The organism is Bradyrhizobium sp. CIR18 (genome assembly GCF_014198295.1).
GTDB lineage: Bacteria > Pseudomonadota > Alphaproteobacteria > Rhizobiales > Xanthobacteraceae > Bradyrhizobium.
The window spans coordinates 389,908-445,524 of record NZ_JACIHF010000001.1 but is presented as its reverse complement, the minus strand read 5'-3'; the positions used below and the strand labels follow the sequence as shown (position 1 = coordinate 445,524).

Here is a 55,617-nt window from a genome sequence, read left to right as displayed (position 1 = left end):
CGCGTGCGGAGATCGATGCGGCGGCGGAACGGAATGTCTTCTTCAGGCTGAAGAACGGGACCGAGCTGCCCTTCACCGGGCGAGCGCTGCTGCTGACGTTCAGTGTCCCGCAGTTCTTCTTTCACGTCACCACCGCCTACGACCTGCTGCGGCATGCAGGCGTCGAGCTGGTGAAGAAGGATTATCTGGGAAGGAAGTAGTTGGCGGTGCTCGGTGTACACCTCTCCTTTCGGGAGGGGTGTACACCGAGACCTGAGGCCGGAGCGCTAGGCTTCGCCCTTGCGCTCGTAGTCGGCGAGCGAGCTGCGGCCGGCGATCTCGCTGCGCAGCTGCTCGAAGCGCCTGTTCGCCTCGTCCTGCTGGACGTCGACGAAATGCACCGCGGCCTCACTCGTCATGGGGCCGCTGACCACGGGCGTGGACTGTTCGCCGATGGTCTCGTGGACGTAATACTGGCCGTCATCGCCGCGATGGACCGTCCATTTCAGGCGGATCGCCACCATGGGGCCGGGCCCGACCTTGCTGTAGCCGTCGGCGTCGGTGTGCTCCGGCACCAGCGGCTGCTCTTCGACCATTGGATGCTCGTCGACTGACTGATGCTCGTCGACCGACGGATGCTCGTCGACAGCCGAATACTCACCGACGACCTGATGCTCGTCGGGGTCCACGTGCTCGCGCTCTCCGGCAACCACGATCTCCGTCTCGGTCTTGCGAATGACGAGGACGGGCTCGGGATGCTCCAGGATGCTGGCGATGGTCGCCAGCGCGTGGTCGGTCGGGTCGATCTCTGACAAGGGTCCATCCTCCAGCTCGACGCGGCCGGCTAGTCCTGTCCCGCTGCCGCCGCGCTTCCGTCACCATTACGCGCGCTTGATTAAGGCTGAGTTGGGGCTCGATCTGCACCAAAATGGGACGCATTCTGGCCTTCCGAAGGCGGGTGGACTAAGCATGATCCGGAAAAGTGCGCAGCGGTTTTCCGAAAAGATCATGCTCAAACAATAACTAAAGCGCGATGACGATTCATCGCGCTTTGTCCATCCGCCTTCTGCTTGTTCAGCCCAGCACGTCCTGATTGATGATGTTCTGCCGGATGGGATCGCCGTCCAGCACACTCAGGATGTTGCGCGCGGTCTGCTCGCTCATGCGGCTGACCGCCTCCACCGTGACGCCGGCGACGTGCGGGGCGATGATGACGTTGGGCAGCGCGAACAGCGCGTTGCTGACCGGCGGCGGCTCCACCTCGAACACGTCGATGCCGGCGCCGGCGAGCTTGCCGGAGACCAGGGCGTCGTACAGCGCGGCTTCCTTCACGATGCCGCCGCGCGCGGTGTTGATGAGATAGGATTTCGGCTTCATCCGGCCGATCCGCGCTGCATCGAACAGACCGACGGTTTCCGGCGTCTTCGGGCAGTGGATGGTGACGAAATCGGCGTGAGGCAGCGCGGCGTCGAGGTCGGCGACGGGCTCGCAGCCGGCAGCCTTGATCTCGGCGGCTGGCTTGTAGGGATCGTAGACCTGCACGGTCATTTCCATCGCCAGGCACCGCTTGGCGGTACGGCTGCCGATGCGCCCGAAGCCGATGATCAGCACGGTCTTGCCGTACAGATCGAACGGCAGCATGCCGAGCCGGTCGGCCCATTTGCCGTCCTTGACGCAGGCGTGCAACTCGTTCGCGCGCTTGGCCAGCGTCAGCATCATGAACAGCGCCTGCTCGGCGACCGAGGGCGAGTTGGCGCTGCCCGCGACCATCAGCGGCACCTTGCGGCGGGAAAGGGCGGGCACGTCGACGGCGTCGTAGCCGACGCCGATGCGGGTCACGACCTTCATGTCCTTAGATGCCTCGAGCTCGGTCTCGCCGAAGGCGGTGGCGCCGAGCGCCACGCCATGGACCGGCGCATGGCTCTTCAGCAAGGCCTCGAAATCCCTGGCCGAGATCAGGTTCGCAAACTCGACGAGCTCGATATCGTCCCGCTGGGTGAGGAGGGCGCGTGCCCCTTGGGACAAAGTTTGTGTAACGAAAATCTTCTTCTTGTTGGTCGCCATCGTCCCCTGCCTGCGCGAGTTTCTTGGACCGGCGTCACAACACGACGCCGGTCGCCTCGTTTAGCAGGTGCATGTTATTGAGGTCCATCGCCAAACGCATGGGTGCCCCGTCCTTGGCGCCGGCGTTGGGATCGACGCGGCCGCAGATCGGCGTGCCCTCGAGCCCGAAATAGACCAGGGTCTCCATTCCCATCGGTTCGGTGACGTCGAGCACGGTCTCGAAGGTCTCGACGCCCGGCCCCAGATGCGCATGCGACTCGGTGAGATGCTCGGGCCGCAGGCCGAGCAGCAGCTTGTCGGTGCGCGGCAGCGCGTTGTAGCGCGCCGCGCGGGCCGGCGGCAGCGCGAACGCGATGCGGTCGGTGAGCCGGATCTGGAGCGTGCCGCCGGCGTCCTCGAGCCGGCACGGGATGAAGTTCATGGCGGGCGACCCGATGAAGCCGGCGACGAAGCGCGTGGCCGGCTTGTGGTAGAGCTCGTTCGGGGTGCCGATCTGCTCGATCTTGCCCTTGTTCATCACCACCACACGGTCGGCCAAGGTCATCGCCTCGACCTGGTCGTGGGTGACGTACACGGTCGTGGTGCGGACCTTCTGGTGCACCTTCTTGATCTCGATCCGCATCTGCACGCGCAGCTTGGCGTCGAGATTGGACAGCGGCTCGTCGAACAGGAAGACTTTCGGGTTGCGCACGATGGCCCGGCCCATCGCGACGCGCTGGCGCTGGCCGCCCGAGAGCTGTTTCGGCTTGCGGTCGATCAGGTCGGTGATGTCGAGGAGGCGGGCGGCTTCCGTGACCCGCGCCTTGATCTCGGCCTTGGGATAATGCTTCAGGCGCAGCCCGAACGACATGTTCTCCGCGACCGTCATGTGCGGATAGAGTGCGTAGTTCTGGAACACCATCGCGATGTCGCGGTCTTTCGGCGGCACGTCGTTGACGACGTCGCCGCCGATCATGATGTCGCCGTCGCTGATGTCCTCGAGGCCTGCAATCATCCGCAGCGTCGTCGACTTGCCGCAGCCGGAGGGGCCGACCAGCACGATGAACTCGTGGTCGGCGATATCCAGATCGATGCCGCGCACGGCTTCGACGTCGTCGTAACGCTTAACCACTTTCCGCAAAGCAACGTCAGCCATGAGACATCAACCCTTTGTCGCACCGGCTGTCAGGCCGGCAATGTAGTAGTCCATCAGGAAGGCGTAGATGATCAGCGGCGGCGCCGCGCCGAGCAGCGCGCCGGTCATGATCTGTCCCCAGTTGAAGACGTCGCCCTTGATCAGCGTCGTGGTGATGCCGACCGGCAGCACCAGTTGGTCCACCGAGGTCGTGAACACCAGGGGATAGAGGAACTGCGCCCAGGATACCGTGAACGCGAAGATGGTCGCGGCGATCAGGCCGGGCAGCGCGACGGGAATGAAGATCCGCGTCAGGGTCTGCAGCCAGGAGGCGCCGTCGATCAGCGCGGCCTCGTCCAGCTCCTTCGGGATCGAGGCGAAATAGCCGATCATGATCCAGGTGCAGAACGGCACCGTCAGCGTCGGATAGATGAACAGCAGCACGTACCATCTGTTGAGCAGCGTGATGCCGGTGATGTCCTGGACCATTCCGAGCACCTTGAACAGGGGAATGAACAGAAGACTGTCCGGGATCAAATAGGTGAGGAAGACGCCGGTGGCCAGCGTCGCCGAGCCCCAGAACTTCATCCGGGCCAGCGCAAAGGCGGCAGGGATGCTGATCAGCATCGTGATGATGACGACCACGATCGACACGATCGACGAATTCCAGAAGAAGCGCAGGAACTGGTTCGAGCTCAGGAGCTCGACATAGTTCGACAGCGTCGGATGGAACACCCACCAGGGATTGGTCGCCGCCGATATTTCCGCGCTGCTCTTGAGCGAGGTGATCAGCATGTAGATCGGCGGCGTCAGGAAGAAGATCGCAAACAGCACCAGGAAGAAATAAGACCAGCGCAGCGCCCAGGTGCGGTCGCGGCTCATGCTGCCGTATTTGATCTTGCGGGAGGGCCCGGCCTTGTCGATTGCAAGCGTGCTCATCAGGCTTCATTCCCGCGTTTGTTGACATCGCGCAGGATGAAGATCGCTGCGACGGCGAGGATCGGCACCATGAACAGGGAGACGCAGGCGCCGAGCGGAATATCGCTGCTCTGGATGCCGACCTGGAATGCCCAGGTGGCGAACAGATGCGTCGTATCCAGCGGGCCCCCTGACGTCAGGATGCGCACGATGTCGAAATTGGCGAAGGTCACGATCAGCGAGAACAGCGTCGTGATGGCGATGATGTTGCGCATCATCGGCAGCGTCACGTACCAGATCCGCTGCCACCAATTGGCGCCGTCGATCGCCGCGGCCTCATAGAGCTGTTCGGGCACGGATTTCAGCGCGGCGAGGTACATGATCAGGAAGAACGGCGCGCCGTACCAGACGTTGACCAGGATGACGGAGAAGCGCGCCCAGAAAGTGTCGCCGAGCCAGGGGATCGGACCGACGCCGAAGAAGGACAGCGTGTAGTTGAAGGCGCTGTAGGAGGGATCGAACAGCCACAGCCAGGCCAGCGTGCTCATCGCCGGCGGAATCACCCAGGGCACCAGCAGCATGCCGCGCCATTTGCGCTGCTTCTTGCCCGGAATGTTGTGGACGAAATGCGCGACGATGAAACCGATCAGCGCCTTGAAGACCACCGCGGTGATGGCGAAGATGCAGGACTGCCGCACCACCATCCAGAACGTCTCGCGCTTGAACAGGAAGGTGAAGTTGCTGAGGCCGACGAACTTCGTCATCGCCTTGTTCAGCGTCGCGAGGTACACCGAGTAGAAGGCGGGGTAGAGCACGAGCAGGACGATCAGAAGGATCAGCGGAAGCGTCAGGAAGAACGCCACCGTCGATTTCCGTCCGAGCGCGTTGCGCAGGCTTGATCCCTTCCGCGCGCCCCTTGCACGGACGGCGCGACCTTGCTCGACGACGACATCGGCCATCTCAGCTTCCTTGAATCAGCTCTATTGGATCTACTTCTTTGTCCAACCGCGAAGCCGGCCATTGGGGTCGGCTTCCCGGCCATGCGAACCCGACGGGATGCAGGCGGCTCCACGCAGATGGCGTGAGCCGCCCCGCACACCCCCACCTAGCTCCGCATGAAGCCTTCGCACTCGCCCTCGGCCCAGGCGAGGGCCTGATCCATGGTCTCGCCGCGTGCAAAACGCAGCGCCATCTTGGTCAGCGTCGCCTGGAAATAGATCTGCTGCGCGATCTTGGGCGGTGCCGGGGACGCCGCGATCGACAGCGTCTGATGCTTGTAGGGGTCGGGATAGTGGAAGAGCGTTCCCTTCGGCGGCCCTTCCTCTTCCCATGTCTTGAGCTTGGTCATGTTGGCGTAGGCCGGCAGGTCGTAGCCGCCGCTCACCGCGACGAACTTCTCGATCGACGATGGCGAGGACATGTGAACGAGCAGGCTCTTGGCCGCCTCCTTGTTCTTGCCAAAACTCCAGACACCCCAGAAATAGGGTAGGTACGGTGCAAACCGGCCCTTCGGACCGGACGGGAATCCGTGCGTCCAGCACTGCTCGGCAACCTGCGGCGCATCGCGCTTGGCGACGGCCCAGGCGCTCGGCGGATTGAGGATCATCGCGCCGCGGCCGGAGATCAGCCATTTGTTGTTGGAGGCGTCGTCCCAGGACGGCGCATCCGGCGGCAGGAAGGCGATCAGCTTCTTGTAGAACTCCATGGCCTGGCGAACCTGATCGGTCTTCACCGTGATGTCGCCCTTGGCGTTGACGAGCTCGGCGCCGAACGACTGGAAGATCGCGCCGGCGGTGTCCACGCTGTCGGTGGTCTCGCCGAGACCGATGCCGAACGGAACGCCGGCCTTGTGGCAAGCCTCGGCTGCCTTCAGGAAGGTCTCCATGGTCCAGTTCTCGACCTTGGGCGGGCCGCCGACCGGGTACATCTCCTGCACGTCGATGCCGGCATGCTTCTTCATCAGGTCGATGCGGGAGCAGGGACCCTTGATCTGGCTGCCGGGTGTCGCGGGCACTGCGAGCCATTTGCCGCCCGACTGCCCGAGATATTTGACCGTGCCGTTCACCTCACCGTTCTGCTTGAGAAGCGGCTCCATGACGTCGTTGAGCGGCTCGAGATTCTCGGCATAGGCCTGCGGCCACCAGCTCGGCATCTGCAGGATGTCATGACCAGACTTCGCCTGGGCTTCGGCCGCAGCGGTCAGCTCGATCTTCTTGTTGTTACTGGTGATGTAGTCGATGGAGACTTCGACCTTCTCCTTCGCGGCCCATTCGTTGACGAGGTCGGTCGAGGCCTTGTTGGCGCCCGGCACCCAATGGTCCCAGAAACCGATCGAGAGTTTGCCGGCGGCGTAAGCGCCCCGGACATAGGGCGCCGTGATCAGCGCCGCGGAGGACATTGCAGTGGCAGCCACAAATTGACGTCGCGTCAGTGTCTTGCGTGACATCTCGTTTCCTCGCCTGGGTGTTTGTTGTTGGAGTTTCCTCTAAGACTTCTTTTCCGAGTTCTTGTTGTTGGATTTTCTTATTGATGCCGTCGGCCCAGGTGAACAATTCACGCAGGCCGCAGCAAATTGGTAGCGCGATCAGATCATGATTGACCGCGTCTGTCGAGAAAGCCGAACGGCTCGCGCCTAGAACTAACGTTGCGTCCTCGAACGCGGCAGCGCCGTGCCGGTGGTGAGCTGCGATCGCTTGTTTTGCGACGCACACGTCGCGAGAGCCGGCCTGGAACGATCCGTGCGCAATTACGCCGCAGTTTCGAATAAGCCTGCATAACCGCTTCGCGCGAAAGACTTTTCGGGCGTGGACAGCGTTCGGCCGCGTCTGGACCGCGAAGCGGCGGAAACGATAGAGTTGCAGCTGGCGGGTGACTCCGCCCCAACACGCCAGTCAGATCGACGATGGAGACGAGAATGATCAACCCGGCGCCGTCTGCGCGGCTTCACATGCGGCGATGGTTCGCACTGGGGGCCGTGCTTACGCTGCTGCTCGGTGCGGCCGCAGTGGCCCAAGCTCAAGGCCTGGTCAAAGGCGTTCAGGACGGCGCGGCGGCTGGAAACAAGGCGGCAGGTCCGGTCGGTGGCGTGCTCGGCGGTGCAATCGGCGGCGTGGTCGGCGTTTTCACCGGCGTGCTCGGCGTCGGCAACAACAATGGCAATCAGGCCCCGGCCGCCAGGGATGCTGGCAAGGACGCCAAGCAACAGGGCGCGGCGAAGGACAAGGATGCCAAGGACAAGGATGCGAAGGGCGCCAAAGCAGGCAAGGGCGCCAAGGCGAGCAAGGAGGCCAAGAACGCACCGCAGGGCAAGGATAATAAGGATGTCACCGTCCTCACCCAGACTGGCGCGCCGCAGCAGACCGCCGAGCAGATCGTCGCCAACAGCGATTCCTATATCGAGCGGATCAAGACTCAGCTGAATCTTACGGCTGATCAGGAGAAGCACTGGTACGGCTTCTCGAGCGCAATGCACTACCTTGGGCATAATGGTGCAGAGCGGCTCAACTTGCGGGTTGCGCGCGCCAAGCGGGATCCGCCCGACGACATTATCGAGCAGATGCGAAACGAGGCGCAGTTCCTGATCGACCGCGCCGCCGACCAGCGCAATGTCGCCGACGCCGCCGAGCCGCTCTTTTCGAGCCTCGATGACAAGCAGAAGCAGGTCTTCATTCAGGAGATGGTGCGGCTGAGCCACGAGCGCGGATTGGATTGATCAAGTTGAATCGGATCGGGCGCGTCTGAATTAACGGAGCCGGCCACGAATTCGTGAATCCTCTCCAAAGTTGAGGTATGATTATCTTCGCAAGCTGACTGCGGGGTTGATATGGCGGACGGACTCTCCGTTTTCCTGGTCGAAGACGAGGCGTTGATCCGGATGATGATCGCCGACATGGTGACGGAACTCGGCCACCACGTCGTTGCGGAAGCGGACAATGTCCGGGACGCCAGCGCGTTCGCCATGACCGCGCAATACGATATGGCCATCCTCGACATCAACCTGATGGGCCTTTACGTCGATCCCGTCGCCGACCTGATCGAACGTCGCGGAAAGCCGTTCATGTTCGCCACGGGGTACGGTCCGGAATTGCTGCCGTCCTTGCTCAGACGCAGGCCGATCCTGCGCAAGCCGATCGCTATGGATCAGCTCAAGGCGATGATCGATTCCATGTTTCCGGGAGCCCCGGCCAAAGCGCCGCACTGAATGAAGGCGAAGGCGCCGACACTGGTGACGGCGAAGACGCCGCACTGAGATAGCCCAACGAAAATGGCCGCCCGTCAGGGGCGGCCATTTGGCGGCAGGATTTGTCGTGGTCTCAGATCAGGCCGGCACCGAGGTCGATGCCGTACGCCATCAGGCCGAACGAGGCGACCAGGCCCGTGCAGCAGAACAGCAAGATGGTCTTGAAGGACGAATCGGCGAAACGCGTTTCGACGACGGCCGGCATCGCGGCGATCGAAATCATGCTCATGTCATTGCCCCCTTGTTGACCCTGAATTGCATCAGGTGAGGGAACCCTAGGGCAAAAAGTTTGACGTCAGATTGGGGGACATCCTTAACGGAGTCCCAATCGGATTCCGCAACTCTCCGGCGCTGCGGGCCGGATTGCAAGTCTCAGTTGCGGCCGTTCTTCAGCACCCTGGCAATGGTGTGGGCCGTCATGGCCGCGCGGTCGGAAGCGCGCTGGGCGGCCAGCCGGTCTCGGGCCTTTTCCTCGATCAGAAGGTCGATCAGCGCCAGCCGCTTGTCTTCGTCATCCGCCTCGCTCAGCAGGCGATGATAGCGGTGGTAGTCGAAACCAAAATCCTGCTTACGCATGTCACGCCCCCGCAACTACGCCACACACAAACACACGGCAGGATTGTTTCTCATCCGGAACACGCAGGCAAGCACGTTCATGTATGGAACCGCGCGTGCGCGGCAATCAGCTGTGCATTAATGGAACAGTGACCAGGAAGGACGACCGAACTTCAGTTTGGATTTGAGTCGGCGAACATCTTCAGGCCGACGAAGCTCGCGTCTGGCTTCGTCACGAGCTTGGTCGGGATGTTGCGCAGATATTCCTGGAAGCGCCCCTTGGCTTCGAAGCGCGCCCGGAACGCAGAGGCGAGAAGGAACTCGGGGAAACGCGGCACGATTCCGCCGGCGACATAGACACCGCCGCGGGCACCGAACGTCACCGCAAGATTGCCGGCGACCGAGCCAAGGATGGCGCAAAACATCTCCAGCGTTGCGCGGCTGACGGGACAGGTGCCTTCCATCGCGGCCTTGGTGATGGCGGCAGCATCGCGATGCGGCACCTGGGCGCCGTCAACCTCAGCCAAGGCCTCGTAGAGGTTTTGCAGCCCGGAACCCGAGAGCGCGCCGCGCTCGATGGAGACGTGGCCAAGGCGTCCGCGCAAGCACGCAATCACACGTTCCTCGCGCTCGTTCTCCGCCGGCAGGGTCGCATGTCCTGCTTCGGTGACGACGGCGAGGCGCGCGCCGTGGCGTTCGACCAGACAGGAGACGCCAAAGCCGGTTCCGGGGCCAACCACCAGCAACGGCTCTCCGGCCAGGCCGTTTTGTCCGCCGAGCGGGATCAGATCCGCAGGCTGCAAGGCGGGCAGGGACCAGGCCACCACCTCGAAATCGTTGAGCACATGGACGCTGTCGAAGCCGAGAGCCGGCTGCAGCTCGTTGCCGTCGATGACCCAGGGACTGTTGGTCATGACGCAGCGGTTGTTGGTGACGGGGCCTGCCACGGCCAGCACGGCTCTTTGCGGCGGCTCGCCGCCGGACCGGCGCGCCAGCACGTCCGCGATGGCTTCGCGGACGGTCGGGAAGTCGGCGACCTTCACATAATCGATCGGTCCGGTCTGGTCGCCGCTGCCGAGGTCGCCGCGGCCCAATTCGCTCCGGCTCAGCGCGAAGCGCGCATTGGTGCCGCCGATATCGGCGAGAAGTATCTGTCCTGTCTTGCCGATATTCATGACTTCGTGGCCGCCGCCGCCTTGCGGCACGACAACCCTGTCCTCCAGTCCTTCGACCCGATCCGCGCAGTCACGGACAGTGCGAGAATCCGCCCTTGGGTGCGCCTAGTCAACACGGACGAGGCCAAACCGTTGCATCATGGCGGCCGTCTGGCGACCAATTCGCACGGCGCGGGCGGTTGCGAAGCTGCGCGGGAAGGCCGACACTCAGGGGACTTGTCCGGTGCCGGCGCGCCGGGCACATCGAATGAGACCGGCGATGAAGATTTCCGACCGCGACGTACTGCTGGCGATCGACGTGCAGAACGATTTCTGCACCGGCGGGGCGCTTGCCGTTCCCGGCGGCGAAAAGGTCGTCCCTGCCATCAACCGAATCGCCCAAAGATTCGCCAATGTGGTGCTGACCCAGGACTGGCATCCGCGCGACCACGTCTCGTTCGCGCCGAACCATGCGGGCAAGCAGCCGTTCCAGACCATCGAGCTCGACTACGGCACTCAGGTGCTCTGGCCGGCGCACTGCGTGCAGGGTACCTCGGGGGCGGAGTTCCATCGCGATCTCGACGTCGTCAGGGCGAGCCTCGTGGTGCGCAAGGGCTTTCGCCGTGGCATCGATTCCTATTCGGCGCTGTTCGAGAACGACAAGCGAACGCCGACGGGCCTGCTTGGATATTTGCGCGAACGCGAGCTGAAGACCGTGTTCGTCGCCGGCCTCGCGCTTGATTTCTGTGTCCGCTTCTCGGCGGAGGATGCCCGCAAGGCAGGGTTCGAGGTCGCCGTCATCGAGGACGCCTGCCGTGGCATCGATCTCGACGGCTCGGTCGCTGCGGCCCATCGGAGTTTTCGCGACCTCGGCATCTCCATCGTGAGCCTCGAGGCGTTCCTGTGACGGTCGTGAGATGGCCATGGTGAAGCAGACCGGCAAACAGAGCGGCGCACAGGGGCCTGCCCCAGACGACCCGCTGCTGTGGCCGTTTGCAGCGGCGCGCCTCGCCATGGACAGCTGCTTCTGGTGGCTGGAGCGCGGTCCGGCGGAGCAGGGCGACAGCACTCTGCCCTGGACGACGCCGAGCACCGTCGCGCTCGAGCTCGCGACCATGCGCCTGCGCGATTGCTCGCAGACGCGGTCCGGCCAGCCGGCGCTGGTCTGCGCGCCCTATGCGCTGCATCGGGCCCTGATCGCCGATTTCGCACCCGGCCACAGTGTGGTGCAGTCGCTGCAAACCGGCGGCATCGACCGTGTCTATCTCACCGACTGGCGGTCGGCGACGCCGGATATGCGCTATCTCTCGATCGACAGCTATCTCGGCGATCTCAACGTCGCCATCGACGAGATCGGCGCGCCGGTCGATCTGGTCGGCTTGTGCCAGGGCGGCTGGCTGTCGCTGCTTTATGCGTCGCGCTTTCCGGCCAAGGTGCGGCGGCTGGTGCTGGTCGGCGCTCCCGTGGATCTGTCGATCGAGTCCTCGTTGTGCCGGCTCACCCGCAACGCGCCCGAGATGGTCTACGACCAGCTCGTCGTACGCGGCGGCGGCAATGTCCGCGGCGAGGAGATGCTGCGCTTCTGGTCCAAGGCGCCGAACCGCGATGATATCGTAACGGCGTTGCAGAGAGACCTGTCGGACGCGGAGGGCGCGGCGCTGCTCGCGCGGTTCGACCGCTGGAACGCCGAGACGCTCGATCTGCCGGGCAAATATTATCTGGAGATCGTCAACCGGATTTTCCGGGAGAACCAGATCGCTAGCAGCAGTTTCGTCGCTCTTGGTCGCACGGTCGATCCGAGGGACGTCAAGGCGCCGGTCTTCCTGCTGGCCGGGCTCGACGACGAGGTCGTGCCGGCTGCGCAGGCGCTCGCCACTGCGGGCCTCCTCGGCACGGCGCCGGCCTTCATTGCGGCGGCTTCCGAGCCGAGCAATCACCTCGGCCTGTTCATGGGTGCGCGCACCCACGCGCATGCCTGGCCACGGATCGCCGCCTGGCTGCGCGACGATCTGTCCGGCGTGCTGGCCCGCAGCGCCTGAGCTCGCAAAGGTACCGGGCAGACCAAGGCGCTTGGCAGACGTCGCCGGGCAGACCGCGGCGCAAATCCGTTATGCATGACCGCGGATGGCCTGCACGGGACCGGGTCGATGGGCTACATAGGGACTGGAGCTGACGGCTGCGGCAGCGAAGAGATTAAGGGTACTGCGCTCGATGACTTTCCACTCGATCTACGCCCACGGATTTGCGCGCGTGGCGGCCTGTGTCACCACGTCCTATGTCGCCGATCCCTCGGCCAACGCCAAGGCCGTGCTGGCGGCGGCCAATGCCTGCCATGAGCAGTCGGTGGCGGTCGCGGTGTTTCCCGAGCTGTGCCTGTCCGGCTATGCGATCGAAGACCTCGTCAAGCAGGATCCGCTGCTCGATGCGGTCGAGCGCGGCCTCGTAGGCATCGTCGAGGGCTCGGCGGGGCTGATGACGGTCCTGATCGTCGGAGCGCCGCTACGCTTTGGTCATCGCATCTACAATTGTGCCGTCGTTATTCACCGCGGCAACATCCTCGGCGTGGTGCCGAAGACGTACCTGCCGACCTACCGCGAATTCTACGAAGGGCGGCATTTCGCCTCCGGCGCCGGCATGGCCGGAGAGACGGTCGCGTTCGGCGGGCTGCATGCGCCGTTCGGCGTTGACCTCTTGTTTGCGGCCGAGGACGTTCCGGGCCTCACCATCGGAGTCGAGATCTGCGAGGACATGTGGATCCCGGTGACGCCGGCCTCGGAGCTCGCACTTGCCGGCGCGAGCGTGCTGATCAATCTCTCGGGGAGCCCGATCACGATCGGCCGGGCGCGCTCGCGCGCGCTGCTGTGCCAATCGACATCGGCGCGCTGCCTCGCGGCGTACGTCTATTCGGCCGCTGGGGCCGGGGAATCGACCACGGATCTTTCCTGGGACGGCCAGACCTCGATCTATGAGAACGGCGTGCTGCTGGCCGAGGGCGAGCGGTTCCGCCAGGGCGGCCAGATCACGCTGGCCGACGTCGATCTCGATTTGCTCAGGCAGGAACGTGCCGCGATGGGGACGTTCGACGACAACCGCCGGCAGCGCGAGGCGTTTTTCCGCAAGGTGACATTCGCGCTGAAGCCGCCGGCCGCCGATATCGGCTTCCTGCGCAAGGTCGAGCGCTTTCCGTTCGTGCCGAGCGACGAAAGCCTGCTCGAGCAGGATTGCTACGAGGCCTACAACATCCAGGTCGCCGGCCTCGTGCAGCGCATGCGCGCGACCGGCACCAAGCGCGTCGTGATCGGCGTGTCGGGCGGGCTTGATTCCACCCATGCACTGATCGTCGCCGCCAAGGCGGTCGACCTGCTCGGTCTGCCGCGCGAAAACATCCTGGCCTACACTATGCCCGGTTTTGCCACCGGCAGTGAAAGCAAGACCCATGCATTGGCGCTGATGCAGGCGTTGCAGACGAGTTGGCAGGAGCTCGACATCCGCACCACGGCGACGCAGATGCTGAAGGACATCGGCCATCCCTTCGGCAACGGCGAGAAGGTCTACGATGTCACCTTCGAGAACGTGCAAGCGGGCCTGCGCACGGATTACCTGTTCCGGCTCGCCAACCATCACGGCGGCATCGTCATCGGAACCGGCGATCTCTCCGAGCTCGCGCTCGGCTGGTGCACCTATGGTGTCGGCGACCAGATGGCACATTACAACGTCAATGCCGGCGTGCCGAAGACGCTGATCCAGCACCTGATCCGCTGGGTGATCTCATCGAAGCAGTTCAGCGACGACGTCAACCGGACGCTTGGCTCGATCCTGGTCGCCGAGATCTCGCCCGAGCTGGTGCCGGTCGAGCCCGGCGAGAAGCCGCAGAGCACCGAAGCATCCGTCGGCCCTTACGAGCTGCAGGATTTCAACCTGTTCTACACGCTGCGGTTCGGCATGCGTCCGTCCAAGATCGCCTTCATGGCGCAGCACGCGTGGAAGGATGTCGCCAAGGGCGAATGGCCTCCGGCGTTCCCGCGCGACCGGCGCAAGGCCTATGATCTCAAGGACATCCGCCGCTGGCTCGAGGTGTTCCTGCGCCGCTTCTTCGCCTTCAGCCAATTCAAGCGCTCGGCGATGCCGAACGGCCCGAAGGTCTCGGCGGGCGGCTCGTTGTCGCCCCGCGGCGACTGGCGCGCGCCGTCGGATTCGAGCGCGGCGGCATGGCTCGAGGATCTCGAGCGGAACGTGCCGAGCTGATCGGGACGGCGGATCGTTGGGGAGATGATCTGATGTCGGCAGGGGATGGAGCGGAAGCGGAGGAGGCCAGGGTCGTCAACGGCCTCTATATCTTCGACATCGAGATGCGCGACGGCAAGCGCGGGCAGGCGAGGGGTGTCGTCGTGCTGTGCGACGGACGCATCATGGGCGGCGACAGCTATTTCTACTACACCGGCACCTACACCTTCCGGAACGGCAAGTGGCGAGGCGATATGATCGTTAATCAGCACACCGAAGCGGTCGGCAGGACGCTTGCGTTCGGAGGCAGGGAGGTCACCTGCGGCTTCTCGGGCGACTACTCCGCCGGCGGCGCCGAGGTCGAAGGCATGGCGCTGGTCGGCAAGACCACCGTGACATTCACGGCCCGCCTCACATTGAAGGACGCGATGTAAGTCCGCGTGATCGGCCCTCGTTCCTGCTCAGGAACCTTCGCACCCACAGAACGTTCGCGTCTGTTGTTGCGAATTGTCGAGGAGAGGGACCATGCGTCAACACTTGATGTTATCGACTGCGGCCGTCGGGCTCATGCTCGCGTCCGGCATTGCCTACGCCCAGGCGCCCGGTGAGCGCAGAGACGAGCCAAAACGGACCGAGGAACCGGCGAAAGGCGCCGCGCCCCAGCGCGGTGGCGCAGCTCAAGAACGGGTTCAAGATCGCGCCCAGGGCGCACAAGAGAAAATGCAGGGAGCCGGCCGTGAGGAGAAGGGCGGCGGCCGCCATGCAGACGACGAGAAGGGACGACCGGGCACCGCCGCCGAACGCGGCCAGCCCAATGCGAAGGAGCAGGCACAGGAGTCCCGCGAGCCATCGCGAGATCGCAACCGTGAAGCCGACACGGCGAAACAAGGTCGCGAGACCGGCAAGAGCAGCGCCGAGACGAAGCAGGACAAGTCCGCGCCGCAGAAATCAACCGCCGAGACAGAGAAATCCAAGACAGGTCCCGCTGGCCAGCAGAACGAGCGCACGGGAGCTGCGGCCAACCAGAAAGAGCAGAGCCAGCCTCCGCGCAATGCGGCCGAGCAGCAGCCGGCGCAACAGAACAACCGGCCGGCCACCGCGACGGACACGAACCGCGCGGCTCCGACCAACAATGCGCAAACCGCGCCTTCCGGCACGCAGACCAATCAAGCCAATCAGACCACCCAGACCAACACACAGGTTGGTCAGCAGACCAGCGTGACCACCGAGAAGCAGGTGCGGATGTCCGAAACGGTGAGCCGTGCGCGGTTGGCGCAGCCGGAGCGCAACCTGAACATCTCGATCCGGATCGGCGAGACGATCCCGCCGCGCGTGCGTCTCTACCGGCTGCCGCCCGAGATCGTCACGATCGAGCCCCAATATCGGGACTACGAGTATTTCGCGACCGATGACGACGTCGTCATCGTGGAGCCGCGGACGCATCGCATCGTCAGCCAGGTGCCGCGCGATCCGTCGCGAGCCCGCGCGCAGATGGGCGGCGCGGCCTCGTCGAACATGGCAGCCGCCGGAGGCGCGACGAGCAACAGCGTGAACTGTCAGGTCATGCGGCGTGATGCGTCGGGCAATGTCGCCCAGGCAGAGCCGTCAACCGTCGGCTCGACCGCGCGCGCGGATTCGCTGAGCGTGACGGTTCAGATGCCGGATGGCAGCTCGTCCGCACCGGTCGCCCTTGGGGCGGCCGCCGGCAATATCGTGGTCGCGACGCAAGGGCAGGGCGACTGCACGGTGACGATCGAGCCGCAGACGCGCTGATCGAAAGACGAGGCTGAAACGACAACGCGCCGCCCGGTTGCCCCAACCGGACGGCGCGTTGCTGCGTTCAATCTGAAAGTTTCGAGGTCCGGAGTGCCTAGGAGTCCGGACCTCGTCACCTTGCCCCAGCCTTCAATCCCCCGCCCCATGTGGTCCCCCAACCCCATGTAGCGCGATCAGAGGGTGATGCCCGTGGAAGTGGCCGCCGATCGATGCACGCGATGTACGTGACATCGCGATAGGATTCCATTCCGGATCACTACGGGCATAGATACCGCTTGCCATGTGCCCGTTCTGCACCGGTGGTCTGATCGCAGATGCATGATCCGCAGCAACGCGATCGGCAGGATGTCCACATCTCCTCGGCGCCGCTGAGCCTCGATTTCACGGGCCTGTCATTGAACTGGTCTAGCGCTGCTCCCGTCATCGCTGACGGCGAAGGAGCAAGCCATGTCGAAGCCGGTGCTGGGCGCCGCATTGTCCATCAAATCGATCCCCGCGCATCGCGACTGGCTTCTCGACCGGCAGCGCGATCTCGAAATCCAGGATTTCTTCCGCGCCGATCTCCTCGACAGCGATTGGCGCAGCACCGCCGGCGAGATCAAGCAGATGCTGGCGGGCCATACCGGCCGGCTCGGCATCCACGGCCCGTTCTGGGGCTTCAAGATCGACAGCCACGATCCCATGATCCGCCAGGCCGTGACCAAGCGCCTGCTCCAGGGCCTCGATGCCGCCGAGTTCCTCGGCGCGACGCAGATGGTGATCCATTCGCCGTTCACGACCTGGGATCACAACAATCTCGATCTCTATCCTGACAATCGCGGCAATCTGGTCGAACGCGTCAAGGCGACGCTCGCCGAGGTGATCGCGCGCGCCGAGACCATCGGCTGCGAGGTCGTCATCGAGAACATCGAGGACAAGGATCCGCGCGACCGCGTCCGTCTCGCCAGGGCGCTCGAAAGTGCCAAGGTCCGCGTCTCGCTCGACACCGGGCATGCCAACTACGCCCACATCTCCACCGGTGCGCCGCCGGTCGACTATTACGTCGAGACCGCCGGCGACATGCTGACCCATGTGCATCTGCAGGACACCGACGGCTTTGCCGACCGGCACTGGGCGCCGGGCGAAGGCAACATCTCCTGGGTCGCCGTGTTCCGCGCGCTGGGACGGCTGACTTCCAATCCGCGGCTGATCCTCGAACTCCGCAACCACGACGACGTCCGCGCCGGCGCAGCCCATCTCGCCGCGCTCGGTCTTGCCGAATAACCGCATCATCTGGGGCTACCGCCATGAGCAAATTCACCCGTCGCACCATCCTGAAGACCGGCGGCGCCGCCGCAGGCACGCTGCTGCTGCCGCGTTTTGCCATCGCGCAGGGCGACAGCCGTCCGTCGGTGACGATCGCCGTGCAGAAGGTGACGAATGCGAACGTGCTCGACGTGCTGCGCGAGCAGTCCAATGTCGGCGAGCGCGTGTTCTTCTCCTCGATCTGGGAAGGCCTGATCTCCAAGAACTGGCGCGGCAACCTCGAGGCCGTGCCCGGCCTTGCCACCGAGTGGCGCCGCATCGACGACCAGACCGTCGAGGTAAAGCTGCGTCAGGGCGTCAAATTCCACAACGGCGACGAGATGACCGCAGAGGACGTCGTCTTCACCTTCAGCCGCGAGCGCATGTTCGGCGAGACCGAGGCCAAGAGCCGCTCGACCATCCAGGCCTTCGAGAAGATCCCGACGCCGCGTCCGGGCAAGGAATTGCCGCCGGACGTGCCGGCCGTTGCCCGCCGCATCTGGCCGGATCTCGTGCGCGTCGACGCCGTCGATAAATACACCGTGCGCTTCTACAACGCGACGCCCGACGTCACGATCGAAGGCCGGCTGTCGCGCTATGGCTCCGACATCATGAACCGCCGCGCCTGGGACGAATCCGCGAGCTATCTCGACTGGGCGCGCAAGCCGGTCACGACCGGTCCCTACAGGGTCGTCGAGCTCAAGCCCGACGTGTCGCTGACCCTCGAAGCGCATGACGAATATTGGGGCGGCCGTCCGCCGCTCAAGCGCATCCGCTTCCTCGAAGTGCCCGAAGTCGCGAGCCGCATCAACGGACTGCTCTCGGGCGAATACCAGTTCGCCTGCGATATCCCGCCGGACCAGATCGCCGGCATCGAGAAGAACGCCGCGTTCGAAGTGCAGGGCGGCACCATCCTCAACCACCGCCTGACCGTGTTCGACAAGAACCACGCCCAGCTCGCCAATCCCTTGGTGCGGCGCGCCTTCACCCACGCGATCGACCGCCAGGCCATCGTTGACAGCCTGTGGGCCGGCCGCACCCGTGTGCCGAAGGGGCTGCAGTGGGAATTCTACGGCGACATGTTCAACGCCGACTGGAGCGTGCCGGCCTACGATCCGAAGCTCGCGCAGGATCTGCTCAAGCAGGCCAATTACAAGGGCGATCCGATTCCGTATCGCCTGCTCAACAATTACTACACCAACCAGGTCGCGACCGCGCAGGTGCTGGTCGAGATGTGGAAGTCGGTCGGCCTCAACGTCCAGATCGAGACCAAGGAGAACTGGTCGCAGATCATGGAGCGCGGGTCGGCCCGCGCCGTGCGCGACTGGTCGAACTCGGCCGCCTTCAACGATCCGGTCTCCTCGCTGGTCGCCCAGCACGGTCCGAACGGCCAGCAACAGCAGATCGGTGAATGGACCAATGTCGAGCTGAACAAGCTCTCGGAGTTCCTGGAAACCTCGACCGACCGTGCCGCCCGCAAGAAGGCGTTCCGCCGCATGCTGGAGATCGCCGAGCGCGAAGACCCCGCTTACACGGTGCTGCACCAGAACGCCACGTTCACGGCCAAACCGAAGTCGATCAAGTGGAAGGCGTCACCGGCGTTCGCGATGGATTTCCGCGCCGGCAATTTCGAGGCCTGAGGTGACGCCGCTGGTCAGCATTGCAGGCCTGAGCGTCGCCTTCAGCGGCGTGCCGGTCCTGCGCGGTGTCGATCTCGCTCTCGGCAAGGGCGAGGCTCTCGGCCTCGTCGGCGAGTCCGGATCGGGCAAGTCGGTGACATGGCTTGCCGCGCTCGGGCTGCTGCCGCGGCATGCCAAGGTCTCGGGCTCGGTGCGGCTCGACGGACGGGAGATCCTGGGCGCGCCGGCCGCCGAGCTCGACCAGGTCAGGGGCGGGCGCGTCGCCATGATCTTCCAGGATCCGGCGAGCGCCCTCAACCCGGTCTTGACCATCCGCAGGCAGCTCTGCGAAGCGCTGTCGCTGCATCGGGATCTCCAAGGCAACGCCGTGAAGGCGGAAGCGCGGCGGCTGCTCGATCTCGTCGGCATTCCCGATGCGGGCCGGCGGTTAGAGGCCTATCCGCACGAATTCTCCGGCGGCCAGGTCCAGCGCATCATGATCGCGATGGCGCTCGCCGGAAATCCGGACCTCCTCATCGCGGATGAGCCGACCACCGCGCTCGATGCCACCATTCAGGCCCAGATCCTGGAGCTGCTCTCGACGGTCCGCCGCGAGCTCGGCATGGCGATGGTGCTGATCAGCCACGATCTCGGCGTCGTCGCGGAGAATTGCGACCGTGTCGCCGTGATGTATGCCGGCCGCATCGTCGAGCAGGCCCCCAGCAACCAGCTGTTCGCCGATCCCGTGCATCCCTATGCCCAGGGCCTGATCGGCGCATTGCCGCCACTCGACGGCCCGCGGCGGCGTCTCACCGCCATCCCGGGAACGGTGCCCGATCCCGCGAAAATGCCTGATGGCTGCGCCTTCGCGCCGCGCTGTACGCTGGCGTCCGAGCCGTGTAGCCGTGCCGCGCCGACCTTGGCGCCGATCGCGGACGGCCGCGCTGTCGCCTGCATCCGCGCCGAAGCTTCGCGCCGCGCGCTGCTCGGGATCGCCGCCGAATGAGCCCGCCGCTCGTCGAGGTGTCCTCGATCTCCCGCAGTTATTCGATGCGCTCCGGCATGTTCGGCCGCAACACCGCCGTCCATGCAGTCGATGGCGTCTCGCTGACGATCCCCAAAGGCGAGACGCTCGGCCTCGTCGGCGAGTCCGGCTCGGGCAAGTCCACCACCGGACGCATCGTGCTCGGTCTGGAGCCGCCCGATAGCGGCGAGGTGAGGTTCGACGGCAAGCCGATGGCTGCGCCGGGCACGGCCGCATGGCGTGCGCAACGCGCCCGCATGCAAATGATCTTCCAGGACCCGCTCGGCGCACTGGACCGGCGCTTGCCGGTCGCCGCGCAAATCCGCGAGCCGCTCGACATTCACGGGCTCGGCACGCCCGACGCGCGCGAGGAGCGCGTCCGCGAATTGCTGCGCGCCGTCGAGCTCACCCCGGCGCATGGCGCGCGTTATCCGGGCGCACTGTCCGGCGGCCAGCGCCAGCGCATCGTGCTGGCGCGCGCGCTCGCCACAAAACCGGATTTCCTGGTCTGCGACGAGCCGGTCAGCGCGCTCGACGTCTCGATCCAGGCGCAGGTGGTGAACCTGCTTTGCGATCTCGAGGCCCAGCTCTCGCTCACCTTGCTGTTCATCAGCCACGATCTGCGCGTCGTCAGGCAGATCAGCGATGTCGTCGCCGTGATGTATCTCGGCCGCATCGTCGAGATCGGCAGCGCCGACGATCTGTTCGCGCGGCCCGAGCATCCCTATACCCAGGCGCTGGTCTCGGCTTCGCCCGCGCCAGGCCGCCGCAGCGCCGGCCGCATCGTGCTCGCGGGCGATCCGCCAAACCCGGCCGCGCGACCGCAAGGCTGCGCCTTCCATCCGCGCTGCCCGCGCGCGATCGCACGCTGCGCGCGCGAGGTGCCGGCACTTGCGGCCGTCGGCGGCAACAGGCAGGTCGCCTGCCATCTCGTCACCGGCGCCGAGACTCGGGACGCCGCGTGATGGGACGCTATTTCGCCATTCGCATTGGACGCGCGGCGCTGACGATCGTGCTCGTCGTCACCTTCGCCTTCGTGGTGCTGCGTCTCTCCGGCGATCCCGCGCTGATGATTTTGGGACCGGAAGCGCCGCCCGAGGTGCTCGCGGCGTTCCGCAAGGCCTGGGGCCTCGATGATCCCATCTGGTTTCAGTATCTCGATTACTTCGGTGCCATCGCCAAGGGCGAGCTCGGCCGCTCCATGCGTGACGGCCGACCCGCGATCGAGCTGGTGCTGGAGCGGATTCCGGCGACGCTGGCGCTGACCTTGCCGGCCTTCGCCTTCAAGGTCGCGCTCGGCATTCCCGCCGGCATCTACGCCGCGCTGCATCGGGGCTCCGCGATCGACCGCGCCGTGATGATGACGGCGGTGGCCGGCTTCACAGTGCCGAGCTTCGTGCTGGCGCTGCTGCTGGTGCTCGTGTTCGCCGTGCAGCTCGGCTGGCTGCCCTCGGGCGGGCAGGACAGTTGGCGCCACGCGATCCTGCCCATCGCGACGCTCAGCCTCGGCGGTGCCGCCGTTCTGGCGCGCTTCACCCGCAGCGCGATGCTGGAGGTGCTGGGCCAACCCTATATCCGCACCGCGTCGGCCAAGGGCGTGCCGTGGCGCAGGGTGGTGACGTCGCATGCGCTGCCGAACGCGGCGATTCCGACCGTCACCATTCTGGGCTTCATGGTGGGCACGCTGATCGCGGGCGCGGTGGTGGTCGAGAGTGTATTTGCCTGGCCGGGAGTAGGGAGGCTTCTCGTTGTTGCGGTTGCCAATCGCGACCTCGCCGTCGTGCAGTGCATCCTGCTTCTTGTGGCGATGACCATGGTCACGTCCAATTTGATCGTCGACTTCCTCTACGGCTTCCTTGATCCGCGGTTGCGCGCCAAAGGAGCCCACGCATGACCGACGCGACGCTGAAGGACACCACCGTCCGCCGTCGCATCCGCCTGCCGGCGATCCCAATCTCGGTCGCGCTCGCGGTTGCCTGGATTGTCGCGATGCTGGTCATTGCAGCCTTCGCCGAGAAGATCGCGCCCTACGGCTACACTCAGCTCGATTTGCGCAACCGCTTGGCCGCGCCCGGCAATGCCGCGCATTGGCTCGGCACGGACGAGCTCGGCCGGGACGTGCTGTCGCGGCTGCTCGTCTCCATCCGGATCTCGCTGCTGATTGCCTTCGGCGCCACCGCCATCTCGGCGATGGTCGGCACCACGCTCGGCTTCCTCGCCGCGCATTTCCGAGGGGTGGTCGAGCAGCTCGTGTTGATGCTGACCGACTTCCAGGCCAGCATGCCCTTCCTGATCATGGCGCTCGCGGTGCTCGCCTTTTTCGGCAATTCGCTGCCGCTGCTGATTGGCCTGATGGGACTGTTCGGCTGGGAGCGCTATGCCCGCATCGCGCGGGGCCTTGCCATCTCCGCCAATGCGCAGGGCTACGCGGCGGCCGTCCGCCAGTTAGGCGCGACGCCGCCCCGGATTTACCTTCGGCACATCCTGCCCAACATCGCCTCGACCCTGATCGTCTCGACCACGCTGGTCTTCCCCGAGGTGATCCTGATGGAGTCGGGCCTATCCTTCCTTGGCCTTGGCGTGCAGCCGCCGATGACCAGCCTCGGCAACATGGTCGGTTACGGCCGCGAATATCTGACCCGGGCGCCCTGGATCATGCTGGCGCCGGCGACCACGATCGTGGTCACCACGCTGGCGGTTTCGGTGATCGGGGACTGGCTGCGCGACCGGCTCGATCCGACCCTGCAATAGGGGCCGCCCCGTAGCCCCCGGATTGCGCTGCGCGCTCCATCCGGGCTACCCGCCAACAGAGCCCGCGCCGGGAGCAGGGGAGCCCTGTCCGCCCCAAGTTCCCGTTGCGCGCGTTCCCCGCGTGCGCTATCCGGCCACAAAGGCCTGAGGCGGCACCAGATTTTCCCGCCCGGCCGGTCAAACCGAGGACGGACCGCCATGCCAGCCTATCGCTCCCGCACCACCACCCACGGCCGCAACATGGCGGGTGCCCGCGGCCTCTGGCGCGCGACCGGCATGAAGGACGCCGATTTCGGCAAGCCGATCATCGCGGTCGTCAATTCCTTCACCCAATTCGTGCCCGGCCACGTCCATCTCAAGGACCTCGGCCAGCTCGTCGCCCGCGAGATCGAGCAGGCCGGTGGCGTCGCCAAGGAATTCAACACCATCGCGGTCGACGACGGCATCGCGATGGGCCATGACGGCATGCTCTACAGCCTGCCGTCGCGCGAGCTGATCGCCGACAGCGTCGAGTACATGGCCAACGCGCACTGCGCCGACGGCCTGGTCTGCATCTCCAATTGCGACAAGATCACCCCCGGCATGCTGATGGCCGCGCTGCGGCTCAACATCCCCGTCGTGTTCGTCTCGGGCGGGCCGATGGAGGCCGGCAAGGTCAAGCTGCAAGGCAAGACCAAGGCCGTCGACCTCATCGACGCCATGGTGGCTGCAGCCGATTCCAAGGTCAGCGACGACGACGTCAAGGTGATCGAGCGTTCGGCGTGCCCGACCTGCGGCTCCTGCTCGGGCATGTTCACCGCCAACTCCATGAACTGCCTGACCGAGGCGCTGGGCCTCGCGCTGCCCGGCAACGGCACGGTGGTGGCAACCCATGCCGACCGCAAGCGCCTGTTCGTCGAGGCCGGCCACACCATCGTCGATCTCGTGCGCCGCTATTACGAGCAGGACGACGCATCCGTGCTGCCGCGCAACGTCGCCAACTTCAAGGCGTTCGAGAACGCGATGACGCTCGACATCGCCATGGGTGGCTCGACCAACACCGTGCTGCATCTGCTCGCCGCCGCCCATGAAGGGCAGGTGGAGTTCACCATGAAGGACATCGACCGGCTTTCTCGCCGCGTGCCCGTGCTGTGCAAGGTCGCCCCGTCGGTCGCCGACGTGCATGTCGAGGACGTGCATCGTGCCGGCGGCATCATGGGCATTCTGGGCGAGCTCGACCGCGCCGGCCTGATCGACACCTCGGTCTCGACCGTGCATGCGCCGACCATGAACGACGCGCTTGAGCGCTGGGACATCAAGCGCTCCAAGAGCGAGGCGGTCCGCACCTTCTTCCGTGCTTCGCCCGGCGGCATCCCGACCCAGGTCGCCTTCAGCCAGGAGCGCCGCTACGACGAGCTCGACGCCGATCGCGAGAAAGGCGTGGTGCGTGATCTCGAGCACGCCTTCAGCAAGGACGGCGGTCTCGCCGTGCTCTACGGCAACCTCGCGCAGGACGGCTGCATCGTGAAGACCGCCGGCGTCGACGCCTCGATCCTGAAATTCTCTGGCCCCGCGCGCGTGTTCGAAAGCCAGGACGCCGCCGTCGAGGGCATCCTGGGCGGCAAGGTCGTCGCCGGTGAGATCGTGGTCATCATCTACGAAGGCCCGCGCGGCGGCCCCGGCATGCAGGAGATGCTCTATCCCACGAGCTACCTGAAATCGATGGGCCTCGGCAAAGCCTGCGCGCTCGTCACCGACGGCCGCTTCTCCGGCGGCTCTTCGGGCCTGTCGATCGGCCATCTGTCGCCGGAAGCCGCCGAAGGCGGCAACATCGGCCTGGTGCGCACCGGCGACCGCATCGCGATCGACATCCCGAACCGCAGCATCAGCCTGGAGGTCTCCGACGAGGAGCTCGCCAAGCGCCGCGCCGCGGAAGAGGCGAAGGGTGATGCCGCCTGGCAGCCGGCTGCGCGCAAGCGCAACGTCTCGACCGCGCTGCAGGCCTACGCCGCGCTCACCACCAGCGCCGCGCGCGGTGCCGTGCGCGAGGTCAAGCGTCGTCCGAAATAACGCCTCGACCCGCCACAGACGGGAGTCGATTCCTCCGAAGCGCTCGCGGTCCCCCGCGAGCGCGCAGATGGGTTTTGCAGGACACACAAATGAAGCCGGGACGGGGGGTCGCAAAGGAACGGCCCCCGCCTCCTGGGGTGTGGGCTATTGGGGGTGGAGGCGAGAGCCGCTTTGCGAAGTGGGCACCCGACGTGCGGGCTCGCCCGCCAGGCCCTGTGAATTTAGTGTATTTGTCCGCGTTTTGCTATTTAATTTTTATTAATTTTGTTTGTTTTTTTATTTAATCGTGCAATCCTAAGAAAAATAACCCGAAATCCATTTTTCCGAATCCGGCCGGGCGGTCGCCGTATCCTCCGCGACGGTGCGGATGCCAGTAGCGGAGTAAGCCATGAGTCAATCTCCATCGCTCGTGCCGCCCATGACGACAGACCGGGACGTCTACCTCGTGCTCGATGATTTTGGCCGGCGGCTCGGCCGCGCCTGGTGCGAAACTGCCGAGGAGGATGCCAATCGGGCGACCCTGCTCAGACATCTCGTCGAGGGGCAATATCTCCATCCGGCACGTGTCGTGGCCTTCAACACCGCGGAAGGATGGTCACGAGATGCAACCGCAGAAATAGCGGACGAGCTGCGCCGCCGCTTTGTCGAATTCGAAGAAACTGATCCCTCGCTGCTGGAGTTTCTGGAAAGAGCGTCGAGGCACTGAAAGCTCGACCTTGACGGAGGCGGATGAGCGCTTTCGCGTTAATGCGCGTGGTCAATGAGTTCTTACCGGTCGGCTGCGATCGGCCGTTCGCATTAAGGATGCCCCGACGAAGTTCGGCAGAGCAGGGTTTTGCGGCGTATACTCCCGCGACCTTCGCAAATCCATTTTGGGCAATTGGGGCACCACCGCAATGTCGCGTACTCTCGCTGTTGTTTTCTCCACCGCCGTCGCCGCGATTTCCATGACGGGCGCAGCCTCCGCCGGCTGCTACAATTGCTACGCACCGCCGCCGTGCCAGACCTGCTATCAGCAGCAATACGTCGCGCCGCAGTACCGCACCGTCGACGAGACCGTGATGGTCGCCCCGGGCTCCGTCGTCGCGCATCGCACGCCCGCGCAGTACCGCACTGTGATGGTGCCGCAGACCGTGATGGTTGCGCCGCCGAGCGTCCAGTACGAGCGCATCCCCCCGCAATACGCCACGCGCCAACGCGTCCAGATGGTCTCGCCAGGGTATTCCTATTACGCCCCGGTGCAGATGGGATGCGCGTCCTGCGGGTACTGAGCGAGAGGCAGTCACGAAGAACATTCGCGCGGCGCTCCTCACCGGGCGCCGCGTTTTCTTTTGCGCGGTGTAAAGGGAGCGGATCTTTGAACCGGTAAGCCCTTGTTGCCGAGCTACATGTACCAGAGGGCGGCAGTGCTTTGCGCGGAGCTTTAGGCGTCGTCCGAGAGATTCTATCAGGTCAGCGTCAATACCATATGGACTGTGTGAGGTTCGCGGCGTTCTGCGCGTTCGAACCCAAATCTGCCGAGCACCCTGAGCATCGCAGCGTTGTCCGGCAGCACCTCCGCGGTCAGTTCCTTCAGCCTGGCTTCGCGGGCAAGGCTGATCAGGTGGCGCAGCAGCAGTCCGCCGATGCCGCGTCCTTGCCAGGCGTCGATCACCATGAAGGCCGTCTCGGCGCAGCCGGGCCCGGCTGCGACATATCGCGCGCCGCCCACGATGGTGCTCCGACCTGCATTCGCCACGCACGCGACCAGCGCAACATGGTCCTTGAAGTCGACCTCGACGAAAAAGGCGCGCTCCTTCTCGGAGAAATGACGTTTTAGCATGAAGAAGCGGCGCTGGAGGGACTGTGTGCCCACCTCGCCAAGCGCGGCCAGCATGGCGGCCTCGTCATCTGGCCGGAGAGCACGGATCTCCACGGCCGTACCGTCGCGGAGCTGTTCGTTTCGCGCGTAATTTGCTGCATTCGACATGCGTTCGCGTCGCAATTATTGAGCCGCTACGTGACCACGGCACCCGTCCCATCAGGCCGCCTTCAGTCCTTTGCCGGTTGATTTGGATCAAGCCTGCAGTCCCGGTCCGGCCGCTAGGCTTTCCGCATGGAGCCAATCAGCCGGGCGCGGGCCTCAGACCTTGAAGACACTTCGCCAACTTTTTTCCACCAGCGACGTCGTTCAGCTCGTGATCCGGCTCGGCTTGCTTGCACTGCTGATCCTGTGGACGCTCCTGATCATCCGTCCCTTCGTGCCGATCCTGACCTGGAGCGCGGTACTTGCCGTGGCGTTCTATCCGGTCTTCAATTGGCTCGCGAAATGTTTGGGCGGCCGCCCGCGGACAGCGGCGGTGCTCCTCGCCTTCACCATGCTCGGCATCGTCATCGGTCCGGCGGCCTGGCTCGGCCTCAGTGCGGTTGACGGCGTCAGAGAACTCGCAGGGCAACTCGGCAGCGGCGATCTCGTGCTGCAGGCGGCGCCGGAGCGGATCAAGGACTGGCCGCTGGTCGGGCCGCAGCTCTACGATCTCTGGAATCAGGCCTACACCAACATCCGCGCGGCCGTGCGCGAGGTTGCGCCATATCTGAAGCCGATTGCCGGCATGATGCTGTCATTCGCAGGCAGCGCCGGCCTTGGCACCCTGCAGTTCCTGATGTCGGTGCTGGTCGCCGGATTTCTCTTTCCATATGGTCCGCAGCTCGTCAGCGCAATCCGCGGTTTCCTGTTCCGCATCGTGCCGGAACAGAGCGAACATTTCCTCGAGCTGGCGGCTGGGACCATCCGGGCGGTGTCGCAAGGCGTCATCGGCGTCGCCATTATTCAGGCGCTGCTCGCCGGCATCGGATTCAAGCTGGCGCTCATCCCGAGCGCGGGGCTGCTCGCCGTCATTGTTCTGCTGCTGTCGATCGTGCAGCTCGGTGCGGGGATCGTCCTCATTCCGGTCGTCATCTGGATCTGGATGGACAAGGACGTCACCACGGCGCTGCTCCTGACCGTATTTCTCGTCATCGTCGGTCTCCTCGACAACATCCTGAAGCCGCTGGTCATGGGACGGGGCCTCTCCACGCCGGCGCTCGTCATCCTGATCGGAGTGATCGGTGGCACGCTCGCGCATGGGATCATCGGTCTGTTCATCGGACCGATCATTCTCTCGGTCGCCTGGGAACTCGCAGCGGCCTGGATCCGCATCGACCGGGCCGTGCCGCCTGCGCAGCTTGTCGCTGACCGTTGACTTAAACGTCTCAGCGATGGCGGCGCCGCTTGAATGCCTTGCACGACGACAAGGTCGAACATGGCTATTGAAAATCTGAAGCTCCCGATGAAGCCGTGTTCGAGCGCATCGAGTCGTAGTGGGGACAGCTCGATTTCTTGGTTCATTCCATCGCCTTTTCGCCCAAGGAGGCTCTGCACGGGCGCGTCGTTGATGTCGACGCGACGGCCTTCTGAAGACGATGGACGTGTCTTGCTGGTCATACATGTCGTTCTCAGCGATAGTGCAGGGCGATCAGCTCGGCGACGCAGGCGGGCTTCTTGCCGCCCTCGATCTCGATCACGAGATGATAGTTCACGCGCAGTCCGTCCGGCGGCACGTCCTCGGCTTCGGCGACCGTGACGCGGCCGCGCAGTCTTGAGCCCGCCGGCACGGGGGCGAGGTACCTGATCCGGTCAGCGCCGTAGTTCAGCGTGTTGCGAAGGCCCTTCAGGCCGATGACAGAGCGGATGAACAGCGGCGCCAGGGCAAGTGACAGCAGGCCATGGGCGATGGTTTTGCCGCCCGGCATCTCCTTGCTGGCACGTTCCTGATCCACATGGATCCATTGTTCGTCGCAGGTCGCCTCGGCGAACTGATTGATGCGTGGCTGGGTGATCTCGATCCAGTCGCTGGCGCCGATCTCGGTGCCGATAACGGATTTGATCTCGTCGAAGTCGCTGAATATGCGCATGATCGCTCTGCTCAAAGTCTCATTTCCAGGACGCTGTCAGGAATGGCCAGTTCGGCCTCGGTGACGGCCATGACCTCTCCGACACTGATGCCGGGCGCCGTTTCCAAGAGGGTCGCCCTGCCACCAGGGAAGCCGATCACGGCCATGTCGGTCACGACAAGGTGGACGGGCCGCGCCGAGGTCAACGGCAGCGAGCATTTTGCCACGATCTTCGACTTACCCTTGGCCGCGTGCTGCATGGCGACGATGACGCGCTTGGCACCGCTGACGAGATCCATGGCGCCGCCCATGCCCGGCACCATCTTGCGGGGGATCATCCAGTTGGCGAGATGGCCATGCGCGTCGACCTGAAGCCCGCCGAGCACCGTGACATCGACATGACCGCCGCGGATCAGTCCGAAGGACATCGCACTGTCGAAGGTTGAGGCACCCGGCAACGCACTGATGGGACGCCCACCGGCGTCGGTGAGCGTCGGATGAGCCATGCCTTGCTCAGGAATCGGCCCTGTGCCAATCAGCCCATTCTCCGACTGGAAGAATACCTTCAGATCTGATGGCACGTAGTTTGCGACCAGGGTCGGAATGCCGATGCCGAGATTGACAAGATTGCCCGTCTTCAGCTCCTTGGCGACTCGCCGGGCGATGATGATCTGGGGATCCATGATGTCACCCGTTGGTGATGAGATAGTCGACGAGCGGCGCGGGGGTGACGACGTGATCGGGCGCAATCACGCCAACGGGCACGATATGCTCGGCCGTCACGATGACGGTGTCGGCCGCCATCGCCATGACCGGGTTGAAATTGCGCGAGGTGAGCGCGTAGGCGAGGTTGCCGAGATAATCGGCGAGGAAGGCGTGGACGAGGGCGAACTGGGCGCGCAGCGCCGTTTCCAGCAGGAATGGCTTGCCGTCGACCTCGATCTGACGCTTGCCTTCGGCGACCAGCGTCCCGACGCCCGTGGGCGTCAGCACACCGCCGAGACCGCATCCGCCGGCGCGGATGCGCTCGACGAAGGTCCCTTGCGGGACGAGATCGACCGCAATCTGGCTCGCCAACATCTGCTGCTGCGCTTTTGGATTGAGGCCGATATGTGTTGCGGTCAGCTTCGACACCAATGCCTGATCGAACAACTTGCCGACACCCTTGCCGGGCGTCGCCGCGTCGTTCGAGATCAAGGTCAGGCCGGTCTTATTCTGGCGCACGACTTCGTCGAGCAGGCGCTCCGGCGTCCCGACTCCCATGAAGCCACCCACCATAACGCTGGCGCCCGCCGGAATCATTGCGACGGCTTCTTCGATGGAAATGGCCTTCATCATTGAACTCCGGGATCGGCCAACGATGGCAGAGGGCGGCAGTAGGCGGATGTTGGCGCCCGGCGCCTCTCGTCCTTTGATCTGCGTCAAGGCTTCCGCTCATTCCGATCCTGCTGCGTCGATACCGATGCTCCCTAGTACCTCGCGCCAGAGCTTGCGAACGGCGGCATGACGTTGTTCGAGGGCAGCACTCACCGCATCCCGATGCGGCGCAAGGTCCGTGCCCTTGAGGAACAGAATCTGGGATTGCAGCAGCCGGCTGCTCTCGAACTCGATCCGTCGCAGCGCCGAGACAAAGGGATCCTGCGCATTGGCCTCGATCGGGAGCAGCGCGGCCGGTCGGATGCCCGCATGCACGGCATGGGCAAGCGTTGCAAGGTGAACCGCCTGGGCGAGACGAGGGTCCGGGATTCCGTCGATCGGGGCGGGCAGCCAGGCGGTCTCCCAGGACGCAACCATGCATCCCAAAGTAAAATCCGGGGTCCAGGAAGTTGTGCGCATCAGCAGCGAGACGATCTCGGTCTCGCGATAGAACTGCGCATTCAATTCGGTCTGCCACGCCGCGTCGAGCCTTACAGGCAGCGTGAAGGCGAATTGCCGAGCGAGAGCGCCATGCGCCGAGATTAAGAATGCTGCGATCCGCGTCTGCTGGCCCGGTGGAACGCGGCCGTCCAGCTCGAGCGGACCCAGGAATCCGCTCATGCCAGCGCTCGCTTGACCGGGATAGCGCGCAGGTGATCGTAACCGTCAGGGAACGGCGTCAGCTCGCCGCCGGGCTCCTCGGGCGCTATCCATACAGCTTGATTGCCTTGCCAGCGGCCGGCCAGCACATCGTCGGCAAAGCGCGCGAGAAGATCGGCCGTCAGCGCGCCTTTTTCCAGTGTGAAAGCGTGATAAGCCTTGGGAATGATCACTAGCGAGCTGTTCGGAATCTCAACACGCAGGGTCTCGTGCAGATGACGCGGGGTCAGAAAATCGAACTCACCATTGAGGATCATGGTCGGAGCCGAGATCGCTGACAGGTGGGGCGTTAGCGGTTGGAAGTCGAGAAAGGACTCCATCAGATTTTGAAGCGCATAGACATCGTTCACCAGCCAGCCCTGGCGCTTGACGCTGTCGAGCTTGTCCAACAATGGCTTCAACCACTGGTCGGAGAGGTTCATAGGCAGCAGTAGATCCTGGAGATAGCCTGTTCCTCCCAGGATCAGGCCAGTCCGGAGGGCGTTGCCGAGAAGCAAAAGCTGCGGCGTCAGCTCGGCGAAGCAGCTCATCGGCACCAGTCCGGACAGCCGCTGCCCATGCTCGATCGCATAGCGGAGCGCGATCAGGCCGCCGAAGCTGATGCCGCTCAGGAAGACCGGCCCCTCGCCAAGCGCTTCAATCAGAAGCCTCAGCGCGGCAACCTGGTCGTCCTGACTGATAAAGAGCGTCGGCTTGTCGGAGACCCCTTGACCGAGGAGATCGAAGGTTGCCACGCGAAAGCCTCGTGTCAGCAGCGCCTCGCGATAGGCGCCCCATAGCTCGGAATATTGTGTCAGTCCGTTGACGAAAACATAGGCCGGCGCTCTCGCCAGCCCATCGAGCTCATAGCGTATTCGATACGAGCCGTGATTGAGAAAGGGCATCGCATAAGACTACCGACATCGCTGGCTACGATGCTCAACTGTCGCGAGCGGATTCCGTTGAGCTAGATCAAAGATTCCCGTTGCGACCTTCCTAGCGTTTCAAGAACTGTCCAGGGAGGAATCCGTCATGTCCACGACCGGTTTCGTGAAACGTTGCTCCGTCAGCCTGATTGTACTGCTGGTCGGCACCGCTCTGGCAGTTGCACAACCCTTCACGCGCCGCTCGTCGCAGGTGCAGCATGACGGGCTGAAGAAGACCTACGAGATCGCCAACTTCCGCCTTGGCGGCAAGTACGACCTCTCCAATCCCTCCAAGTGGGAGAATGGCGGCGAGGGGGGTGTCACGCTCGAGTCCCTCGGCGCTGGCAAGTTGAGAACAGCCTACATCGCCATCGGTAACGCGCGGCGCAACGCCGCAGGCGAGATTACCAATGCCGTCGTGATCAACTCCTATTATTCCGGTGACTCCACCGACATGTACGAGCAGTGGGTCAAGGGCGCTGCCTTGTCGGGGGGCGTCCCGATCATCGGTTCGGGACGGCCGATCGATACAGACCGCTATTATGTCATCATGGTCGATCCGCTCGGCACCTGGGGTGCAAGCAAGCCGTCCGATGGGCTCGGCATCAAGTTTCCGCAATACAGCTACTACGACATGGTGCAGGCGAACTATCGTCTGCTGCGCGATGAACTGAAGGTCGCGCGCGTTGCATTGGTCACGGGCGTGTCCATGGGCGGTACGCAGACCTATGTCTGGGGCGTCATGCACCCCGAATATGTCAGCGCCTTGATGCCGATCGGCGGCACCACGCAGTCGGATGGAGAGGATCCCGTCGGCAATTGGACGTTCCAGATGATGACGGCCGCGATCCAGGGCGATCCGGTCTGGCAAGAGACCAAGGGCGACTATTACAAGCTGCCGAAGGAAAAGCATCCGGTGCCGGGTGTCGCGTTCGGCTGGTCGATCCTTGGCATGACGGGTTATGACTTCGCATTCCGCACAACCCAGAACTGGGGCGCCGTGCAGCCCGAAATTTTCTACTGGGATCCGCCGAACGAGAAGGCCGGTTTGAACGTCATCAATCGCGCCAAGCTCTATGACGCGGTCGATCTCGTCTGGCGCAACCGGGTCGGCGAGACCCACAACGTTAATCCCTATCTCGGCCGCATCCAGGCGCGAACGCTGGTGATGCACATCACCAACGATCTCTGGCTCAACTTCAAGCTGGCGCAGCAGGCGGTCGATCGCGTGCCCGGCGCGGACCTGATCGCGCAGGAAAGCCCGGTCGCGCATTACGGCGTGTTCCCGATCATCAACCAGCGCAAGAACGATCCGAAATTCGTCGCTTTCATGGACGACGTTGCAAGCCTCGATCGCGCGCAGAAATTCGCCGACAAGAACTATCGCGTGCCCGGTGTTTCCGAGAAGATCGATCCGGAAAAATCCTTCTGGAAGGACTTTGTGACATATCCCTATCCGGTCAAATTCTCCAACGCCAAGGACAAGAGCGGCAAATCCTGGCAGATCGGCTACATGGATGAATACAACGGCACCGACAGAGACCCGAAGGTGCTGGTCATCATCCACGGCAAGGGCGCCTTCGGCGGCCACTACGGCAACATCATGCAATATGCGCTGCGGAGCGGAGTGCGCGTGATCGTGCCCGACCTGCCGCATTATGGGATGTCCGGGCCCGGCAATCTCGACAAGAGCCCGGCGCGCACCATGCAAGACATGCGCGAGGTGATCTACGACCTCGTGGTCAATCAGCTCGGCGTGAAGAAGGCGGTGTATCTTGGCCACTCGCTCGGCGGTCAGTTCGTGATGGGCTATGCCCTGACCTGGCCCGACGCCGTGCAGGCGCTGGCGCTCGAAGCGCCATCGGGCCTCGAGGAATATCCGCGCGACATCACGATCGCCAAGGACAAGAAGGCAAAACTGTTCGACCCGGATCTCGGCCGCGATTTCGACAAGTGGAAGTCAATCTGGGATCAGACTGGCATTCTCGCCGCTGAGAAGGCGCGCGACGAGCAGGGTGTCCGCGATTTCTTCTATTTCAAGAAGCGTGACCCAAACACCGGCGCAGTGTCGGCGGCGAAGAGCGGGTATTTCTACAGTGACAGTGAATATGCCCGCTTCCACACCGATCAGCGCGTCGGCCTCATCAGGGGCAACCCGAAGGAGCTCGATCAATGGTGCAACGTCTTCATTTTCGACATCTATACCATCGGGGCTGAGCTCCAGCAGGACGACCCGAAGAACCTCTACGAGCGGCTCACGCAGATCAAGGCGCCAATCTTCCTGGCCTTCGGCGACAAGGAGCCGTTCATCCCGACGCCCGCCTTCAACGGGCTGACCGATCTCGGTCGCGATGTGATCTCGCCGTTCATGACGCGGATGACCAATGCCGGCAACCGACCAATCCTCAAGATCTACCCGGAAACAGGGCACTTTATTCACACCGATAATCCGGTGGAGTTTTCGGTGGACGTCGTGGATTTCGTAACCAAGGGTAGTGTCGACACCTCTTCGCCGTCGAGCATTGATCGCATGATAAAGGGGGCCGTGGTATCTGCCCTGCCGGTGGCGCCGACTCCTCCGGGAGCCGCGCCTACGGCCGGCCTGAACAAATAGGGCCGCACATGGCAAGGGTGCAGGCAGGTGAGGTCCAACTCGGCTGGCGGGAGTGGGGGCGGGGCGACGTCACGGTCGTCTTCATCCACGGCAATCTCGCCAGCAAGGATTGGATCGAGCTTGCCGCGCCACTGTTTCCGACGGGCCTGCGCGTCGTCGCCATCGACTGGCGTGGTTGCGGCGACAGCGATCGGCCGAAGCCGACCGCGAACTACACAAACTATTCCATGCAGCAACATGCCGAGGACATGCTGGCCGCCCTCGATACGCTCGAGATCAGCTATTGCCATCTTGCGACGCATTCGACCGGCGGCATCATCGCCGCGCGCATGCTCTTGATGCAGCCGCAACGCTTCGGCCGTGTGTTCTCGCTCGATCCGGTGACGCCGCTCGGCATGGCTTTCAATGCCGATCAGATCGGCCTTTTCCGCGCGATGATGGCGAACAAGGAATTGACGCGAACGATCATGGCAACGGCGGCGTCCTCGTTGTTCGTGCCCGAGAGCATGGCGCCGAACGCGATTCCGCGTTTTCGCGAAGGACTGCCTGAGATCCAGGCCCTGTTCGATCGCATCATCGACCAGACCTTTGGCGTCTCCGAAGGAATCTGGATCGGCACTGCTGTCAATCTGACGCAGGAGAAGGAAAGCCGCGAGCTGGAGCGCCGGATGCCGCAGCTACGGCATCCGCATCTGGTGCTGTGGGGCGAATGGGACGGCTGGATTCTTCCGGCCGACCTGCGTGTGATGGCTGAGGCGATGCCGGATTGCCGCCTCGTCATCGTGCCCGGCATCGGCCACTCGATGAATCTCGAACGGCCGGCACTCTATGCCGGCTATTTCGGTGCCTGGTTCGGAGGACTTCCCGCATGAGCGAAACCGTCTGAAAGGAGCGACATCATGGTCGAAATCAATGTGTCCGCCGAGAGCATGCGTGCGCGGTGCGGCAGCCGGAGCTCTTGCGGCAGGCGCCTACTACGGAAGCGGCTCCTATAATCAGGGCTGCTATTACGACACTTATGGCAACTGGACCTGCCCGCAGGGTAATCCCTACTATCCCTATTGATGAACGCAGAAGCGCAAGTGAGGTCGGTTATGGCCGGAACGAACAAGCTCTCGGTCGAGAAAGCTCTCGAAAAATTGCGTCAAGATGATCAGATCAAATCGAGCGGAGAGCAGCGTGACGAAAAGAGTGAAGACCTGCGTCGAGAGATCAAGCGCATGAGGGCGCAGCGATCGCGGCTTGATCGCGCGCCCTCCAAGTAAAGCGTAGGTGTGTCCAGGCGTGACCATCTAAGTTCGCACGGATCGAGCCGGCCAAGGCTGGAGTAAAGCGATGTGGGTGCTGATGTACGTCTTTTCCTACTCGATCAGTCCTGCCGCGACGAAGGACAAGGCGGAATGGCGACTCCTTCCGACGGTTGTCTTCCAGGAGTTTTCCAACGAAGAGCGGTGCCGGAAGGCCAAAGCCACGCTTGAAGGAAGCTTGAGCGAGGCGGGTGCCAAGCTCCGAAGCGGCTTGGAGGATCTCAAGAGCCTGGGTAAAGCGGATCCAGCTCAGATCATCATCGCCTACAACGTCGAATGCCTGCCGAAATAGGCCCCATGCCGCGGTTTTGCCCGGGTGCCCGCATCTGTGGACGCGAATCGGCAATCGGTATGAGACCGCCGGCATCGTACCGATCGGTCCAAATTGGGTCCAAGTTCGCGTTGCGCTCAGTCCGAAGCTAAGCTAACTCCCTGGCATTGGTACGAGGGAAGGGTGGCCGAGTGGTTTAAGGCACCGGTCTTGAAAACCGGCGTGCCCGCAAGGGTACCGTGGGTTCGAATCCCACCCCTTCCGCCAGTCGATCCGAACGGGGTCTCTCGGTCGGGCTTTCCCGAGCAGGTGATCGGTGGACCAGGCGTTAAATCCGGACGGGCTCGGCAAGCTCAAGCTTCGCATTCAGGCGTTGCGCGCCAAGACCATCGCCAATGGCTGTACCGAGGACGAGGCGCTGTCTGCCGCCGCCAAGGTTGCCGAACTGCTGGATCGCCACGATTTGTCGCTCTCCGACGTCGAGCTGCGCGCCTCGCCGTGCGAACGGAGGGTCTTTGGGACCCATCGCAAGAAGCGAATTCCGCTCGACGACTGCATCGGCGCGATCGCTCATTTCTGCGATTGCCGGGTCTGGCGCGAGAAGAACCCGGCCGGCGAGAACATCTATGTGTTCTTCGGTCTCGGCGCCGATGTCGAGGTCGCGCATTACCTGGCCGAACTGATCGACGGCGCCGTGCGCGCCGAACTTGGCCGCTTCAAGACCTCGGTCGACTACGCCCGGTTCCGGCACCAAGAGCGGCATCTGGCCAATGCCTCCTTCGCGCTCGGGATGGTGGCGTCGATCGCGGACAGGCTGGTGGCAATCAAGGCCAGTCGCGATCAGGTCAACGAAGGCACCGGCCGCGGGCTGGTGGTCCTCAAGACCTCGGTGGTCGATGCAGAATTCGACAAGCTCGACCTCAAGCTCCGGACCCAGCGCAGCACCGGACGGATGGTGTCGATGACGGCCTATGAAGCCGGTGGCGACGCCGGAGCGTCGCTAGCCATTCATTCCGGCCTTGGTAGAGCGCGGTCAGGGGCCACTGCCAAAGGAAGCTGAGCGCATCAGGGCGCGTGAGCTACGCTGTGCCACACGTGCCCTACGCCCGTCTTTTCGAGTGGGCCGCCTTGGCAAACCGAAAACCTCAGCTCTTCGGACCGCCACCCTTCAGCGCGTTCCAGGCGGCCTGGTTCGCTTGATCGAACGCCTTCCGGGACTCGGCGAGCGCCTCGCTCAGGACCGACCAGGATTCGCTGCCGGCCTGCTTCAGCTTCTGCAGACGCGCTTCGGCTTCGGACGCATCGGATTTCATCTGCTTGAGCGCGGCATCGACATCGACGGTGCGGGCTGCGGTCACTTTACCCGCGGCCTCGCGGAATTTGTCCGCCGCTTCGCGCCAGGCCTTGGCCTGTGCTGCTGCAACGTCCTTGAACGTGGCCTGCTGCTGCTCCAACTGTTTGCCGGCGCCTTCGAAGTAGGTTTTCACCTGGGCCTCGAATCCAGCCCATTGCTTTTCCAAATCGGCCTTGGCGTCCGTCCAGGCGGCTTCACCTGCTTCCGCCTGGGTCTTGAGCATCGCCTGAAACGCGTCACGGCGCGTCGTCAGATCGGACAGGAGTTGATCCGTCTTCACCTTGGACTCGGCCTTGGCCTGACCTGCCTTGACCTCGAACGAGGCCAATGCGGCGTCCATCTCGTCGATCCGCTCCTTGGCCCAATTGAGGTAGAAGTGCATGCTGCTCTGCTGTGACATGGCCGTCTCCATCTGCTTGCCGACCTGAGGTTCCCAGAGCTTCGGCCTGCACGTATTGACCTGTCTCAATGATGTTGCGGTCTCACGAAATTGCGACGGCGCACAGCGCAGACTCAGTGCCTGGCAACCTCGACCTCCTGGATTCGTGGAACCCCTTGAGCATTCAGCGCGTTTAGACGCGAATGCAAATTGCGAGGTCCACCTGCTTCAGAGCTCATCCACCCTGATACCCGGCGACACCGTCTGGCGGCGGTGCAAGGCGCGGCGCGTGGCGGTTCTGAACGATGCGGCCGCTTATTTCGCGGCCCTGCGCGAGGCGCTGCTCGCGGCGCAGGATCTCATCTACATCGTCGGGTGGGATATCCATAGCGAGACCAGGCTGGTTGGATCGTCGGGGCGGGCGGATGACGGCTTGCCGGAACAGCTCGGCCCATTTCTGCGCGCCCTCGTTCACCGCCGGCCGGACCTGCGGATCAACATTCTCGTCTGGGACTTCGTCTCGTTCTACGCCTCCGAACGGGAATGGAATTCCACGGCCAAATTCACCGCCGACACGGACGGCCGCGTCCGATTTCATCTGGATTCCACGCTTCCGTTCGGCTCGGCCCAGCACCAGAAGATCGTCTCTATCGACGGTTCACTGGCGTTCGTCGGCGGGCTCGATCTGACGATCAGGCGCTGGGACACGAGCGATCATCGCGTCGATCACGAACTGCGCTGCGACCCCCAGGGCAAGCCATACCCGCCGTTTCACGATGTTCAATGCGTGGTCGACGGGGATGCTGCCGCCTCGCTGTTCGAACTCGCCGAGGAGCGCTGGCGTGCGGCAGGCCAACAGATGCTGGATCGGCGTGCGCAAAAGAGTATGCGCTGGCCGTCGCATGTGCCGGTCGAGGCTGAGCTCATGCCGGTTGGGATCGCCCGGACCGAGGTGGTCTGTCCTGCAGGTTCGACCATCAGGGAGGTCGAACGCTCCTTGATTGCAGCGATCCGGTCCGCGACGAGCTTCATCTACATCGAGAACCAGTTCACCAGCGCGATCAAGATCGCGCGTGAGTTGGCGGAGCAGATGCTGCGCGTGCCGTCGCTCCGGGTTCTGGTCGTCGCTCCAAAACTGCATTCCTCGTGGCTGGAATCCCAGGCCATGCAGAACGGCCGTGGCGCGTTCATCGACTGCTTCAGTGAGGCTGGCGTGGCAGATCGCATCCGCTTCGTCTACCCGGTCACACGAGAGGGAGACACGGAAGCGGCCGTGATGGTGCACAGCAAGCTCATGATCGTCGATGACAGGATCTTGAGGATCGGCTCGGCCAATTTGAACAACCGGTCGATGGGCGCCGACAGCGAATGTGATCTGATCTTTGAAGCTGCATCCGACGAACATCGGGAGTTCGTCGCTTCAGTTCGGCGTCGCCTGGTAGCCCATTTTTGTGGCCTCGACGAACAGAGCGTCAGGCAAAACGACGATCGTGTTCTAGTTCTTATGGACGAGGTGTCGAAAGCCGACGGCCCGAAGACGCTGCGGGCAGTGGAAGCCTCAGTCCTGACCAGCACTCTGGCCACGATGGTTCAGCCGGTGGCGGACCCTGAGCGGCCCCTTCATCTCGAGCGGGCGGCATCGCGCATGTGGAGCACGAAGACCGTCATCGGGATCGTATCGATCGCCGTGGCGCTTTTTGGCTTGGCAATAGCCTGGTCGTACACTTCCTTGAGCGATTTGGCCGACACGGGCCGCGTCTCGAATTTGCTGTCGACTTACTCCCAATCGGTCTGGGGGCCGCCCCTCGCAATCGCGGCTTTTGTCGTCGGCGGGCTGGTGGTGTTTCCGGTGCTCGTGCTCATTGCAGCAACGGCTGCCGCGCTTGGGCCATTGCTGGGTTTCGCCACGGCGATCGCCGGCGTCTTGCTCAGCGCCTTCGTCCTTTTCGTGATCGGGCGGGCCCTCGGACGGCAGCGGCTCCAGCAGTTGCTCGGACGACGCGCCGCGCGGATCCAGGACCGCGTTGTCGGCAAGGGCGTCCTGGCTGTCGTCGTCATCCGGATGATTCCCATCGCACCGTTCTCGCTCGTGAACGTCGTGGCTGGCGCGAGCACGCTGCCTTTACGCGACTTCCTGCTCGGAACCCTGCTTGGCATGACGCCCGGTATTCTTGCCATGGCCGTGCTGGGGGCTCAGATCGCGGATTTGGCCCGCAATGCATCCTGGAGCAGCATGTTGCTGTTGGTGCTGGCGTTCCTGGGCTGGCTCGGCGTCTGCGCAGGCGCGCAATTCCTCGCGACCTGGCTCGCCGGGAGGCGCTGATGGCGCCGGTGCGTTTCATGACGTGGAATGTGCACGGCACGTTCAATCTCAATCCGAAGTTCGATCTGGAGGGGGTCTGCTCCATCCTTCGCAAATGGGCTCCTGATGTCGTCGCGCTTCAGGAGGTGGATTCGCGATCGAGGTCCGACGATCCGTTTGCGAAGCTGGCGAGTGTCGTCGGCGATCACCGCGTTCACGCCAAGTCGATTGTCACCGCGGATGGCGACTACGGTCAGATGCTCCTGAGCCGCTTTCCGTTCTCCGGGGTGCCCGAAATCGTCGACGTGTCGTATCGGGAGCGCGAGCCGCGCAGGGCCATTGCCGCTGGCCTCCTGACGCCGGTCGGTGATGTGCGCGTGGTTGCCACGCATCTCGGCCTGAGCATCCACGAGCGGCATGCCCAGGCACAAACCCTGGTGAGCCTGGTGAAACCCGAAAGGACCATCGTCCTCGGCGATTTCAACGATTGGTTTTGGGTCAAGTCGGTGCGGCGCGTGCTCGCGCAGGCCTGCCCAAACCGTACGCGGCTGCGCACCTTCCCATCGCGCTTGCCCCTGATGCGGCTCGACCGGATTTATGCGACCTCTGATAGCCGGATCGCGAAAGTCTGGACCGACACGGAGGCGACGGCGTTCTCGGACCACCTGCCCGTCATCGCCGAGGTTGATATCCAGGGGCCTTCGAGAGCCCAGAAAAAGCTTTATTCTACAACGGCATAGCTACTGTGCATGGGGTTGTTTTTCGATATTTGTTTGGGCGGCGTTCGGGCGGGGCGGACCGGTCGAGTTCCAATTTGCAGAGCCGCCGGGTCCGCCCAGTGGAACCCTTTCGCCGGGTCTGCGTTGTCTCCGCATGACTGAAGACCTTTCCTTCCGACGCAAACCCCTGACCCCCGAGCAGCGCCAGGCGCGCGATGCGGCACGCCGGATCGAGGCCGAAAAGGCCATGCGCGACCATGAAGAGGCGCAGAAGGCGTTTTACGCCAACAAGGAGCGGCTGAAAGCCGAACGGCTGGCGCGCGAGGCGGCGGCGGCGAAGGCCTGATCCTGCGCGGGCCCCGCCCGCAATCTTCTGACGCGATCTGTCCGGGCGATGCCGCCGGCTAGTGCCGTTTCGGCGTCCGCGTCACGCTCCAAGCCAGCCTCAGCGCCTGGACGGCCCCTGTGAATGCGCCGCGGGGCGATTGTGCCTCGATGGCTTCGGCTGCGATGCGGCAATCGTCGGCGACCTTGAGCAGCCCGCTTTTCGCGAGGTCCATGGTGGAGAGGGCGGCCTGCTCCAGGCAAACCTGTTCAAGCCGTCGAAACTCCCGCAGCTCTTTGTTCATGCGTCAGCTCTCGGTATGCCCCAAGCCATGCGGCGCTGAGTCTGCTTAACGATCAGTAAACGATCTCGGCCTAGCCGAGCCGGCTGGCGCCGGGCTTGTGCAGGGATGCACGCGCCCGGCGCGGGGGCGCATCGGCAGGCTTGACGGCGTTTGGCTTCCGCCGGAAGCTTCAACTGATCCGAACTGACGTGAAGCACGGAGACGTTCGCCCCCAGCCAGTCCGACACCCATCAGCGAAAAGCGCAAATGGAGCTGACCATGACCACGTTCGACAAGCGCGAGCAGGGCTTTGAGGCCAAGTTCGTCCACGACGAGGAATTCATGTTCAAGGCCACCGCCCGGTCCAACAAGCTGCTCGGGCTTTGGGCTGCAGGCCAGCTCGGGCTCAGCGGCGATGCCGCGGCAAGCTACGCCACCACGCTGGTGACGGACCATCTGGAGAGCCGGGCGATCGCCGATGTCGTAGACAAGGTGTCAGGCGATCTCGCCGCCAAGGGCATCGCGCGTGAGCAGGTCGCGCTGAAGCTTCAGGAGTGCCTGCACCAGGCGCTGGCGCAGCTCGAAGTGGACAAGCAATAAGGCCGACCTTGGTAACCTCACTCGGCCTGCTTGCGCGTGCCGGAGTCACCGAGCCTGTCGACATAGGCAATGCCGATCGCCGAAACGACGAAGGTGAGGTGGATCAGCACCTGCCACATCACGCCGGTCTCGGTGAAGCCGGCGCGGTTCGAGCCGAGATTGCCGGCCTCGATGAAGGTGCGCAGCAGCGCGATCGAGGAGATGCCGATGATGGCCATGGCGAGCTTGATCTTGAGCACGCTCGCATTGACGTGGCCGAGCCATTCCGGCTCGTCGGGATGGCCCTGCAGGTCGAGCCGCGAGACGAACGTCTCGTAGCCGCCGACGATCACCATCACGAGCAGGTTGGAGATCATCACGACGTCGATCAGCGCCAGCACACTCATCATGATCTGCTGCTCGGTGAGGTCGAGGGCGTGCCAGGAGAGGTGCCAGAGCTCTTTCAGGAACAGCGCGATGTAGACGCATTGCGCCACGATCAGTCCGAGATAAAGCGGCAGTTGCAGCCAGCGCGAGCCGAAGATGATCATCGGCAGCAGGCCGAGGCGCGGCGAGGGCGAACGCGGTTCGGCACGAGGTCCGGATTGGGGTGAAGGCTCAACCGACATTCAGGCTGCATCCTCGCAATCGAAACGATCGCTTTCATCTAGCCCGACAACATGGCCGGCGGAAGACGCGCCGCACGTCCCGCCATCGGCTGATCGCCATTTCGTGCTAGCGTGCCGAACGGCCATCGCGCGACGGTGTGGATCGGGAGGCGGGGAGTGACGAGGAGCGGCTTTCGCAGATGGTCCGGCGGCATCGCGCTCGCCGGCGCGATCATGATTGGCGCGGGCTCCGCGGAGGTCTCGGCGACACCGCTGACGCCGTTTCGCTACGAGGCGCAGGCGCAGCGTCATTGCCCGCACGACAAGGTGGTCTGGCTCGACTTCAGGAAGGGCATCTACTACCGCAAGGGTCAGAAGCGGTACGGCCAGGGGTTCGACGGCAGCTTCGTCTGCCTGAACGAGGCCCGTGACAGCCGCTATCGCCGCTCCCTGCTGGGTCTGCGCTGAGTGGCGCGTGACGCCGGCTATTTCTGCGCCGGCAGCCTGACCGGCACGTGCGGGGAGGTGCTGATGACCCGGGGGCTTCCGTCCGGATAGGTGCGGTCGCCGCGGATCAGGGATTCCAGGACCAGGAAGAATTTCTCGGCAAGCATTTGTGTCACCCTCGTTGGTGATGGCCTCTGGAAATGAGTCGAGGCACCGAACGCGGGAATTCAATCAACAGATTGGGAGCGGGACATTGGCGCATACTGCGCCGCGGTGGAGCTGTGCTGGAGGGTAACGAAGCGGGGCTCAGGCGAACGCCAGTGCCACGAGGCTCGAACAGAGCAGAACCAAGCCGCCGGCGGTCAATGCCAGGAAGCCGTCAGATACCAGGTCATGGTTGCGCATGTGACACCTGCCGCTCTCGTTTTCGATGCTCGGTCGGATCGATCAAAATTGTCCGAACGCGCCGTCTTGAAAGAGGTGATGCTCGCGCGAGTGCCCTTAGGCCCTCGTGCGGTAGCCTTCAAACGCATGGGCCAGGAAGATCCCCGCGCTTACCAGACCCATCAGTGCCGAAACCGTCTCGATCATCGTTAAATTCCAAATCCCGCCCTTGCAGCCGAGAGAACGCGTGCGGCCTTGCACAGTCAAAAGAATTCCAGTGAAGGCAGCGACAATGGGGGTGGAGTGAGGATTCGGCGCAACAGAATGTCCAGCCGTGGCACAGGGTTGGCGCCATCGCTCCGTAGAACAACGGAAAAATGCGAACGTCTCGTTTACCATCCCGGTGGGATCGCTGTGGGCTCCCCATTTCCGCCGTGTTCGGGTTGCGTTATCGTTACCGCTTCCGACGCGGTGGTGGGCCGCCTCGGATTAGAGGACCGGACAGCGCTCCCCGTAGCCAAAGCGGGGTGGGTACGCCTCCGGCAAAGTGGTATTTGGGGCGCATGGGGATCCGACGGTCAGATTCGGTTTTGCGGGCCGCGCGTGGTGCTGCGGCGGTCGCGGCCTGCGTTGCGCTGGCCAATTGCGCCTCCTCCAACAAATTCGCCAGCCGCGTCGATCCGAAATATGGCGTGTCCTCGAGCCCCCGGGTCGTGGCGTTCGGGGACCCGGTCCCGAAGGGCGGCGGCACCTACCGCGTCGGCAAGCCCTATGTCGTGGCCGGCCGGACCTACGTGCCCGAGGAGGACGTCAACTACCGCGCCGAGGGCATGGCGTCCTGGTACGGCGATGACTTCCACGGCCGCCTGACCGCCAATGGCGAAGTGTTCGACATGACCTCGCTAACCGCGGCGCATCCGACCCTGCCGATGCCGTCCTATGCGCGGGTGACCAATGTCTCGAACGGCAAGTCGCTGATCGTGCGCGTCAATGACCGCGGCCCCTATCACGGCAACCGCCTCATCGATGTCTCGAACAAGGCCGCCGAACTGCTTGAATTCAAAGGCAATGGCGTCGCAAAGGTCCGCGTCGAATATGTCGGCCGGGCGCCGCTCGAAGGCTCCGACGACCGCCAGCTTCTGGCGACCCTGCGCACCGGCGTTCCGGCGCCGTCGCCATCGATGGTCCGGGTCGCCTCGGCCAAGCCTTTCGTGCCGGAATTGCCGGGATCGAGCCGCGGTGCCATTCGCGGCGACGTGCCGATGCCGGAGGGGCGGCCCTATAATCTCGGCACCACCTCCGCCGACATGGCCTCGCTCAATGCGACCTCGGAAATGTCGGCCTCGAGCCGCGGCCGGGGCCGGGCGGTCCACAACGCGCGCGCCGTGTCCTATGACGCGGACGGCCGCTACGCGGCGGAGAACGCGCCGTCATCGGCCGACGGGGCCGCCGAGGCCCGCAGCATCCTGAGCGGCCGCGGGCTCTATTAGGCTGCGCTTTCCTTCAGGAATTGCACCAGCGCCGCATTCACCTCGTCGGGCCGTTCCTGCTGCACCCAATGGCCGGCGCCCTCGATGATCAGCTTCTGCTTCAGATTGGGCAGCACGCGCTCGAGCTCGTTGACGCGCTTGGCACCGATCAGGCCGGTGATGACGGCGTCCCTGGAGCCGGCGATGAACAGCGAGGGCTGATGGATCTGCGCGTCCTGCCAGGGCGCCGTCAGCTCCCAATTGCGGTCGATGTTGCGGTACCAGTTCAGCCCGCCGCGAAAGCCGGACTTGCGGAAGCTCTCGGTGAAATAGGCGAGGTCGGCCTCGCCGAGCCAGCCGGGCAGCGGCTCCTCGGTGGTGGCGTGGCTGAGAAAGCCCTTGCCCTCCTGCACGAACATGGCGGCAGTGGGATCGGCAAGGCCGCGTCCGCCGAGCACGATGCGCATGGTGCGGGCGACGTCTCGTTCCAGCTCGGCCTCGGCGACGCCGGGCGCCTGGAAGTACTGCCAGTAGAAATTGGTGACGCCGCCCTGGCGCAAGAGGTCGAGCGGCTTGCCGCGGCCGCGGAACGGCGGCGGCACGCTGAGGCCCGCGACCGCCGTGAAGATGTCGGGCCGGAACAGGGCCGCATGCCAGGCAACCGGTGCGCCCCAATCGTGGCCGACCACCATCGCCTTGGTCTCGCCGAGCGCCTGCACGAGACCGACCATGTCGCCGACCGTGTCGAAAATCGAGTAGGCCGCGACCTCAGGCGGCGCGGCGCTCTGGCCGTAGCCGCGCATGTCGGGGGCGACGACGTGAAACCCGGCCGCGGCCAGCGCGGGGATCTGGTGGCGCCAGGAATAGGACAGCTCCGGCCAGCCATGGCACAGCACCACCAGCGGACCCTGGCCGGCTTCGCGGATGAAGAGATCGATGCCGTTGGCCTTGATCACGCGGGTTGAGGACATCGCTTTTCCGCCGTGTTTCAGGGGTTTGGTCGAGAAACATAAGGCGCCACGATAGGGGCGCGGCGAGAATCGTGCAATCTCAGGGACAGGCGTCGAACCGCGTGTTGTTCGCATCTGTTCCAACTGTTAGAACGCCTCTCTCAGGGCTTCGCCATGGCATTTCGTCTTCCTTTGCTTCGTCGTAACGGGCTCACAGCCGGAACACTGGCGCGCGGGCTGGTCGCCGCGATTCTGGTGGCAAGCATCGGCTGGAGCGGGGCGCTTCTGGCCGCCAACCAGAGCATCCAGGGCGCCAAGAAGCCGGACGATGCCGGATTCGACGGCGATGCCCCGACCGCGATCCTGATCGAGGCCTCCTCAGGCAGCGTGCTGTTCGAGAAGAACGCCGACGAGCTCCGAGCGCCCTCCAGCATGATGAAGCTGATGACGGCGGAGGTCGTCTTCAATGCCATTAAGAAGGGCGACATCAAGCTGACCGACGAGTACCGGATCAGCGAGAACGCCTGGCGCCGGGGCGGCGCGCCCTCGGGCGGCTCGACCATGTTCGCCGCCATCAACAGCAAGGTCTCGGTCGACGATCTCCTGCACGGCGCGATCATCCAGAGCGGCAACGATGCCTGCATCGCGCTCGCCGAGGCCATGGCGGGCAACGAGAAGATTTTCGCGGCGGACTTCATGACCAAGCGCGCCCGCGAGCTCGGCATGACCAAATCGACCTTCGGCAACTCCAACGGTTTGCCCGACCCCGCCAACAAGATGACGGTGCGCGAGCTTGGCATGCTCGCCCGGCACATCATCCTGGACTTTCCGGAGTTCTACAAACTGTTCGGCGAGAAAGAGTACACCTGGAACAAGATCCGCCAGCCCAACCGCAATCCGCTGCTCAATTCGATGGAAGGCGCCGACGGGCTGAAGACCGGCTATACCAAGGAGGGCGGCTACGGCATGGTCGGCTCGGCGGTGCAGAACGGCACGCGGTTGATCGTCGTCGTCAACGGACTGGAAGACCCCGAGGATCGCGCGACGGAAGCCAAGAAAATGCTGGAATGGGGTTTCCGCAATTTCGAGACCCGCACGCTGATCGCGGCCGAGCAGCCGGTCGGCTACGCCAAGGTGTTCGGCGGCGAGAGCCGTTCGGTCAAGCTCGTCGCCAAGACTCCGGTGAAGGTGATGGTGCACAAGAACGGCAGCGACAAGCTGATTGCGCGCGTCGTCTATAGCGGTCCGGTGCGGGCGCCGGTCGAGGCCGGCCAACGGGTCGGCGTGGTCAAGGTCTGGCGCAGCGGCAACATCGCGGTGGAGACGCCGGTCTATGCGGCGGAAGCGATCGGCACTGGCTCGACCGTGCGACGCGCGATCGACGGCGCCAGCGAGCTCGTGATCGGCATGTTCCGCGCAGGCGCCGAGAAGCTCTGATCATGAGTGAGAGCGCGCTACAGCGGCCGTCCGGACGCGGACGCTTCGTCACCTTTGAAGGCGGCGAGGGCACGGGCAAGTCGACCCAGATCAAGAAGCTTGCCGACCGCCTCAAGGCGGCGAAGCTCCGCATCCGCGTCACGCGCGAGCCGGGCGGCTCGCCGGGCGCCGAGATCATGCGTCATCTGGTGCTGTCGGGCATGGGCAAGCTGCTCGGCCCCGAGGCGGAAACGCTGCTGTTCGCCGCCGCGCGTGATGACCATGTCCGCACCGTGATCCTGCCTGCGCTCAACCAGGGCACCTGGGTGCTGTGCGACCGCTTCGCCGACTCGACGCGGGCCTATCAGGGCAGCCTCGGCCAGGTGCCTGAGGGCCTGATCAACGCGATGCAGCGGGTCACGATCGGCGATCTCAAGCCGGACCTCACCATCATTCTCGATCTGCCGGTCGAGATCGGCCTGCAACGCGCCGCCGCGCGCCGCGGCAACGGCACGCCCGACCGGTTCGAAGGCGAGAAGCTCGGTTTTCACCAGGGCCTGCGCGAGGCCTATCGCAAGATTGCCGAGGACGATCCCGCACGCTGCGTGCTGATCGACGCCAATTCTGACCCTGACACGGTCGCAGGCCGTGTCTGGGCGGCGCTGCGCGATCGTCTCCTTCCCACACCAGCCTCGGTGGTTTCCGTATGAGCCCGCGTCAGACCGAGCGCGAAACCGCCATTCCGCATCCGCGCGAGACATCGAAACTGTTCGGTCATCGCGAAGCCGAGACCGCGCTGCTGACGGCCTATCGCAGCGGCCGCATCCCTCACGCCTGGCTGATCGGCGGGCCGCAGGGCATCGGCAAGGCGACCCTGGCCTATCGAATGGCGCGCTTCGTGCTAGCCCATGGCCAGCCGCTGGCGGAAGCCGTGCAGCGCGCCGAAGACCTCGCGATCGATCCCGATGACGCCGTGGCGCGGCAGGTGGCGGCCGGCTCGCATGGCGGCCTGCTGACGCTGGAGCGTACCGCCAACGATCGCGGCGTGATGCGCACCGTGATCACCGTGGACGAGACGCGCGAGACGATCGGCTTCTTCGGCTCGACTGCCGCGGCCGAAGGCTGGCGCGTCTGCATCGTCGACACCGTCGACGAGCTCAATCCGAATGCAGCCAACGCGCTGCTGAAAATCCTTGAGGAACCGCCGCAGCAATCGCTGTTCCTGCTGGTCAGCCACGCGCCCGCGCGCGTGCTCGCCACCATCCAGTCACGCTGCCGCAAGCTGCGCCTGCGATCGCTCGCCACGGATGATGTGATTGGCGCTGCGGCTTCGGCCGCCGATCTCGATCCGAGCGATCCCGCGCTGCGCGAGGCCGCGGAGGCCTCCGAGGGCAGCGTTGCAAGGGCTCTGACGCTCCTCGGCGGCGATGCGCTCAAGCTGCAGCAGCGCACGGCGGCGCTGCTCGCGCGCCTGCCGCAAGTCGATCCGCGCGAATTGCACACGCTCGGCGATTCGCTTCCCACCAGCGACCGCGTCGCGCTCGCGGCCTTCATCGACGGGATCGATCGCTGGATCGCGGAACGCCTGCATGCGGACGACGCCAATGCCAACCAGAACCTGCCGCGCCTTGCGCGCCTAGCTGAGGTATGGGAAAAGATCGTCCGCGCCGCGCGCGACACCGAAACCTACAATCTGGAGCGAAAGCCCTTGGTTTTCTCGGTGTTTGGCTGGCTGGCGGACGCAACGCGCTAAAGCATGATCCGGAACAGTGCGCAGCGGTTTTCCGAAAGATCATGCGCAAATCAATAATCGAACCCAGGTTCGTCTCCAGATTTCGAGAAGCCGGTAAAGGAATTCGTCGTGGCAACGCGAGCTAAGAAAACTGCTAAAGGCAAGGGCCGCAACAAGGCTGCGAAGAAAGCCGCAAAGAAGGCCGTGAAGGCACGTGCGTCCAAGGCCAACGCCAAGGCGGCCAAGAAAGTCAAGAAGACCAAGAAGGCCACGGCCAAGAAGGGCGCGAAGAAGAGCGCCGTGAAGACGGCAAAGAAGGCGGTCAAGAAGGCTGCGAAGAAGCCGGCTGTCGCCAAGAAGCCAGCTAACAAATCAGCCAAGAAATCCGCCAAGAAATCCGCCGAGGCTCCCGCGAAGACGGTGGCCAAGAAGGCGAGGGTGGTCGCGCCTGTGATCGCAGCGCCGGCCCCCGCCGCCACGCCGCCGAAGGTTGTCAAGCCGAAGGCACCCCGCGCGCCGAAGCCCGCTGCGGCTCCGCAAGTCGCAACGCCCGCAGCCACACCAAAGGCTGCAGCGCCCGTGGCCGCGCCCGCGCGCGACAATGTCTTCTACATCACGACGGCGATCGCCTATCCCAATGGCAGTCCGCATATCGGCCACGCCTATGAAGCGATCGCGACCGACGTGCTGGCACGCTTTGCGCGGCTCGACGGCAAGGACGTGTTCTTCCTGACCGGCACCGACGAGCACGGCCAGAAGATGGTGCAGACAGCGGCCGGCGAGAACATGGCCGTCTCAGCGCTCGCGGCCCGCAATGCCGGTCGCTTCAAGGAGATGGACGAGCGTCTGAACGTGTCGTTCGACCGCTTCATCCGCACCACCGAGGAGCAGCATCATCGCTCCAGCCAGGAGATCTGGCGGCGCATGGAAGCGAACGGCGATATCTATGCCGACATCTATGCCGGCTGGTATTCCGTGCGGGACGAGGCGTATTACGCCGAGGATGAGACGCGCTTGAACGATGACGGCGTCCGGCTGGGCCCGCAGGGCACGCCGGTCGAATGGGTCGAGGAGAAGAGCTATTTCTTCCGGCTGTCGGCATACCAGGACAAGCTGTTGAAGCTCTATGCGGATCATCCCGATTTCATCGGGCCGGATTCCCGCAAGAACGAGGTGGTGAGCTTCGTCAGAGGCGGCCTGCGTGATCTCTCGATCTCGCGCACCACCTTCGATTGGGGCGTCAAGGTGCCTGGCGACGAAGAGCACGTGATGTATGTCTGGGTCGACGCGCTGACCAACTACATCACCGGCGTCGGCTTCCCCGATGAGAACGACGGAAACTGGCGCTATTGGCCGGCCGACGTGCATATCATCGGCAAGGACATCATCCGTTTCCACGCGGTGTATTGGCCGGCGTTTCTGCTGTCGGCCGGGATTCCGCTGCCGAAGCGGGTCTATGCCCACGGCTTCCTGTTCAGCAGGGGCGAGAAGATGTCGAAGTCGGTCGGCAACGTCGTCGATCCCTTCAACCTTGCCGACCAGTACGGCGTCGACCAGGTGCGCTATTTCTTCCTGCGCGAGGTGCCGTTCGGACAGGACGGCAACTACAATCACGAGGCCATCGTGGCGCGCATCAACGCCGATCTCGCCAACGATCTCGGCAACCTCGCGCAGCGTTCGCTGTCGATGATCGCCAAGCAACTCGGCGGCGTGCTGCCCGAGCCCGGCGAATTCAGCGACAACGACAAGGCAATCCTGGCGATGGCCGACGGCATGGTCGCCGCATCGCGCGAGGCCATGGCAACGCAGCAGATCCATCACTGGCTCAACGCCGTCTGGGCCGTGGTCGCGGAGGCCAACCGCTATTTCGCGGGCGAGGCGCCGTGGGCGCTCGCCAAGACCGACCCGGCAAGGCAGAAGACGGTGCTCTACGTCACCGCCGAAGTCGTGCGCCAGATCGCGATCCTGGCGCAGCCCGCGATGCCGACCGCCTCGGGATTGCTGCTCGACAGCCTCGGCATCCCGGACGGGGAGCGCAACTTCGCCATGCTCGGCGGTGCCAAGCGCATCGCGCCCGGCTCGACCCTGCCGGCGCCGACGCCGGCGTTCCCGCGCTACATCGAGCCGGCAGCCTAGGACGTTTGCGCGATGCTGGTCGACAGCCACTGCCATCTGGATTTTCCGGACTTTGCGGAAGATCTCGACGGGATCGTATCGCGGGCCCGCGCGGCCGGCATCGGCCGCATGGTCACGATCTCGACCCGGGTGCGGAAGCTCGATCAGCTTCTGGCCATCACTGAGCGCTATGAGGACGTCTACTGCTCGGTCGGCACTCATCCGCACAATGCGGATGAGGAGGACGGTATCGCATCGGATGAGCTGGTTGCGCTGACGGAGCATCCCAAGGTCGTCGCGCTTGGCGAAGCCGGGCTCGACTATTTTTACGACAACGGCTCGCCAGAGGCGCAGGCGAGGGGCTTTCGCGCCCACATCGCCGCCGCCCGCACCACCGGCCTGCCGCTGGTGATCCACACCCGCGAAGCCGACGAGGACTGCGCACGCATCCTGGAGGAGGAGGCGGCCAAGGGCGCGTTTCGCGCCGTGCTGCATTGCTACACCGGCGGACGCGAGCTAGCGCTGAAGGCGGTGTCGCTCGGGCTCTATATCGGTTTCACGGGCATCCTGACCTTCAAGAAATCGGAGACGTTGCGGGCGCTGGCGGCCGAACTGCCGGCCGATCGCATCCTGGTCGAAACGGACTCGCCCTATCTTGCGCCCGGCAAGTTCCGGGGAAAACGCAACGAGCCCGCTTACGTGGTCGAGGTCGCCAAAGTGCTGGCCGAAACGCGCGGCGTATCGTTTGACGAGATCTCGCGCCAGACAAGCGAGAACTTCTTCCGCCTGTTCTCGAAAGTGAAAGCCTGAAACCGGGAGCCGCATGACGCTGACGCTGACGATCCTGGGCTGCGGCTCCTCCGCCGGCGTGCCGCGCCCGGCGCTCGGTTGGGGCGCCTGCGATCCCAATAATCCCAAGAACCGCCGCCGCCGCTGTTCGCTACTGGTCGAGCGGAAGTCCGAGCACGGCACCACGCGGATCGTGATCGACACCTCGCCGGACCTGCGCGAGCAACTGCTCTCGACCAATGTCGATCACATCGACGCGGTGTTCCTGACCCATGAGCACGCCGATCAGACCCACGGCATGGACGATCTGCGTTCGGTCGTGATGCACATGCGCCGTCGTATCCCGACCTATTTCAACCTGTCGACCGCCAAGGACATCATGGCGCGGTTCTCGTATTGCTTCATCTCGCCGGAGGGCAGCGACTATCCGCCGATCCTGACGCGGCACTCGATCGAGGCGGGCGAAAGCCAGACCATTCTGGGGAAGGGCGGCGCGGTGACGATGACAGCCTTCCTGGTGCAGCACGGCGCCATTCCCGCGCTCGGCTATCGCATCGGGGACGCCGCCTACACGCCCGACCTCAACGACATCCCGCGCGAAAGCTGGGGCGCGCTGGAAAATCTGGACCTCTGGATCGTCGACGGCCTGCGCTACACCAGTCATGTCAGCCATTTCAGCATCAACGATGCGCTGTCCTGGATCGAACGGTTCAAGCCGAAGCGCGCAGTCATCACCAACATGACGGCCGATGTCGACTACGAAGTCATCCGGCAATCGCTGCCCGCGGGCGTCGTGCCCGCTTATGACGGGCTGCGGCTGGAAACGCACTGAACCTGCGGTAGAAATTCCCGCCACAAGCAGGCATAGTCCTTGCTTGCACCGGTTGCATCATGTTGATCTAACGCTGAAAGACAGACGTTGGGCAACGGCGATATTGAAGAGGATCGGCGGCGCGCGATATGTGACCGCCGGATCGGCTGAATCGCCCACATGTGAGATGGGGATCGCGTGGCAGGGGACGACGTAACGACTGGAGGACCGGTGCGCCGCGCTCTGGATCTCCTTTATCTCGGGGCAGGCTACGCCGCCGGCGTCTTCCTGGTTGCGATCTTTGCAATCATGATGGCCATGTCGGTCGGGCGCCAGTTTGCGATCAACATTCCCGCCGGGGATGATTTCGCGTCCTGGTGCATGGCCGCGATGGCGTTCCTCGGCCTCGCGCATACCTTCAAGCGCGGAGAGATGATCCGCGTCGGCCTGCTGCTGGAACGGCTGCATGGTCGGACCAAGCAGATCGCGGAGATCGTGGCCCTCGGTATCGCCACCGCCTTCATTCTCTATTTCACCCGCTATGCCGTGCAGATGACCTACGATTCCTGGCGCTTCAACGATGTGGCGCAGGGCGTCGTCCCGCTTCCGCTCTGGATTCCGCAGCTCGGTTTCGCCGGCGGTCTTGCCATCCTGTCGATCGCGTTGATCGATGAGATGGTCAATGTTGTCAGCGGCAATCGGCCGAGCTACGAGAAGGGCTCGCCGGACGAAACGCCGGAAGAATTCGTCGAGCGCATCTCGCAGGGCGGCGGAGGTTGACCATGGCCAATCTCGGCATGATCGAGCTGTCGTTCGTCCTGCTCGGCGTCATGATCCTGCTGCTGGGAAGCGGCATCTGGATCGCGGTGTCGCTCGGGCTCGTCGGCTTCGTGGCAATGGCACTGACGACCAGCTTGCCGCTCGGCGCCGTGCTCGCCACCACCACCTGGAGCGCCAGCGCGTCGTGGACGCTGGCTGCGCTGCCGCTGTTCATCTGGATGGGCGAAATTCTCTTCCGTACCAAATTGTCGGAAGAAATGTTTCGGGGCTTGTCGCCCTGGGTTCAGTGGCTGCCGGGACGTCTGACCCACGTCAACGTGATCGGCTGCGGCATCTTCGCGGCGGTGTCGGGCTCTTCGGCAGCGACCTGCGCGACCATCGGCAAGATCGCGCTGCCCGAACTCGACAAGCGTGGATACGACAAGGGCTTGAGCCTGGGCTCGCTCGCAGGCTCAGGCACGCTCGGCCTCCTGATCCCACCCTCGATCCCGATGGTGGTCTACGCGGTCGCGGCGAATGTCTCCGTGCTGCAGGTGTTCCTCGGCGGCTTCCTGCCGGGCGTACTCGTGATGGCGCTCTATTCGGGCTACATCATCATCTGGTCGCTGCTCAATCCCAAGAAGGTCCCGCCGCGCGATCCGCCGATGCCATTCCGACAGAAGCTGCGGGAGTCGGCAAAGCTCGCGCCCTGTATGCTCCTGATCATGGCGGTCTTCTTCTCGCTGGTGCTGGGCTTTGCCACCGCCACGGAATGCGCGGCATGGGGCGTCACGGGCGCGTTGCTGCTGGCCTGGTGGAGCGGCACGCTCACGCGCAAGAACTTTCTCGAGAGCATCATGAGCGCGACGCGCCTGACCTGCATGATCATGCTGATCTTGGCAGGCGCAGCCTATACCACGGCCGCGATGGCCTATACGGGCATTCCTGCCGCGCTCGCCACCTGGGTCCAGGGGCAGCAGCTCACGCCGAGCATGCTCGCACTGTATTTGAGCATCATGTACATCATCCTCGGCTGCCTGATCGACGGCATCTCGATGATCGTGCTGACCGCCGTCATCGTGCTGCCGATGGTCAGGCAGGCCGGACTCGATCTGGTCTGGTTTGGCGTCTACCTTATCATCCACGTCGAGATGGCGCAGATCACGCCGCCGGTCGGGTTCAATCTGTTCGTGCTGCAGAACATGAGCGGGCGCGACACGTTCACCGTTGCGCGGGCGGCGTTTCCGTTCTTCATCCTGCTGCTGGCCGCCGTCTTCATCATCACGGAGTATCCGCAGATCGTGATGTTCCTGCCCAAGCTCGCCTTCCCAGACTGAGCGTACCGGTGTTTAAATTGACTGTGAGGAGAAGCCTGATGATGTCTCGTTTGTTTCGCGCATTCTTGACCGCCGGCGTGGTCGTGGCCGCGACACCCGCTTTGGCTCAGACCAAATGGAATCTGCCGGCAGCGTATCCCGCCGATAATCCGCACTCCGAAAACCTGGTCGCCTTCGCCAAGGACGTCGAAGCCGCCACGTCCGGGAAGCTCCTGATCACGGTCCATCCCGGCGCCTCGCTGTTCAAGGCACCCGACATCAAGCGCGCAGTGGTGACCGGGCAGGCGCAGATGGGCGAAGTGCTGCTCTCGATCCACGAGAACGAGGATCCGTTGTTCGGCGTCGACGTCGTGCCGTTCCTGGCGACCAGCTTCCCCGACGCAATGAAGCTGTATCAGGCCTCCAAGCCTGCAATCGCCAAGAAGCTCGATGCGCAGGGTCTCAAGCTGCTGTTCGTGGTGCCCTGGGCGCCGCAGGGCGTCTATGTCAACAAGCCGCTCGCATCGATCGAAGACATGAAGGGCCTGAAATGGCGGGCCTATAACGTCGGCACCGCGCGCATCGGCGAGCTGGTCGGCGCGCAATCGGTCACGATCCAGGCGGCGGAACTGCCGCAGGCGCTTGCCACTGGCGTGGTGAATTCCTTCATGTCCTCCGGCGGCACGGGCTACGACGCGAAGGCCTGGGAGTCGCTGAAGTATTTCTACGACGTGCAGGCCTGGATTCCCAAGGACTACACCTTCGTCAACAAGGCCGCGTTCGACGCGCTCGACAAGCCGACCCAGGAGGCCATCCTGAAGGCGGCGGCAACGGCGGAGACGCGTGGCTGGAAGGCCTGGCAGGACAAGAGCACCTGGTACATCGATCAGCTCAAGGCCAAAGGCATGACCGTCGAGCCGCCGAGCCCGGCGTTGAAGGCCGGCTTCCAGAAGATCGGCGAACAGCTCACGGCCGACTGGCTCAAGAAGGCAGGGGCCGATGGTCAGGCGATCGTCGACGCCTACAAGAAGATGTGAGGACCGA

At 64.1% G+C, this 55,617-nt stretch carries 59 protein-coding genes, 1 tRNA gene and 1 pseudogene (1 of these 61 only partly in view); 41 read left to right on the top strand and 20 right to left on the bottom strand.

Translation table 11 applies throughout. From position 1 onward, the window contains the following. Positions 1-200: the end of a DUF1993 family protein gene (locus GGD65_RS02200; RefSeq protein ID WP_179736802.1), read on the top strand. 298 nt of this gene lie to the left of the window's left edge; only the last 200 of its 498 coding nucleotides appear in the window; its start codon lies off the left edge, out of view; the stop codon is at positions 198-200. 66 nt (positions 201-266) lie between these two features. On the opposite strand, the gene GGD65_RS02195 is transcribed toward GGD65_RS02200, so the two are convergent. From GGD65_RS02195 to GGD65_RS02170, 6 genes are all read right to left on the bottom strand, one after another. Continuing rightward, complete coding sequence (locus GGD65_RS02195; RefSeq protein WP_183234302.1) at positions 267-794, bottom strand: hypothetical protein; 528 nt, start codon at positions 792-794, stop codon at positions 267-269. Between the two features lie 259 nt (positions 795-1,053). Continuing rightward, positions 1,054-2,043 carry a hydroxyacid dehydrogenase gene (locus tag GGD65_RS02190; RefSeq protein ID WP_092258067.1) on the bottom strand — a complete coding sequence of 330 codons (990 nt, stop codon included), beginning with the start codon at positions 2,041-2,043 and terminating at the stop codon, positions 1,054-1,056. Between the two features lie 34 nt (positions 2,044-2,077). Beyond that, on the bottom strand, positions 2,078-3,178 hold the full coding sequence (locus GGD65_RS02185) for an ABC transporter ATP-binding protein (RefSeq protein WP_018318005.1): 1,101 nt from the start codon (positions 3,176-3,178) through the stop codon (positions 2,078-2,080). 6 nt (positions 3,179-3,184) lie between these two features. Then, positions 3,185-4,096, bottom strand: a complete 912-nt coding sequence (locus tag GGD65_RS02180; protein ID WP_018318006.1) for a carbohydrate ABC transporter permease — start codon at positions 4,094-4,096, stop codon at positions 3,185-3,187. After that, the gene (locus GGD65_RS02175; protein WP_018318007.1) at positions 4,096-5,034 is read right to left on the bottom strand and encodes a carbohydrate ABC transporter permease; all 939 of its coding nucleotides are present in this window, start codon (positions 5,032-5,034) and stop codon (positions 4,096-4,098) included. The genes GGD65_RS02180 and GGD65_RS02175 overlap by 1 nt, the downstream gene beginning before the upstream one ends. A gap of 146 nt (positions 5,035-5,180) precedes the next feature. Next, complete coding sequence (locus GGD65_RS02170; RefSeq protein WP_018318008.1) at positions 5,181-6,521, bottom strand: ABC transporter substrate-binding protein; 1,341 nt, start codon at positions 6,519-6,521, stop codon at positions 5,181-5,183. A 468-nt stretch (positions 6,522-6,989) separates the two neighbouring features. On the opposite strand from GGD65_RS02170, the gene GGD65_RS02165 reads away from it, so the two are divergent. Together GGD65_RS02165 and GGD65_RS02160 are read left to right on the top strand one after the other, a co-directional pair. Beyond that, positions 6,990-7,787, top strand: a complete 798-nt coding sequence (locus GGD65_RS02165) for a Spy/CpxP family protein refolding chaperone (protein WP_183234301.1) — start codon at positions 6,990-6,992, stop codon at positions 7,785-7,787. Positions 7,788-7,898: 111 nt separating this feature from the next. Then, entirely contained in the window at positions 7,899-8,276 is a 378-nt protein-coding gene (locus GGD65_RS02160; RefSeq protein ID WP_018318010.1) for a response regulator, read from the top strand. A gap of 112 nt (positions 8,277-8,388) precedes the next feature. Here GGD65_RS02160 and GGD65_RS02155 read toward each other — a convergent pair whose 3' ends face one another. From GGD65_RS02155 to glk, 3 genes are all read right to left on the bottom strand, one after another. Beyond that, a complete protein-coding gene (locus GGD65_RS02155) occupies positions 8,389-8,544 on the bottom strand; it encodes a hypothetical protein (RefSeq protein WP_018318011.1) in 156 nt (51 codons plus the stop codon). 143 nt (positions 8,545-8,687) lie between these two features. Continuing rightward, positions 8,688-8,891, bottom strand: a complete 204-nt coding sequence (locus GGD65_RS02150) for a hypothetical protein (RefSeq protein ID WP_018318012.1) — start codon at positions 8,889-8,891, stop codon at positions 8,688-8,690. A gap of 152 nt (positions 8,892-9,043) precedes the next feature. Then, a complete protein-coding gene (gene glk, locus GGD65_RS02145) occupies positions 9,044-10,045 on the bottom strand; it encodes a glucokinase (protein ID WP_183234920.1) in 1,002 nt (333 codons plus the stop codon). Between the two features lie 247 nt (positions 10,046-10,292). Between glk and pncA the strand changes: the two genes are divergently transcribed. The 14 genes from pncA (at position 10,293) to GGD65_RS02075 (ending at position 26,022) form a co-directional block, all read left to right on the top strand. After that, entirely contained in the window at positions 10,293-10,931 is a 639-nt protein-coding gene (gene pncA, locus GGD65_RS02140; RefSeq protein ID WP_183234300.1) for a bifunctional nicotinamidase/pyrazinamidase, read from the top strand. A 16-nt stretch (positions 10,932-10,947) separates the two neighbouring features. Further along, a complete protein-coding gene (locus GGD65_RS02135) occupies positions 10,948-12,063 on the top strand; it encodes an alpha/beta fold hydrolase (protein WP_183234299.1) in 1,116 nt (371 codons plus the stop codon). Between the two features lie 172 nt (positions 12,064-12,235). Further along, positions 12,236-14,269, top strand: a complete 2,034-nt coding sequence (locus GGD65_RS02130; protein ID WP_183234298.1) for an NAD(+) synthase — start codon at positions 12,236-12,238, stop codon at positions 14,267-14,269. Positions 14,270-14,301: 32 nt separating this feature from the next. After that, on the top strand, positions 14,302-14,682 hold the full coding sequence (locus tag GGD65_RS02125) for a GrlR family regulatory protein (protein ID WP_244550681.1): 381 nt from the start codon (positions 14,302-14,304) through the stop codon (positions 14,680-14,682). Positions 14,683-14,815: 133 nt separating this feature from the next. Beyond that, positions 14,816-16,021 (top strand): DUF1236 domain-containing protein, encoded by a 1,206-nt coding sequence (locus tag GGD65_RS02120; RefSeq protein ID WP_246783181.1) that lies wholly within the window; start codon positions 14,816-14,818, stop codon positions 16,019-16,021. 450 nt (positions 16,022-16,471) lie between these two features. After that, entirely contained in the window at positions 16,472-17,287 is an 816-nt protein-coding gene (locus GGD65_RS02115; RefSeq protein WP_183234296.1) for a sugar phosphate isomerase/epimerase, read from the top strand. Positions 17,288-17,310: 23 nt separating this feature from the next. After that, complete coding sequence (locus GGD65_RS02110) at positions 17,311-18,948, top strand: ABC transporter substrate-binding protein (RefSeq protein ID WP_183234295.1); 1,638 nt, start codon at positions 17,311-17,313, stop codon at positions 18,946-18,948. Between the two features lies 1 nt (position 18,949). Continuing rightward, complete coding sequence (locus GGD65_RS02105; protein ID WP_183234294.1) at positions 18,950-19,933, top strand: ABC transporter ATP-binding protein; 984 nt, start codon at positions 18,950-18,952, stop codon at positions 19,931-19,933. Next, the gene (locus GGD65_RS02100) at positions 19,930-20,916 is read left to right on the top strand and encodes an ABC transporter ATP-binding protein (RefSeq protein ID WP_183234293.1); all 987 of its coding nucleotides are present in this window, start codon (positions 19,930-19,932) and stop codon (positions 20,914-20,916) included. Before GGD65_RS02105 ends, GGD65_RS02100 begins: the two co-directional genes overlap by 4 nt. Continuing rightward, positions 20,916-21,845 (top strand): ABC transporter permease, encoded by a 930-nt coding sequence (locus GGD65_RS02095; RefSeq protein ID WP_018318023.1) that lies wholly within the window; start codon positions 20,916-20,918, stop codon positions 21,843-21,845. The genes GGD65_RS02100 and GGD65_RS02095 overlap by 1 nt, the downstream gene beginning before the upstream one ends. Beyond that, positions 21,842-22,702, top strand: coding sequence for an ABC transporter permease (locus tag GGD65_RS02090; protein WP_018318024.1), 861 nt, complete (start codon positions 21,842-21,844; stop codon positions 22,700-22,702). Before GGD65_RS02095 ends, GGD65_RS02090 begins: the two co-directional genes overlap by 4 nt. A gap of 198 nt (positions 22,703-22,900) precedes the next feature. Then, complete coding sequence (gene ilvD / locus GGD65_RS02085; RefSeq protein WP_179736735.1) at positions 22,901-24,751, top strand: dihydroxy-acid dehydratase; 1,851 nt, start codon at positions 22,901-22,903, stop codon at positions 24,749-24,751. A gap of 388 nt (positions 24,752-25,139) precedes the next feature. Further along, positions 25,140-25,457 (top strand): hypothetical protein, encoded by a 318-nt coding sequence (locus tag GGD65_RS02080; protein WP_183234292.1) that lies wholly within the window; start codon positions 25,140-25,142, stop codon positions 25,455-25,457. Positions 25,458-25,698: 241 nt separating this feature from the next. Then, positions 25,699-26,022 (top strand): hypothetical protein, encoded by a 324-nt coding sequence (locus GGD65_RS02075; RefSeq protein WP_020508670.1) that lies wholly within the window; start codon positions 25,699-25,701, stop codon positions 26,020-26,022. A 176-nt stretch (positions 26,023-26,198) separates the two neighbouring features. Here GGD65_RS02075 and GGD65_RS02070 read toward each other — a convergent pair whose 3' ends face one another. Further along, positions 26,199-26,720: a GNAT family N-acetyltransferase gene (locus GGD65_RS02070; protein ID WP_179736737.1), complete on the bottom strand. Its 522-nt coding sequence runs from the start codon at positions 26,718-26,720 to the stop codon at positions 26,199-26,201. 160 nt (positions 26,721-26,880) lie between these two features. Between GGD65_RS02070 and GGD65_RS02065 the strand changes: the two genes are divergently transcribed. Both GGD65_RS02065 and GGD65_RS40055 read left to right on the top strand, forming a co-directional pair. Then, positions 26,881-27,972 carry an AI-2E family transporter gene (locus tag GGD65_RS02065; protein ID WP_183234291.1) on the top strand — a complete coding sequence of 364 codons (1,092 nt, stop codon included), beginning with the start codon at positions 26,881-26,883 and terminating at the stop codon, positions 27,970-27,972. 77 nt (positions 27,973-28,049) lie between these two features. After that, positions 28,050-28,240: pseudogene (locus GGD65_RS40055) on the top strand (SDR family oxidoreductase); the annotation flags it as partial. Here the strand turns inward: GGD65_RS40055 and GGD65_RS02060 are convergent. The 5 genes from GGD65_RS02060 to GGD65_RS02040 form a co-directional block, all read right to left on the bottom strand. After that, entirely contained in the window at positions 28,226-28,684 is a 459-nt protein-coding gene (locus GGD65_RS02060; RefSeq protein WP_183234290.1) for a MaoC family dehydratase, read from the bottom strand. The pseudogene GGD65_RS40055 and the gene GGD65_RS02060 overlap by 15 nt on opposite strands. Before the next feature lie 11 nt (positions 28,685-28,695). Continuing rightward, entirely contained in the window at positions 28,696-29,346 is a 651-nt protein-coding gene (locus GGD65_RS02055) for a 3-oxoacid CoA-transferase subunit B (RefSeq protein ID WP_183234289.1), read from the bottom strand. Between the two features lie 4 nt (positions 29,347-29,350). Beyond that, a complete protein-coding gene (locus tag GGD65_RS02050) occupies positions 29,351-29,998 on the bottom strand; it encodes a CoA transferase subunit A (RefSeq protein ID WP_183234288.1) in 648 nt (215 codons plus the stop codon). Between the two features lie 99 nt (positions 29,999-30,097). Beyond that, on the bottom strand, positions 30,098-30,700 hold the full coding sequence (locus GGD65_RS02045) for a hypothetical protein (RefSeq protein WP_183234287.1): 603 nt from the start codon (positions 30,698-30,700) through the stop codon (positions 30,098-30,100). After that, positions 30,697-31,623 (bottom strand): alpha/beta fold hydrolase, encoded by a 927-nt coding sequence (locus GGD65_RS02040; RefSeq protein ID WP_183234286.1) that lies wholly within the window; start codon positions 31,621-31,623, stop codon positions 30,697-30,699. Before GGD65_RS02040 ends, GGD65_RS02045 begins: the two co-directional genes overlap by 4 nt. Before the next feature lie 127 nt (positions 31,624-31,750). Between GGD65_RS02040 and GGD65_RS02035 the strand changes: the two genes are divergently transcribed. From GGD65_RS02035 to GGD65_RS02010, 7 genes are all read left to right on the top strand, one after another. Beyond that, entirely contained in the window at positions 31,751-34,258 is a 2,508-nt protein-coding gene (locus GGD65_RS02035) for an alpha/beta hydrolase (protein ID WP_018318035.1), read from the top strand. Positions 34,259-34,266: 8 nt separating this feature from the next. Continuing rightward, positions 34,267-35,130: an alpha/beta fold hydrolase gene (locus GGD65_RS02030; RefSeq protein ID WP_018318036.1), complete on the top strand. Its 864-nt coding sequence runs from the start codon at positions 34,267-34,269 to the stop codon at positions 35,128-35,130. Between the two features lie 61 nt (positions 35,131-35,191). Next, on the top strand, positions 35,192-35,323 hold the full coding sequence (locus GGD65_RS40705; RefSeq protein ID WP_283813645.1) for a hypothetical protein: 132 nt from the start codon (positions 35,192-35,194) through the stop codon (positions 35,321-35,323). Between the two features lie 29 nt (positions 35,324-35,352). Next, a complete protein-coding gene (locus tag GGD65_RS02025) occupies positions 35,353-35,523 on the top strand; it encodes a hypothetical protein (protein WP_018318037.1) in 171 nt (56 codons plus the stop codon). Between the two features lie 70 nt (positions 35,524-35,593). Further along, the gene (locus tag GGD65_RS02020) at positions 35,594-35,857 is read left to right on the top strand and encodes a hypothetical protein (RefSeq protein WP_183234285.1); all 264 of its coding nucleotides are present in this window, start codon (positions 35,594-35,596) and stop codon (positions 35,855-35,857) included. A gap of 156 nt (positions 35,858-36,013) precedes the next feature. Next, positions 36,014-36,103 (top strand) — tRNA-Ser (locus tag GGD65_RS02015). 49 nt (positions 36,104-36,152) lie between these two features. Continuing rightward, entirely contained in the window at positions 36,153-36,896 is a 744-nt protein-coding gene (locus GGD65_RS02010; protein ID WP_183234284.1) for a DUF2786 domain-containing protein, read from the top strand. An 85-nt stretch (positions 36,897-36,981) separates the two neighbouring features. On the opposite strand, the gene GGD65_RS02005 is transcribed toward GGD65_RS02010, so the two are convergent. Next, entirely contained in the window at positions 36,982-37,590 is a 609-nt protein-coding gene (locus GGD65_RS02005) for a hypothetical protein (RefSeq protein WP_026202371.1), read from the bottom strand. A gap of 268 nt (positions 37,591-37,858) precedes the next feature. Between GGD65_RS02005 and GGD65_RS02000 the strand changes: the two genes are divergently transcribed. The 3 genes from GGD65_RS02000 (at position 37,859) to GGD65_RS01990 (ending at position 40,936) form a co-directional block, all read left to right on the top strand. Beyond that, on the top strand, positions 37,859-39,892 hold the full coding sequence (locus GGD65_RS02000; protein WP_183234283.1) for a VTT domain-containing protein: 2,034 nt from the start codon (positions 37,859-37,861) through the stop codon (positions 39,890-39,892). Then, positions 39,892-40,611 (top strand): endonuclease/exonuclease/phosphatase family protein, encoded by a 720-nt coding sequence (locus tag GGD65_RS01995; protein ID WP_183234282.1) that lies wholly within the window; start codon positions 39,892-39,894, stop codon positions 40,609-40,611. The genes GGD65_RS02000 and GGD65_RS01995 overlap by 1 nt, the downstream gene beginning before the upstream one ends. A gap of 133 nt (positions 40,612-40,744) precedes the next feature. Beyond that, complete coding sequence (locus GGD65_RS01990) at positions 40,745-40,936, top strand: hypothetical protein (RefSeq protein WP_018320485.1); 192 nt, start codon at positions 40,745-40,747, stop codon at positions 40,934-40,936. A gap of 58 nt (positions 40,937-40,994) precedes the next feature. Here the strand turns inward: GGD65_RS01990 and GGD65_RS01985 are convergent, their stop codons facing one another. Next, complete coding sequence (locus tag GGD65_RS01985) at positions 40,995-41,219, bottom strand: hypothetical protein (RefSeq protein WP_183234281.1); 225 nt, start codon at positions 41,217-41,219, stop codon at positions 40,995-40,997. 258 nt (positions 41,220-41,477) lie between these two features. Here GGD65_RS01985 and GGD65_RS01980 point away from each other — a divergent pair, with 258 nt between their 5' ends. After that, positions 41,478-41,798 carry a DUF1476 domain-containing protein gene (locus GGD65_RS01980; protein WP_038970337.1) on the top strand — a complete coding sequence of 107 codons (321 nt, stop codon included), beginning with the start codon at positions 41,478-41,480 and terminating at the stop codon, positions 41,796-41,798. Between the two features lie 17 nt (positions 41,799-41,815). On the opposite strand, the gene GGD65_RS01975 is transcribed toward GGD65_RS01980, so the two are convergent. Further along, the gene (locus GGD65_RS01975) at positions 41,816-42,406 is read right to left on the bottom strand and encodes a TIGR00645 family protein (protein ID WP_183234280.1); all 591 of its coding nucleotides are present in this window, start codon (positions 42,404-42,406) and stop codon (positions 41,816-41,818) included. Between the two features lie 156 nt (positions 42,407-42,562). Between GGD65_RS01975 and GGD65_RS01970 the strand changes: the two genes are divergently transcribed. Further along, positions 42,563-42,853 (top strand): hypothetical protein, encoded by a 291-nt coding sequence (locus GGD65_RS01970; protein WP_183234279.1) that lies wholly within the window; start codon positions 42,563-42,565, stop codon positions 42,851-42,853. A gap of 17 nt (positions 42,854-42,870) precedes the next feature. On the opposite strand, the gene GGD65_RS40700 is transcribed toward GGD65_RS01970, so the two are convergent. Then, positions 42,871-42,999 (bottom strand): hypothetical protein, encoded by a 129-nt coding sequence (locus tag GGD65_RS40700; RefSeq protein WP_018320480.1) that lies wholly within the window; start codon positions 42,997-42,999, stop codon positions 42,871-42,873. Between the two features lie 780 nt (positions 43,000-43,779). On the opposite strand from GGD65_RS40700, the gene GGD65_RS01965 reads away from it, so the two are divergent. Continuing rightward, entirely contained in the window at positions 43,780-44,706 is a 927-nt protein-coding gene (locus tag GGD65_RS01965) for a septal ring lytic transglycosylase RlpA family protein (protein WP_049814989.1), read from the top strand. Here GGD65_RS01965 and GGD65_RS01960 read toward each other — a convergent pair. Next, on the bottom strand, positions 44,703-45,656 hold the full coding sequence (locus GGD65_RS01960; RefSeq protein WP_092258146.1) for an alpha/beta fold hydrolase: 954 nt from the start codon (positions 45,654-45,656) through the stop codon (positions 44,703-44,705). The two genes, GGD65_RS01965 and GGD65_RS01960, sit on opposite strands and share 4 nt — an antisense overlap. Before the next feature lie 153 nt (positions 45,657-45,809). Between GGD65_RS01960 and GGD65_RS01955 the strand changes: the two genes are divergently transcribed. The 9 genes from GGD65_RS01955 to GGD65_RS01915 all read left to right on the top strand — a co-directional run bounded on the left by GGD65_RS01955 (position 45,810) and on the right by GGD65_RS01915 (position 55,610). After that, the gene (locus GGD65_RS01955) at positions 45,810-47,072 is read left to right on the top strand and encodes a D-alanyl-D-alanine carboxypeptidase family protein (protein WP_183234278.1); all 1,263 of its coding nucleotides are present in this window, start codon (positions 45,810-45,812) and stop codon (positions 47,070-47,072) included. Positions 47,073-47,074: 2 nt separating this feature from the next. Then, positions 47,075-47,761, top strand: coding sequence for a dTMP kinase (tmk, locus tag GGD65_RS01950; protein WP_183234277.1), 687 nt, complete (start codon positions 47,075-47,077; stop codon positions 47,759-47,761). Further along, positions 47,758-48,804, top strand: a complete 1,047-nt coding sequence (locus tag GGD65_RS01945) for a DNA polymerase III subunit delta' (RefSeq protein ID WP_183234276.1) — start codon at positions 47,758-47,760, stop codon at positions 48,802-48,804. Before tmk ends, GGD65_RS01945 begins: the two co-directional genes overlap by 4 nt. Positions 48,805-48,912: 108 nt before the next feature. Continuing rightward, positions 48,913-50,919, top strand: coding sequence for a methionine--tRNA ligase (metG, locus tag GGD65_RS01940; protein WP_183234275.1), 2,007 nt, complete (start codon positions 48,913-48,915; stop codon positions 50,917-50,919). 12 nt (positions 50,920-50,931) lie between these two features. Further along, positions 50,932-51,708: a TatD family hydrolase gene (locus GGD65_RS01935; RefSeq protein ID WP_183234274.1), complete on the top strand. Its 777-nt coding sequence runs from the start codon at positions 50,932-50,934 to the stop codon at positions 51,706-51,708. Between the two features lie 13 nt (positions 51,709-51,721). Further along, the gene (locus GGD65_RS01930; RefSeq protein WP_018320473.1) at positions 51,722-52,519 is read left to right on the top strand and encodes an MBL fold metallo-hydrolase; all 798 of its coding nucleotides are present in this window, start codon (positions 51,722-51,724) and stop codon (positions 52,517-52,519) included. 210 nt (positions 52,520-52,729) lie between these two features. Continuing rightward, complete coding sequence (locus GGD65_RS01925) at positions 52,730-53,278, top strand: TRAP transporter small permease (protein ID WP_244550683.1); 549 nt, start codon at positions 52,730-52,732, stop codon at positions 53,276-53,278. A gap of 2 nt (positions 53,279-53,280) precedes the next feature. Then, complete coding sequence (locus GGD65_RS01920; protein WP_183234272.1) at positions 53,281-54,594, top strand: TRAP transporter large permease; 1,314 nt, start codon at positions 53,281-53,283, stop codon at positions 54,592-54,594. Positions 54,595-54,632: 38 nt separating this feature from the next. Beyond that, entirely contained in the window at positions 54,633-55,610 is a 978-nt protein-coding gene (locus tag GGD65_RS01915; protein ID WP_183234271.1) for a TRAP transporter substrate-binding protein, read from the top strand. The last annotated feature ends 7 nt before the right edge of the window (positions 55,611-55,617 follow it).

Coding starts and splice junctions, on each gene's coding strand:
- GGD65_RS01980 (WP_038970337.1), top strand. CDS start 41,478: ATGACCACGTTCGACAAGCGCGAGCAGGGCTTTGAGGCCAAGTTCGTC.
- GGD65_RS02040 (WP_183234286.1), bottom strand. CDS start 31,623: ATGCCCTTTCTCAATCACGGCTCGTATCGAATACGCTATGAGCTCGAT.
- GGD65_RS02075 (WP_020508670.1), top strand. CDS start 25,699: ATGACGGGCGCAGCCTCCGCCGGCTGCTACAATTGCTACGCACCGCCG.
- GGD65_RS01990 (WP_018320485.1), top strand. CDS start 40,745: ATGACTGAAGACCTTTCCTTCCGACGCAAACCCCTGACCCCCGAGCAG.
- GGD65_RS02055 (WP_183234289.1), bottom strand. CDS start 29,346: ATGGATCCCCAGATCATCATCGCCCGGCGAGTCGCCAAGGAGCTGAAG.
- GGD65_RS02095 (WP_018318023.1), top strand. CDS start 20,916: ATGGGACGCTATTTCGCCATTCGCATTGGACGCGCGGCGCTGACGATC.
- GGD65_RS02050 (WP_183234288.1), bottom strand. CDS start 29,998: ATGAAGGCCATTTCCATCGAAGAAGCCGTCGCAATGATTCCGGCGGGC.
- GGD65_RS02115 (WP_183234296.1), top strand. CDS start 16,472: ATGTCGAAGCCGGTGCTGGGCGCCGCATTGTCCATCAAATCGATCCCC.
- GGD65_RS02165 (WP_183234301.1), top strand. CDS start 6,990: ATGATCAACCCGGCGCCGTCTGCGCGGCTTCACATGCGGCGATGGTTC.
- ilvD (WP_179736735.1), top strand. CDS start 22,901: ATGCCAGCCTATCGCTCCCGCACCACCACCCACGGCCGCAACATGGCG.
- tmk (WP_183234277.1), top strand. CDS start 47,075: ATGAGTGAGAGCGCGCTACAGCGGCCGTCCGGACGCGGACGCTTCGTC.
- GGD65_RS01985 (WP_183234281.1), bottom strand. CDS start 41,219: ATGAACAAAGAGCTGCGGGAGTTTCGACGGCTTGAACAGGTTTGCCTG.
- glk (WP_183234920.1), bottom strand. CDS start 10,045: ATGAATATCGGCAAGACAGGACAGATACTTCTCGCCGATATCGGCGGC.
- GGD65_RS02110 (WP_183234295.1), top strand. CDS start 17,311: ATGAGCAAATTCACCCGTCGCACCATCCTGAAGACCGGCGGCGCCGCC.
- GGD65_RS02070 (WP_179736737.1), bottom strand. CDS start 26,720: ATGTCGAATGCAGCAAATTACGCGCGAAACGAACAGCTCCGCGACGGT.
- GGD65_RS02135 (WP_183234299.1), top strand. CDS start 10,948: ATGGTGAAGCAGACCGGCAAACAGAGCGGCGCACAGGGGCCTGCCCCA.
- GGD65_RS02045 (WP_183234287.1), bottom strand. CDS start 30,700: ATGAGCGGATTCCTGGGTCCGCTCGAGCTGGACGGCCGCGTTCCACCG.
- GGD65_RS02155 (WP_018318011.1), bottom strand. CDS start 8,544: ATGAGCATGATTTCGATCGCCGCGATGCCGGCCGTCGTCGAAACGCGT.
- GGD65_RS02185 (WP_018318005.1), bottom strand. CDS start 3,178: ATGGCTGACGTTGCTTTGCGGAAAGTGGTTAAGCGTTACGACGACGTC.
- GGD65_RS02025 (WP_018318037.1), top strand. CDS start 35,353: ATGGCCGGAACGAACAAGCTCTCGGTCGAGAAAGCTCTCGAAAAATTG.
- GGD65_RS01935 (WP_183234274.1), top strand. CDS start 50,932: ATGCTGGTCGACAGCCACTGCCATCTGGATTTTCCGGACTTTGCGGAA.
- GGD65_RS40700 (WP_018320480.1), bottom strand. CDS start 42,999: ATGCTTGCCGAGAAATTCTTCCTGGTCCTGGAATCCCTGATCCGCGGC.
- GGD65_RS02020 (WP_183234285.1), top strand. CDS start 35,594: ATGTGGGTGCTGATGTACGTCTTTTCCTACTCGATCAGTCCTGCCGCG.
- GGD65_RS02030 (WP_018318036.1), top strand. CDS start 34,267: ATGGCAAGGGTGCAGGCAGGTGAGGTCCAACTCGGCTGGCGGGAGTGG.
- GGD65_RS01955 (WP_183234278.1), top strand. CDS start 45,810: ATGGCATTTCGTCTTCCTTTGCTTCGTCGTAACGGGCTCACAGCCGGA.
- GGD65_RS02130 (WP_183234298.1), top strand. CDS start 12,236: ATGACTTTCCACTCGATCTACGCCCACGGATTTGCGCGCGTGGCGGCC.
- GGD65_RS01945 (WP_183234276.1), top strand. CDS start 47,758: ATGAGCCCGCGTCAGACCGAGCGCGAAACCGCCATTCCGCATCCGCGC.
- GGD65_RS01930 (WP_018320473.1), top strand. CDS start 51,722: ATGACGCTGACGCTGACGATCCTGGGCTGCGGCTCCTCCGCCGGCGTG.
- GGD65_RS02035 (WP_018318035.1), top strand. CDS start 31,751: ATGTCCACGACCGGTTTCGTGAAACGTTGCTCCGTCAGCCTGATTGTA.
- GGD65_RS01960 (WP_092258146.1), bottom strand. CDS start 45,656: ATGTCCTCAACCCGCGTGATCAAGGCCAACGGCATCGATCTCTTCATC.
- GGD65_RS02175 (WP_018318007.1), bottom strand. CDS start 5,034: ATGGCCGATGTCGTCGTCGAGCAAGGTCGCGCCGTCCGTGCAAGGGGC.
- GGD65_RS02120 (WP_246783181.1), top strand. CDS start 14,816: ATGCTCGCGTCCGGCATTGCCTACGCCCAGGCGCCCGGTGAGCGCAGA.
- GGD65_RS02090 (WP_018318024.1), top strand. CDS start 21,842: ATGACCGACGCGACGCTGAAGGACACCACCGTCCGCCGTCGCATCCGC.
- GGD65_RS02005 (WP_026202371.1), bottom strand. CDS start 37,590: ATGTCACAGCAGAGCAGCATGCACTTCTACCTCAATTGGGCCAAGGAG.
- GGD65_RS01975 (WP_183234280.1), bottom strand. CDS start 42,406: ATGTCGGTTGAGCCTTCACCCCAATCCGGACCTCGTGCCGAACCGCGT.
- GGD65_RS01965 (WP_049814989.1), top strand. CDS start 43,780: ATGGGGATCCGACGGTCAGATTCGGTTTTGCGGGCCGCGCGTGGTGCT.
- GGD65_RS02080 (WP_183234292.1), top strand. CDS start 25,140: ATGAGTCAATCTCCATCGCTCGTGCCGCCCATGACGACAGACCGGGAC.
- GGD65_RS02170 (WP_018318008.1), bottom strand. CDS start 6,521: ATGTCACGCAAGACACTGACGCGACGTCAATTTGTGGCTGCCACTGCA.
- GGD65_RS02060 (WP_183234290.1), bottom strand. CDS start 28,684: ATGCGCATATTCAGCGACTTCGACGAGATCAAATCCGTTATCGGCACC.
- GGD65_RS02125 (WP_244550681.1), top strand. CDS start 14,302: ATGTCGGCAGGGGATGGAGCGGAAGCGGAGGAGGCCAGGGTCGTCAAC.
- GGD65_RS02150 (WP_018318012.1), bottom strand. CDS start 8,891: ATGCGTAAGCAGGATTTTGGTTTCGACTACCACCGCTATCATCGCCTG.
- pncA (WP_183234300.1), top strand. CDS start 10,293: ATGAGACCGGCGATGAAGATTTCCGACCGCGACGTACTGCTGGCGATC.
- GGD65_RS02100 (WP_183234293.1), top strand. CDS start 19,930: ATGAGCCCGCCGCTCGTCGAGGTGTCCTCGATCTCCCGCAGTTATTCG.
- GGD65_RS02190 (WP_092258067.1), bottom strand. CDS start 2,043: ATGGCGACCAACAAGAAGAAGATTTTCGTTACACAAACTTTGTCCCAA.
- GGD65_RS02180 (WP_018318006.1), bottom strand. CDS start 4,096: ATGAGCACGCTTGCAATCGACAAGGCCGGGCCCTCCCGCAAGATCAAA.
- GGD65_RS01920 (WP_183234272.1), top strand. CDS start 53,281: ATGGCCAATCTCGGCATGATCGAGCTGTCGTTCGTCCTGCTCGGCGTC.
- GGD65_RS01915 (WP_183234271.1), top strand. CDS start 54,633: ATGATGTCTCGTTTGTTTCGCGCATTCTTGACCGCCGGCGTGGTCGTG.
- GGD65_RS02160 (WP_018318010.1), top strand. CDS start 7,899: ATGGCGGACGGACTCTCCGTTTTCCTGGTCGAAGACGAGGCGTTGATC.
- GGD65_RS01995 (WP_183234282.1), top strand. CDS start 39,892: ATGGCGCCGGTGCGTTTCATGACGTGGAATGTGCACGGCACGTTCAAT.